At 45.3% G+C, this 57,671-nt stretch carries 53 protein-coding genes (1 of these 53 running past the window's edge); 14 read left to right on the top strand and 39 right to left on the bottom strand.

The window, feature by feature from the left end; genetic code table 11:
• From AC3ITG_RS04315 to AC3ITG_RS04260, 12 genes are all read right to left on the bottom strand, one after another.
• A protein-coding gene (locus AC3ITG_RS04315; RefSeq protein WP_489252912.1) for an ABC transporter ATP-binding protein crosses the window boundary here: on the bottom strand, positions 1-755 show its 5' portion. Its footprint begins 292 nt before the window's first position; 755 of the gene's 1,047 nt are visible here — the first part of the coding sequence; it begins with the start codon at positions 753-755; its stop codon lies off the left edge, out of view.
• Positions 755-1,795 carry an ABC transporter ATP-binding protein gene (locus AC3ITG_RS04310; RefSeq protein ID WP_489252911.1) on the bottom strand — a complete coding sequence of 347 codons (1,041 nt, stop codon included), beginning with the start codon at positions 1,793-1,795 and terminating at the stop codon, positions 755-757. The genes AC3ITG_RS04315 and AC3ITG_RS04310 overlap by 1 nt, the downstream gene beginning before the upstream one ends.
• Positions 1,796-1,827: 32 nt before the next feature.
• Positions 1,828-2,973, bottom strand: coding sequence for an ABC transporter permease (locus AC3ITG_RS04305; RefSeq protein ID WP_489252910.1), 1,146 nt, complete (start codon positions 2,971-2,973; stop codon positions 1,828-1,830).
• A gap of 2 nt (positions 2,974-2,975) precedes the next feature.
• A complete protein-coding gene (locus tag AC3ITG_RS04300) occupies positions 2,976-3,974 on the bottom strand; it encodes an ABC transporter permease (RefSeq protein ID WP_024631276.1) in 999 nt (332 codons plus the stop codon).
• Between the two features lie 95 nt (positions 3,975-4,069).
• A complete protein-coding gene (locus AC3ITG_RS04295; protein ID WP_413375363.1) occupies positions 4,070-5,914 on the bottom strand; it encodes an ABC transporter substrate-binding protein in 1,845 nt (614 codons plus the stop codon).
• A 518-nt stretch (positions 5,915-6,432) separates the two neighbouring features.
• A complete protein-coding gene (locus tag AC3ITG_RS04290; RefSeq protein ID WP_489252909.1) occupies positions 6,433-8,547 on the bottom strand; it encodes a DUF5054 domain-containing protein in 2,115 nt (704 codons plus the stop codon).
• A 107-nt stretch (positions 8,548-8,654) separates the two neighbouring features.
• On the bottom strand, positions 8,655-10,142 hold the full coding sequence (locus AC3ITG_RS04285; protein WP_489252908.1) for a Vps62-related protein: 1,488 nt from the start codon (positions 10,140-10,142) through the stop codon (positions 8,655-8,657).
• 388 nt (positions 10,143-10,530) lie between these two features.
• Positions 10,531-11,706 carry a GntR family transcriptional regulator gene (locus tag AC3ITG_RS04280; RefSeq protein ID WP_489252907.1) on the bottom strand — a complete coding sequence of 392 codons (1,176 nt, stop codon included), beginning with the start codon at positions 11,704-11,706 and terminating at the stop codon, positions 10,531-10,533.
• Positions 11,707-11,805: 99 nt separating this feature from the next.
• Complete coding sequence (locus AC3ITG_RS04275) at positions 11,806-12,336, bottom strand: HAD family hydrolase (RefSeq protein ID WP_413375355.1); 531 nt, start codon at positions 12,334-12,336, stop codon at positions 11,806-11,808.
• Positions 12,337-12,546: 210 nt separating this feature from the next.
• Complete coding sequence (locus AC3ITG_RS04270; RefSeq protein ID WP_413375353.1) at positions 12,547-13,551, bottom strand: phosphotransferase enzyme family protein; 1,005 nt, start codon at positions 13,549-13,551, stop codon at positions 12,547-12,549.
• Positions 13,552-13,939: 388 nt separating this feature from the next.
• Positions 13,940-14,509 carry a hypothetical protein gene (locus AC3ITG_RS04265; RefSeq protein ID WP_489252906.1) on the bottom strand — a complete coding sequence of 190 codons (570 nt, stop codon included), beginning with the start codon at positions 14,507-14,509 and terminating at the stop codon, positions 13,940-13,942.
• A 5-nt stretch (positions 14,510-14,514) separates the two neighbouring features.
• Positions 14,515-16,098, bottom strand: a complete 1,584-nt coding sequence (locus tag AC3ITG_RS04260; protein WP_489252905.1) for a glycosyltransferase family 39 protein — start codon at positions 16,096-16,098, stop codon at positions 14,515-14,517.
• 541 nt (positions 16,099-16,639) lie between these two features.
• On the opposite strand from AC3ITG_RS04260, the gene AC3ITG_RS04255 reads away from it, so the two are divergent.
• Both AC3ITG_RS04255 and AC3ITG_RS04250 read left to right on the top strand, forming a co-directional pair.
• Positions 16,640-17,215 carry a dihydrofolate reductase family protein gene (locus AC3ITG_RS04255; protein WP_489252904.1) on the top strand — a complete coding sequence of 192 codons (576 nt, stop codon included), beginning with the start codon at positions 16,640-16,642 and terminating at the stop codon, positions 17,213-17,215.
• A gap of 521 nt (positions 17,216-17,736) precedes the next feature.
• Complete coding sequence (locus tag AC3ITG_RS04250; protein ID WP_489254410.1) at positions 17,737-17,817, top strand: putative holin-like toxin; 81 nt, start codon at positions 17,737-17,739, stop codon at positions 17,815-17,817.
• Positions 17,818-18,050: 233 nt separating this feature from the next.
• On the opposite strand, the gene AC3ITG_RS04245 is transcribed toward AC3ITG_RS04250, so the two are convergent.
• Together AC3ITG_RS04245 and AC3ITG_RS04240 are read right to left on the bottom strand one after the other, a co-directional pair.
• Positions 18,051-18,437 (bottom strand): iron chaperone, encoded by a 387-nt coding sequence (locus AC3ITG_RS04245; protein WP_489252903.1) that lies wholly within the window; start codon positions 18,435-18,437, stop codon positions 18,051-18,053.
• A gap of 43 nt (positions 18,438-18,480) precedes the next feature.
• A complete protein-coding gene (locus AC3ITG_RS04240) occupies positions 18,481-19,143 on the bottom strand; it encodes a M48 family metallopeptidase (protein WP_489252902.1) in 663 nt (220 codons plus the stop codon).
• A gap of 170 nt (positions 19,144-19,313) precedes the next feature.
• Between AC3ITG_RS04240 and AC3ITG_RS04235 the strand changes: the two genes are divergently transcribed.
• Positions 19,314-20,072: a GNAT family N-acetyltransferase gene (locus AC3ITG_RS04235; RefSeq protein ID WP_489252901.1), complete on the top strand. Its 759-nt coding sequence runs from the start codon at positions 19,314-19,316 to the stop codon at positions 20,070-20,072.
• A gap of 40 nt (positions 20,073-20,112) precedes the next feature.
• On the opposite strand, the gene AC3ITG_RS04230 is transcribed toward AC3ITG_RS04235, so the two are convergent.
• The 3 genes from AC3ITG_RS04230 to AC3ITG_RS04220 all read right to left on the bottom strand — a co-directional run bounded on the left by AC3ITG_RS04230 (position 20,113) and on the right by AC3ITG_RS04220 (position 22,126).
• Positions 20,113-20,529: a phospholipase domain-containing protein gene (locus AC3ITG_RS04230; protein ID WP_489252900.1), complete on the bottom strand. Its 417-nt coding sequence runs from the start codon at positions 20,527-20,529 to the stop codon at positions 20,113-20,115.
• An 89-nt stretch (positions 20,530-20,618) separates the two neighbouring features.
• Positions 20,619-21,038 carry an ester cyclase gene (locus AC3ITG_RS04225; RefSeq protein WP_063567144.1) on the bottom strand — a complete coding sequence of 140 codons (420 nt, stop codon included), beginning with the start codon at positions 21,036-21,038 and terminating at the stop codon, positions 20,619-20,621.
• Between the two features lie 185 nt (positions 21,039-21,223).
• On the bottom strand, positions 21,224-22,126 hold the full coding sequence (locus AC3ITG_RS04220) for an SDR family oxidoreductase (RefSeq protein WP_489252899.1): 903 nt from the start codon (positions 22,124-22,126) through the stop codon (positions 21,224-21,226).
• Between the two features lie 333 nt (positions 22,127-22,459).
• On the opposite strand from AC3ITG_RS04220, the gene AC3ITG_RS04215 reads away from it, so the two are divergent.
• Positions 22,460-23,443, top strand: a complete 984-nt coding sequence (locus tag AC3ITG_RS04215; RefSeq protein WP_489252898.1) for a MerR family transcriptional regulator — start codon at positions 22,460-22,462, stop codon at positions 23,441-23,443.
• Positions 23,444-23,469: 26 nt separating this feature from the next.
• Here the strand turns inward: AC3ITG_RS04215 and AC3ITG_RS04210 are convergent, their stop codons facing one another.
• From AC3ITG_RS04210 to AC3ITG_RS04170, 9 genes are all read right to left on the bottom strand, one after another.
• Positions 23,470-24,783 carry an alpha/beta hydrolase family protein gene (locus tag AC3ITG_RS04210; RefSeq protein WP_489252897.1) on the bottom strand — a complete coding sequence of 438 codons (1,314 nt, stop codon included), beginning with the start codon at positions 24,781-24,783 and terminating at the stop codon, positions 23,470-23,472.
• 4 nt (positions 24,784-24,787) lie between these two features.
• Positions 24,788-25,048, bottom strand: a complete 261-nt coding sequence (locus AC3ITG_RS04205) for a hypothetical protein (protein WP_489252896.1) — start codon at positions 25,046-25,048, stop codon at positions 24,788-24,790.
• 108 nt (positions 25,049-25,156) lie between these two features.
• Complete coding sequence (locus tag AC3ITG_RS04200; RefSeq protein ID WP_489252895.1) at positions 25,157-26,536, bottom strand: amino acid permease; 1,380 nt, start codon at positions 26,534-26,536, stop codon at positions 25,157-25,159.
• Positions 26,514-26,885: a DUF1186 domain-containing protein gene (locus tag AC3ITG_RS04195; protein ID WP_489252894.1), complete on the bottom strand. Its 372-nt coding sequence runs from the start codon at positions 26,883-26,885 to the stop codon at positions 26,514-26,516. The genes AC3ITG_RS04200 and AC3ITG_RS04195 overlap by 23 nt, the downstream gene beginning before the upstream one ends.
• Positions 26,839-28,593 carry a SulP family inorganic anion transporter gene (locus AC3ITG_RS04190; protein ID WP_489252893.1) on the bottom strand — a complete coding sequence of 585 codons (1,755 nt, stop codon included), beginning with the start codon at positions 28,591-28,593 and terminating at the stop codon, positions 26,839-26,841. Before AC3ITG_RS04190 ends, AC3ITG_RS04195 begins: the two co-directional genes overlap by 47 nt.
• A 167-nt stretch (positions 28,594-28,760) precedes the next feature.
• Positions 28,761-29,090: an ArsR/SmtB family transcription factor gene (locus AC3ITG_RS04185; protein ID WP_076291641.1), complete on the bottom strand. Its 330-nt coding sequence runs from the start codon at positions 29,088-29,090 to the stop codon at positions 28,761-28,763.
• Positions 29,091-29,266: 176 nt separating this feature from the next.
• Positions 29,267-30,619, bottom strand: a complete 1,353-nt coding sequence (locus AC3ITG_RS04180; RefSeq protein WP_489252892.1) for a sensor histidine kinase — start codon at positions 30,617-30,619, stop codon at positions 29,267-29,269.
• A complete protein-coding gene (locus tag AC3ITG_RS04175) occupies positions 30,616-31,290 on the bottom strand; it encodes a response regulator transcription factor (RefSeq protein ID WP_413375314.1) in 675 nt (224 codons plus the stop codon). The genes AC3ITG_RS04180 and AC3ITG_RS04175 overlap by 4 nt, the downstream gene beginning before the upstream one ends.
• A gap of 54 nt (positions 31,291-31,344) precedes the next feature.
• Entirely contained in the window at positions 31,345-33,318 is a 1,974-nt protein-coding gene (locus AC3ITG_RS04170) for a serine hydrolase domain-containing protein (RefSeq protein WP_489252891.1), read from the bottom strand.
• 170 nt (positions 33,319-33,488) lie between these two features.
• On the opposite strand from AC3ITG_RS04170, the gene AC3ITG_RS04165 reads away from it, so the two are divergent.
• From AC3ITG_RS04165 to AC3ITG_RS04155, 3 genes are all read left to right on the top strand, one after another.
• Positions 33,489-33,854 (top strand): DUF6713 family protein, encoded by a 366-nt coding sequence (locus AC3ITG_RS04165; RefSeq protein ID WP_063567174.1) that lies wholly within the window; start codon positions 33,489-33,491, stop codon positions 33,852-33,854.
• 238 nt (positions 33,855-34,092) lie between these two features.
• Complete coding sequence (locus tag AC3ITG_RS04160) at positions 34,093-34,488, top strand: hypothetical protein (protein ID WP_072735676.1); 396 nt, start codon at positions 34,093-34,095, stop codon at positions 34,486-34,488.
• A gap of 210 nt (positions 34,489-34,698) precedes the next feature.
• Entirely contained in the window at positions 34,699-35,688 is a 990-nt protein-coding gene (locus AC3ITG_RS04155) for a DUF4003 family protein (RefSeq protein ID WP_489252890.1), read from the top strand.
• A gap of 97 nt (positions 35,689-35,785) precedes the next feature.
• Here the strand turns inward: AC3ITG_RS04155 and AC3ITG_RS04150 are convergent, their stop codons facing one another.
• Together AC3ITG_RS04150 and AC3ITG_RS04145 are read right to left on the bottom strand one after the other, a co-directional pair.
• Positions 35,786-36,772 carry a phosphotransferase gene (locus AC3ITG_RS04150; protein ID WP_489252889.1) on the bottom strand — a complete coding sequence of 329 codons (987 nt, stop codon included), beginning with the start codon at positions 36,770-36,772 and terminating at the stop codon, positions 35,786-35,788.
• Positions 36,773-36,944: 172 nt separating this feature from the next.
• The gene (locus AC3ITG_RS04145) at positions 36,945-37,502 is read right to left on the bottom strand and encodes a hypothetical protein (RefSeq protein ID WP_489252888.1); all 558 of its coding nucleotides are present in this window, start codon (positions 37,500-37,502) and stop codon (positions 36,945-36,947) included.
• A gap of 304 nt (positions 37,503-37,806) precedes the next feature.
• Here AC3ITG_RS04145 and AC3ITG_RS04140 point away from each other — a divergent pair, with 304 nt between their 5' ends.
• Both AC3ITG_RS04140 and AC3ITG_RS04135 read left to right on the top strand, forming a co-directional pair.
• Positions 37,807-38,730, top strand: a complete 924-nt coding sequence (locus AC3ITG_RS04140) for an alpha/beta hydrolase fold domain-containing protein (protein ID WP_489252887.1) — start codon at positions 37,807-37,809, stop codon at positions 38,728-38,730.
• 134 nt (positions 38,731-38,864) lie between these two features.
• Positions 38,865-39,188 carry a hypothetical protein gene (locus AC3ITG_RS04135; RefSeq protein WP_175380976.1) on the top strand — a complete coding sequence of 108 codons (324 nt, stop codon included), beginning with the start codon at positions 38,865-38,867 and terminating at the stop codon, positions 39,186-39,188.
• A 143-nt stretch (positions 39,189-39,331) separates the two neighbouring features.
• Here the strand turns inward: AC3ITG_RS04135 and AC3ITG_RS04130 are convergent, their stop codons facing one another.
• The gene (locus AC3ITG_RS04130; RefSeq protein WP_063567124.1) at positions 39,332-39,547 is read right to left on the bottom strand and encodes a hypothetical protein; all 216 of its coding nucleotides are present in this window, start codon (positions 39,545-39,547) and stop codon (positions 39,332-39,334) included.
• 390 nt (positions 39,548-39,937) lie between these two features.
• On the opposite strand from AC3ITG_RS04130, the gene AC3ITG_RS04125 reads away from it, so the two are divergent.
• Positions 39,938-41,278: a lytic polysaccharide monooxygenase gene (locus AC3ITG_RS04125; protein WP_489252886.1), complete on the top strand. Its 1,341-nt coding sequence runs from the start codon at positions 39,938-39,940 to the stop codon at positions 41,276-41,278.
• A 158-nt stretch (positions 41,279-41,436) separates the two neighbouring features.
• Here the strand turns inward: AC3ITG_RS04125 and gnpA are convergent, their stop codons facing one another.
• Positions 41,437-43,620, bottom strand: a complete 2,184-nt coding sequence (gnpA, locus tag AC3ITG_RS04120; RefSeq protein ID WP_489252885.1) for a 1,3-beta-galactosyl-N-acetylhexosamine phosphorylase — start codon at positions 43,618-43,620, stop codon at positions 41,437-41,439.
• Between the two features lie 13 nt (positions 43,621-43,633).
• Positions 43,634-44,653 carry a glycoside hydrolase family 88/105 protein gene (locus AC3ITG_RS04115; RefSeq protein WP_489252884.1) on the bottom strand — a complete coding sequence of 340 codons (1,020 nt, stop codon included), beginning with the start codon at positions 44,651-44,653 and terminating at the stop codon, positions 43,634-43,636.
• A gap of 172 nt (positions 44,654-44,825) precedes the next feature.
• On the opposite strand from AC3ITG_RS04115, the gene AC3ITG_RS04110 reads away from it, so the two are divergent.
• On the top strand, positions 44,826-45,770 hold the full coding sequence (locus AC3ITG_RS04110; RefSeq protein WP_489252883.1) for a helix-turn-helix domain-containing protein: 945 nt from the start codon (positions 44,826-44,828) through the stop codon (positions 45,768-45,770).
• Positions 45,771-45,880: 110 nt separating this feature from the next.
• Here the strand turns inward: AC3ITG_RS04110 and AC3ITG_RS04105 are convergent, their stop codons facing one another.
• The 4 genes from AC3ITG_RS04105 to lpdA all read right to left on the bottom strand — a co-directional run bounded on the left by AC3ITG_RS04105 (position 45,881) and on the right by lpdA (position 50,447).
• Positions 45,881-47,053 (bottom strand): DUF4317 domain-containing protein, encoded by a 1,173-nt coding sequence (locus AC3ITG_RS04105; protein ID WP_413375291.1) that lies wholly within the window; start codon positions 47,051-47,053, stop codon positions 45,881-45,883.
• A 171-nt stretch (positions 47,054-47,224) separates the two neighbouring features.
• Positions 47,225-48,397, bottom strand: a complete 1,173-nt coding sequence (locus AC3ITG_RS04100; protein WP_489252882.1) for an ABC transporter permease — start codon at positions 48,395-48,397, stop codon at positions 47,225-47,227.
• A complete protein-coding gene (locus tag AC3ITG_RS04095; RefSeq protein WP_489252881.1) occupies positions 48,381-49,013 on the bottom strand; it encodes a biotin/lipoyl-containing protein in 633 nt (210 codons plus the stop codon). Before AC3ITG_RS04095 ends, AC3ITG_RS04100 begins: the two co-directional genes overlap by 17 nt.
• Positions 49,014-49,061: 48 nt before the next feature.
• Positions 49,062-50,447 (bottom strand): dihydrolipoyl dehydrogenase, encoded by a 1,386-nt coding sequence (lpdA, locus tag AC3ITG_RS04090; protein WP_489252880.1) that lies wholly within the window; start codon positions 50,445-50,447, stop codon positions 49,062-49,064.
• Positions 50,448-50,648: 201 nt separating this feature from the next.
• On the opposite strand from lpdA, the gene AC3ITG_RS04085 reads away from it, so the two are divergent.
• The gene (locus AC3ITG_RS04085; RefSeq protein WP_489252879.1) at positions 50,649-51,218 is read left to right on the top strand and encodes a TetR/AcrR family transcriptional regulator; all 570 of its coding nucleotides are present in this window, start codon (positions 50,649-50,651) and stop codon (positions 51,216-51,218) included.
• Between the two features lie 315 nt (positions 51,219-51,533).
• Entirely contained in the window at positions 51,534-51,614 is an 81-nt protein-coding gene (locus AC3ITG_RS04080; RefSeq protein ID WP_370739116.1) for a putative holin-like toxin, read from the top strand.
• Positions 51,615-51,831: 217 nt separating this feature from the next.
• On the opposite strand, the gene AC3ITG_RS04075 is transcribed toward AC3ITG_RS04080, so the two are convergent.
• The 3 genes from AC3ITG_RS04075 to AC3ITG_RS04065 all read right to left on the bottom strand — a co-directional run bounded on the left by AC3ITG_RS04075 (position 51,832) and on the right by AC3ITG_RS04065 (position 54,810).
• On the bottom strand, positions 51,832-52,539 hold the full coding sequence (locus AC3ITG_RS04075; protein ID WP_489252878.1) for a DNA alkylation repair protein: 708 nt from the start codon (positions 52,537-52,539) through the stop codon (positions 51,832-51,834).
• A gap of 429 nt (positions 52,540-52,968) precedes the next feature.
• Positions 52,969-54,129, bottom strand: coding sequence for a cobalamin-independent methionine synthase II family protein (locus AC3ITG_RS04070; protein ID WP_413030698.1), 1,161 nt, complete (start codon positions 54,127-54,129; stop codon positions 52,969-52,971).
• A 111-nt stretch (positions 54,130-54,240) separates the two neighbouring features.
• On the bottom strand, positions 54,241-54,810 hold the full coding sequence (locus AC3ITG_RS04065) for an SF0329 family protein (protein WP_489252877.1): 570 nt from the start codon (positions 54,808-54,810) through the stop codon (positions 54,241-54,243).
• 280 nt (positions 54,811-55,090) lie between these two features.
• Here AC3ITG_RS04065 and AC3ITG_RS04060 point away from each other — a divergent pair, with 280 nt between their 5' ends.
• The gene (locus AC3ITG_RS04060; RefSeq protein ID WP_489252876.1) at positions 55,091-56,143 is read left to right on the top strand and encodes an ankyrin repeat domain-containing protein; all 1,053 of its coding nucleotides are present in this window, start codon (positions 55,091-55,093) and stop codon (positions 56,141-56,143) included.
• Between the two features lie 184 nt (positions 56,144-56,327).
• Here AC3ITG_RS04060 and AC3ITG_RS04055 read toward each other — a convergent pair whose 3' ends face one another.
• Positions 56,328-57,305, bottom strand: a complete 978-nt coding sequence (locus AC3ITG_RS04055; protein WP_489252875.1) for a tRNA dihydrouridine synthase — start codon at positions 57,303-57,305, stop codon at positions 56,328-56,330.
• Between the last annotated feature and the right edge of the window lie 366 nt (positions 57,306-57,671).

The raw sequence follows: 57,671 nt of genomic DNA, 5'->3' as shown, positions 1-57,671 counted from the left end.
TGCGAGAACAATGATTCCGTTGTCGCCAGTTCCACAATTCTGCCCAGATGCATGACCGCTACCCGGTCGGAAATGTTCTGTACGATGGAAAGATCATGCGAGATGAAGATATATGTGATCTTGAATTGCTCCTGTAAATCTTTGAGCAGATTGATAATCTGAGCCTGAATCGATACATCCAGCGCAGAGACCGCTTCATCACAGACAATCAGTCTGGGTTGTGTAATCAGCGCACGCGCAATGGCTATCCGCTGCCGCTGTCCTCCCGAAAACGCATGCGGGTAACGTTTCAAGTAACTCACATTCAGACCTGTTTTCTCCGCAATCTCCATCACTTTCGCTTCCACCTCAGCCCTGCTCAGCTTAAAGTTCGCAATCAGCGGTTCGGCGATAATATCGAATACGCTCATTCGGGGGCTGAGTGAGGAATACGGGTCTTGAAAAATCATCTGGATGTCCCTGCGATATGCCTTGATCTCTTTGCCCTTCAAGTTTAGGTAATTAACTTCTTTTCCATCTTCCGCATGATAGACTACACTGCCTGAAGAAGCATCCACACCTCTGACGATACAGCGTCCGAGCGTTGTTTTTCCACACCCGGATTCGCCGACAATACTGAGCGTCTCCCCTTCAAGGAGTTCAAATGAAATTTCATTCAAAATATGAATGGGTTTAGGCTTTTTGAACAGGGCTTTTTTGGATTTGACCTGAAAGCTTTTGTTCAGGTTGAGGACTTCAAGAATGGGTTTGGTCATTATACTTCTCCTTCTCTCTGGTCCGCGTACAAGAAACATCTGACCATATGCTGGTCGGAAATCGCGGTTTTCGGCACAACTTGTTGATTACATACGCCTTCAATCCTGTCCTTGCAGCGATCATAGAATCCGCACATTGGAGGCATGTTGATCGGGATCGGAACGGAACCTTCGATGGAATCCAGCCGTTTGCTTTTATTCCCTCCCAGTCTGGGCATCGATTTAAGTAACCCTTTCGTGTAAGGATGCTTCGGATTGTTGAAGATTTCCCTCATTGGAGCCTGCTCAACAATTCTCCCGAGGTACATCACCGCAACCTCATCACACATCTCGGCGATAATACCCAGATCATGGGTCACCAGCAGAATAGCCATGCCAAACTCCGCCTGCAGGCTTTTCATAAGTTCCAATACCTGAGCCTGAATGGTCACATCGAGCGCCGTCGTGGGCTCATCCGCAATCAGAATTTCGGGGTTACAGGACAATGCCATGGAGATCATCGCCCGCTGACGCATACCTCCCGAGAATTCATGCGGATATTGATCGAAACGCTTGGCCTGATCGGAAATCCCGACTTTGCTAAGCATCTCTAACGCGATTTTTTTGGCCTCTTTCTTATTCCTCGTCTGATGAATTCGGATCGCTTCCATGATTTGATTCCCGATGGTATACATCGGTGAGAAGGCCGTCATCGGCTCCTGAAAGATCATCGAGATTTTGCGCCCACGGATGGAGCGGATCTGCTTGCCCGTCGGCTTAAGAGACAAAAGATTCAGACCATGGAGAGTCGATTCAGAGTCGGAATTGTAAGTGATTGTTCCACTCGTTTCACATTCCTTGGGATTGATACTGATGATCGATCGACTTGTCAGGCTTTTGCCGCAGCCCGATTCCCCCACCAGCCCAAGGGTTTTGCCTTTGTATATATTGAAGTCGACTCCATCCACGGCATTCATGACGCCATTTTCCATCTGAATCCGAATCTTCAGGTCTTGAACGGACAGTAAAGGTTGCTCCTTATCAACAGCTTGAGTTGCCATGCTATCCCCTCGCTTGCCTAGTATTTGGACAATTATTTTTTGTACGGATCAGCCGCGTCTCGCAAGCCATCGCCGATGAAGTTATAGGTCAATACAGTCAGAATGACAAAAGCGAGCGGAATGAGCTTCCATGGATAAAGGGCCACATTTTCAATTTTTTGCGCCTCCTGAAGCAGCACACCCCAACTGGTTGCCGGCGAACGTACGCCAAGACCGAGAAAGCTCATAGCCGTCTCACCCAGAATCATGCTCGGAATCGCCAGGGTTGTCGCCACGACCAAATAACTCATGAAGCCTGGCAGCAGATGTTTGACGATAATCTTTGCGTCCCCTACACCAGCGATCTTTGCAGCTATTACATAATCTTCATTCTTCAACGAAATGAACTTGCCTCTGACCACCCGTGCCAGATCCGTCCAGCCAATAAAAGCGAAGATGATAACGATGTATAAATACATGGTCACGACCGGAATACGTGGCGGAATTGCAGCAGACAGTGCCATCCACAACGGCAGCGTCGGAAAGGAACGTATGATTTCGATGATGCGCTGTATCATGGAATCAATCCAGCCGCCAAAATAACCGGAGATGCCTCCAATAATCAAACCCAGAATAAAGCTAATGCCTACGCCGACCAGCGGGATGCTCAGCGAGATTTGACTGCCCAGCACGATCCGGGAGAACAGGTCACGCCCCATACCGTCCGTACCTAGCAGGAATATCCGCCCCGGCTCATCTACAGCGAACAAATGCGTCGACATGGGGATCAGACCTAGAAACTTATATTCTTCTCCCTTCACAAAGAACTTGAAGAAATGCTTTTTTTCGGTGTCCGGGACAAACATTTTACGCAATGTTTCGGGGTCACGCTCACTCTTCAATTCATATACAAACGGCTTGATGTGAAACTTGCCGTCCGCATCGACAAATCGAAGTCCCATTGGCGGGGCATTCACGTATTTACTGTCATAGCTTTGCAGCCCATACGGCGCGATAAACTGTGCGAACAGTGCGATGATGTAAAATGCGCCCAGAATGTACATGCTGATCCGGGCCAACTTATGTTTCTTGAATTTCTGGTATATCAGCCTCCACTGCGAGCTGTATACAGTATCTTTGGGTGCTGTTGTTACGGGGACTGCCGGCCTTTGACCTTTAAATAACGGTAGTGGTCTCATAATTAGGATCCTCTGAACTCTGTACGTATTTTGGGATCAAGCCAAGCCAGCAAAATATCGGAAATCAATGTTCCGAGAACCGTCAGCAAAGCCATGATCAATAAAAAGGTTCCAGCAAGATACATGTCCTGACCGAGTAATGCATTATGCATAACTGGCCCTTGAATCGGCAGGTTCAATACGATTGCTGTAATGGTAGCGCCGGTAAAGATGGAGGACAGTGACCAGCCAAAGGTACTCACAATAGGATTCAAGGCTGCACGTGTCGGATACTTGAACAGGATTTGCATCTCTGATAAGCCCTTGGCGCGGGCAGTAATGACATTCGGTTTGTTCAACTCGTCGAGCATTTGTCCGCGCATGATCCGAATCAAATCCGCAGTACCCGAAAGTCCGATAACAATAACCGGAATCACCATATGCTGCATTAAGTCTTTTACCTTGTCCATGGACCACGGCGCATTCACGTATTCGTTGGAGAATAAGCCGAGCAATGGATTACCGAACCACTTATAGGAAAAGAACATGAGAATAATGGCTAACAAAAAGTTGGGCGTTGCCATTCCGATAAAGCTCAGGCCGGAGAAAAAATAATCGCCCGCAGAATACTGCTTTACCGCCGTATAGATCCCAACCGGAATCGCGATTATATAATGGAAGGCCATTGTCACCAGCGAGACGACCAGAGTCAGTCCCATATACTGCTGAATCACCGCCATCACCGGTTTGTTATAGTTGAACGAGAAACCAAAGTCGCCATGCAGAATGATTTTCTTTACCCAGACGAAATATTGTTCATAGATTGGCCGGTCGAGCCCCAGATTCGCCCGCATGTCATCCATCTCAGCCTGGGTCATGATATCGCCAGATGCGGACATCTTGGCTGAGTAGGAGGATACGTAATCGCCAGGTGGCAATTGAATAATGTAGAAGACGATAAAGGAGATCACAACAACAACAGGAATGGCCAACAGGATTCGTTTTAAAATGTATTCAAACATCTATTCCTCTCCTCTGCACCGCGTGAATGATACAAAAGGAAACAATAGCAAGGATAAGCCCCTCCTCACTATTGTTTACCTGAATGCTTCACCAGCTATTGCTTGATGAAAAATTGTGCCGGATGGCCTTGACCCAGCGAGCGATACTCATCGGACCAGATGAGATCCGTAGGGATGTTATGAATTTTATTCGAGGCTGTAATCAGCACCGGAGTTGGTCCCGCATATCCGATTACCCATTGATTCTTCTGGTGCAGTTTCACAATCTCATTGCTATACTGATTGATTTCATCCAGTGTCTTGCTTGCTTTCACTTTTTCCCAATACTCAAGGATCTTAGCGACATCCCCTTCAGGCTTGACACCTTCCTTGCCGCCAGATTGGCTGTATAAGCCGTAATGGCCGAACCATGGTGTGATAACACGGAGCGGAACCATTGTATCCGGTCGGAAGGCTACGTTGACGACAGAAATATTCTCGGTAGTCATCGGAATCTTGTTGGCATATTTCATATCAAAATGAGTGCCTCCGTCAACCACTTTCAGGTTCGTTCGCAGCCCCATATCCTCGTAGTATTTCTTAAGCAATTCAAGGAATGGTGCTGTATCGGTCGTATTCTCAATCACGGTAAGAGTCAACTCGGATCCGTCAGGGTTCAGACGGAAGTTGTCTTTATCCCGCTTGTTCAAACCTAACTCGTCAAGAATTTGGTTAGCGCGTTCAGGATCGTATTCCGCCCACTGCTGGGCCCACCCTTCCTGATAGCCCATTACGCCTTCCGGTACGGAAGCTTGAATCGGCTCTCCCAGTCCACTGGTGACAATCTCAGACACCTGGTTACGATCCACCCCAATGGAGAGTGCTTCCCTGAACTTGATGTCCTGGAACAGTTTGCGGAGATTCGGATCTTCCGTAGTCTGGTTTAACTGTACTCCCGCGCTGGACCAAGCTGGTTGTGTCCAAGGGATAATACGGTAGTCACCTTTTTTCTCATTCTCTTTCAGTACCGTGAAGTCTTTGGAATCAAAGATCACGAGGTTGTAATCACCGGCAAGCGTTCCAAGTACCTTTTGGCTCGGATCTTGAATCTTGGTCGCTACAATCCGGTTAATATACGGAAGCTGTTTGCCTTCTTTATCTGTTTTCCAGTAGTACGGGTTGCGCTCCATGACAAACTGATCGCCGTTAGGATCATTGGTTGGCACCCATGCTCGGAGTGTAGGAATCTGGTAATGCAGCCAATCCGTATACCCGGTTTCCATCAAGAATACTTTGGGATCTTCATAGCCCCACTGCTTCGTAATCTCCAGTGTTTTGGCATCCCCAACGAACTCAGGAAGGATGGTTTTGTGAAAGTGTGCAGGAGCGAAGAACCATTTGTTATCGATGGCCACACGTTCCAGGAAGAGCACACTTGGATATTTGTGAGTTACGGTAAACGTGTAGTCATCCACCTTCTTCACTTCAGCCAACGCTCTATCCCCGGTAACAGGGTCAACGGAATAATAAGCGTCATAGATCTTTTTGCCAAAGGTCTCTTTGGTCAACATATGCTCCCAATAAAAGAGAACGTCATCCGCAGTGAAAGGAACACCGTCGGACCATTTCATGCCTTCTCGCAAATGGATGGTAAACACGGTTGAATCATCATTCACTTCATAGCTCTTGGCTACGTTTGGCTCAACCTTGTTTCCTTCCTTGTTGAAACGGAACAGCGCTTCCTCTGTCGGTTGGCCTATCCCCCACTTATCAGGAACACCAGTCCAAGGCATGTTCCAATCTCCACCATATTGCCCGATTTCCTCGACGACCTCTTCAACCATAATGTCTTTGGAAGCCGGCAGGCGCTCAGCCAGGGCAGGCAATTTACCTTCATCGACAAGCTTTGTCAGCATCGGGGCTTCTTTGGCACTGTTGTCCGTAACAACAGGTTCTTTCACTGTTGATTCCTCATTTTCGTTGTTAGACGAAGATGTGGAGCATCCCCCCAGTATTGTCGTGATTAGGACAAGAACAATTAACAAGTTGCTTTTCCTTTTCAAGCTAAACCCCTCCACGTTTGGATTTGCCATTAACTTGCCTAAATATGCTCTGGTTGGCGCTCACCTCCCTAACGAAATAAACCCTTTATGTACATATGTAGATACAATTAAACCGGTTTAATTTTTATGCAATAGAGGTTCTCAATCGGGAAAACATCTCATAGAATTAAACCGGTTTAATTGACATATAAGAAAATGTAAACGCTTTATTTGTATATAATACATGGATGACTACGTTCAAGCAATAGGGATTTCACAAAAAAATTCTGTTTTTTCAAATTCATTTCAGGAATAGTTCCGAACAGTTCTGATCTGCTCAAACAACACCCTCACTCATAAATCCAAGTATAGGTTCCAATTGTACTAGGATTATTATCCGATCATCAATTTTTGGTAAAATTCTACATGAACTTCTCTTATTTGCGGTTTGCAGCTGTATTTAGTCGAAAGCGGAATTTGGCATCTTCGCCGAACCACATTGGGAAATTGGTACCCCAGATATTGTTATGCAGATTAAACTGCCACCCGGATTCAAGCGAAACAAACGAGTTGTCGAATTGCAGCAGTCTTCTCTGTCCAGGTGCGACCAAAGCGGAATCCAGTGCTTCAATAGAGGCCTGGCCATCTGTGCCCTCATAGAATACTCCCTTGTCTACAGCATGTAGATTACGGTTGCCGTCTTTTACAACATTCAACGGAGAGATTCGTCCTCCAAGCTTGTCCATCATCCACAGATTGGGGTTATCCACCTTAAGTCCGCATCCAAACCAACTGGCCTCTGGAAGACGATTCGCTTCTTTTCCAAACCATTGCAAACTAACCTCTACCACTCCTGCCTGTGAAAACGTATATACCAGCTCCAGTTCCTTGGGTGCTCCGTACAATTCATGACTTTCTGTTGGCATGGACAACCGGAACCCATACGTATCACCATTAGCATTGCCTGACTTGTGCATATCGGTCACGATTGGCAAGTACACCTGATGGCTTGGCAGCGGGCGCACAAATTCAAAGCCAGGCTTGCTGAAATCGGCATCCGCCCAAGGATGGGTCACAAGCAGGTTCTGCATATAGGTACGGAAATACCTGTCGTAATCCTGCGTCCCGAAGGTTTCATAGGCATAGGCTCCGAACGGATGCTTCGCGTCCACCCAATTCTTTTCCTTCTCGTCCGTCAGCTGAATCAGTGCACCATTGTTATTGAAGGCCAGCTGATATCCGCCACTACTATAAACTTGATGACATGCCGCAGATACAGTACCGGAAGATACACTTTTAACTGGATTTAGTTGTTCAAAAGCTTGCTTCGCTTCCTTCTGTTTATCATCACTCAGGAACGCCACAGCCGTGTCCAAATATCCCCGCTGTTCCGCCCAAGAGCTCTCTATCATGGAATAGGTACGGCGGCTCGTCTCTGAAGAGAATAGTCCGCTGGAATGACTGTCGAACTCGTCCATGGCGAATGCACCGATATATTGAAATTTTGCAGGAATATCCTCCACATCGACGTCGTTCATTTCCCGCGCCCGGTTGAAGTCAGGCTTGGCATAATTCCGGAAATCTGGAAGCCATTTCTTCACATCAAGCCCCCACGTATGCTCCACAACCAGCAACATGGCATCACTCATGCCTTTATATTCAGCGCTTGCCGGATCGATTCGGCCATCGGTCAGCCATTTGTCTCTTAACCGCTGCAACTGGCGGAATCGGGCTATTTTAAGCGGGTCAGTACCGCCTCCGTGAATCCAAGTATCCCCGAGCTCTTCACGTACAACAGGTAATTGGTCCCGAACCTGATCAAGGTGCACCGCAAATGCATCAAGAGACGAAGCCATAATCTCTGCATCGGGGTATCTTTCCTGGATATGCTGGAATTGTTCACGAATCTCTTCTGCGCTTGGCGGTCCGCAATTGTCGCCCGTATGGGCAAACAACAAGATATCATCGATACCTTCAATTTCGACTGCCTCTCCGTAGGTGTCCGCATAATTGACAATGATCTCACTGCCATCCGCTGCCTGCCATCTGAACAGTTTAGGCACATCCGGGCGCATGGAAGCTGGATTAACCCCAAGATGCATATACCGGAGACCCGCTTCATTCATCAAAGGCACCATGGACAGGGTATGCCCGGGTACATCGGTCATTTTTGCTGCAATGGTCGTTTTGCCAAATTGTTTATCCAGCTCCAATCCGATGGACAATCCGTAGCGAAATAATGAGGGGTCCATCAGCTCGGTGTGCGTCGTGAACGGTAATCCATGCCATACGATATGACCTTTGTGGATCGCTTGTTCCATGGCCTGTTTTCCCTCTTCGGACGCATGATTCAGATAATGACGGATCAGCCAGGAACCCGTAGTCCATATGAATTGCTCTTGTCCTCCCTCTGCTTCCAACTGCGCGGACAGTGCGATAGCTTTGGGCACATACTCTTCCATGTACTGCTTTACGACGTTTTTCGCCAAGTGCGTAAATCCGATATCCAGGTGAGTTTTAAAAACAACATGTACTTTTTTACGGTTAGTCATCGTTGTCTGAGCCTCCGTTGTTAGATTCACAGTTAATACTGTTTATTTGAACAATAAGCATGGGAGACCCGCTTCATGTGAAAGCGAGTCCCCTCGTTAATCATCGCCTAATCTAAAATAACATCATTCGTTAATGCGCCTTTTTCCTGCGGTCCTGTTGGTCCTCCTGCAAGTAGAGGCTGACCAAAGAAGGAGCCTTGGGACGGATTTCCGAATTTATAGACAGATAAGCTGTTCGGATTGCTGTAATCCCTGTCCAGCCATGAAGGCCAAGCATTTCCCAGACCGTTGCCTGTTCGGGTATTCGGATAATACTGAAAAGCCTGGATATTGTTCCAGGTATCCCATGCCGTTCCCTGATTCGTTACATCAATCAACTGGGTCACGACAAGTTCCTGATAGACATGATTGCCAGGATCTTTCCACATCCCATGGGAACCAAACGCGGAATAAGCGACAGGATGTGTATTGTTTACTTTGTCCACTTCACCCCAGGAGTAGGTTGTACCAAAAGAATGCGCGCCATAGTAAACTTGAACCGGCTTCACATAGTTACTGTTCTGATCGGTGAACTTTGCCAATCTGACCGTGACCCGCTCCCAGTCTCCGACATGATCTCCCACTTCCGTGCCAAACACCGTTTTCCCAAGATCATAGGGACTGAACTGGAAATATACTAGATCGACGTTGTTATACTCCTTCTCCACCCAAAACGCGTAGATCGGCGCATTAGCCAGATCGCCCGTAAAATACGGCAGTTTCAGGGTATAGGGATTCAACTCCGTTTTGGTCTTGAATTCATATAAGCCTGAACCTGGATTCACATAGCGATCCACATAAGGCAGGGTATGTTCTACCGAGGACGGAAAATAAACTTCGCCTTGGGCAAACCAGATCTTGGGTGCAAAGGTTTGCAATATTTCACGCTTGGCTGTGTCGCTGTAATCGTTACCCGGAACGGCAACTGATGTGGCATCGAGCGGCGAGATAGCTTCAACCTTCAGGCTAGATACCGAATCATTGATATCTCCGCCAACATAGATCGCATCTGCGGTCAGAACCTTGGAGTATCCAGCGAAATTGTAGTCTTTGTACAATGTTACCTTATACCCTGGGGCTACGCGAAGTGCAGAGATGGCATCATTGCCTACTCCAGCCTTCAGTTCATCCACATTATAGCTGCCAATATCAAACTGCTGCTCAAAACCTCCATAAGGCGAATTGGAATATGCGATAACTGGTTTATTGGGGCCTCCGATCTTCTCTACTTTCAGACTGGAGGTCGCGTCGTTAAAATCATCAAGCCATCCCGCATCGACTGTCAGCGTTTTGGTATCACCGGAGAAATCCTTGTCTCGATACAGGGTCAATCGATATCCCGGGGCTACCTTTACCGAAGATATTTTGTCGTTGCCAACCACGTTAAGCTGATTCACATTGAACTGACCAATCCCAAACGGTTGGGAGCTGCCTCCAAAGTCTCCATCCTGGTAAACCGTTACGGCATTGTCCTCTGCCGCCTGCGCAGGCTGCGCCAGTGGAAAGAAAAGAGATACTGCCAAGAACGAAGCTGCAAGCAAGGATTTGATTGTCATATTCGGGCTCCTCTTCGAATAATGATTTCGTTTATTGCCAACGTTCGTACGTTCATTTCTTTTGGCTCTGCAGGTCATTTCCCAGGATGTATGGTAGCGCTTTCTGGAATATCCTCCCTTCATCCTTGAAAGATAAGTGGCATACCTTCACACTAATATATGTCATTGACATATACAATGATATAAGTGTAAATTTTTCTCTATAAAAACTTCATATAACTACTATTATTTACAATATTTTTGCATGAAACGGTAACGAACATAACATATTGTGCATTATTGAGTTTGAATAAGATAGCAAATTATATATGTCACTGATATATAAAAAAACCTCCCTTATCATCAAAGCGAGATAAGGAAGGTTTAAATGGCGGAACCGGATCGATCCTCATTGATTGAGATTACGTACGGAGCTTCGTTCGATGATGGTTGTGTTTACCTTGATGGATAAAGCTCCTTCTCGGGAATTTTCCATACGTTTGCACAGCAAATTCACTGCTGCCTGTCCAAGCTTCTCTGTTGTTTGTCTTGCCGTAGTCAGCGGAACGGGCAGTAGACTCGCTAACTGGATGTCGGAAAAGCCAATGATGGACAGTTCCTCAGGTACCCGCTTGTGGATGAATAAGGACGTGTACAGACAAGAAGTCGCGATATAATCATCCGCACAAACAACGGCTGTCATTGCGGGATTACTTTGAATGAAATCCTTGAGTTGGAGATTCGCTCCATTCAGGTTGAGCATATAATCCTCTGCGCAATCCAGGCAAATATTGCGACCGTTAACAGGCAGTGCATAGTCTAGCATGGCCTGCACATAGCCTTTATAGCGGTCCTCCCGGCTCGTCACTCCATCAAACGGCATGGAGATATACCCAATTTCCCGATGTCCTCTTTCGATCAAATATTCCGTCAAGTTGTAGGCACCCTGATAATGGTCATGGTAGACGCAATCAATATTGACCTCACGGAAGATTCGATCGATGATCACCAATGGATAATTTAGCAGGTTAAGCTCCAGCACCTTTTCACTGCAGCGTGTTCGCCCCCGTGGAAACAGAATAATTCCATCGATTCCTTCCTCGTACAACTCTTGTAAGCAGAAGCTCTCATCCTCTTTATCCGTAGTGATCCGAATGAGCAGCTGGCACCCTGATTTACGTGCTTCCTGCTCGACGGATGCTATAATTCTGGCTACGTAATCATCCATATTGGGGAACAACAGGGCAATTTTTCGCTTCATAAGCTTCTTGTCTGTAGTTACATTCCCCGATAATGACTCCTTACCCGGGCCGCCCAAATAATCACCCGACACAAATGTACCCCGCCGCGCCAACCGATAGACAATACCTTGTTTCTCCAAAATTTGCAGCGCAAGCTTGGCTGTCATACGGCTGACAGAATACAGTTTGGCGAGCTCACCTTCTGAAGGCACGGGATCATGTGGCTGCAATTTCCGGTTACGGATTTCTTCCATCACCAAATCGGCAGTTTGCAAGTACAACAACGGCTTCCGATGTGGTTCTTCCATGTGAACACCTACCCCAGTTCCGGTTTTTACGATCATTCTATCATTTTCTCATGTAAAAAAGTAAAAATAGCCCTTGAGCAGAAGGTAGAATGACATTCAATCCTTCTGCTCAAGGGCATGCAAGCAAACATTTATTTATTTGACTTCGGCATTTAGTCGTTCAATAAGTTCAATCAGCTCCAGCGGTTCACCGACTGTGTGAGTCGGACGTTCTGTTTCATCCACCGGCTCATGGGGATAACGCGGCGTCCAGCTCTGAAAGATACTGGTGATGCCTAGTGCGTTGGCTCCCTTCATATCACGGCTTAGGTTATTGCCAATCATCACTGTTCTTGAAAAATCCCCTTCCGACAAATCAAGGGCACCAATTGCTGCCTTGAACATCCGCGGGCTTGGCTTGCTGGCTTTAATATTCTCCGAAATAATCATTGCGCTAAAATAATCATGAAGTCCATGCTGCTTAAATACGTTCTTGAAGGATTGTGCATCGCCGTCAGCAACCAAGGCCAGCGTGTACCCTTTTTCATGAAGCTTTTGAATCGTGATATCCGCACCCGGAATCAGATCCGCACTCAGAACAATTCCTTCTTCGTCCCGAATCTCGGTCGATTCATCAACGATGGTATCGCCGCTGTCAAAAAAGATAATTAACTTTTTGTCGTCCATGTTCGTTATGACCGTCCTCTTCATTCAATTGGTGAAACGACTTGCCGGTTTCCACTTGACCATGTAATCCAACATTGATGTTCTAATAAAAGGTATAGCGCTTAATCTAATGTTACAATGGAGACGAATAAAAAATCAATCATTATTTCGTTGTGCTTATGCAGAGGCCTGATCTAACCCTAATCATCTTTGCTGGAAAATTAATGAGGATCAATTGGTCGGTAGTTGGAGGGGCTGCTGCTGACCAAACTGTTTTGCTTTTACTGCCATCGCTTTATCCAGCCTTGCTCTTAATCCACTCATCCATTCCGGCTCATGCGCCCATTGTTCTGCCCCAGATCGAAGCACACGTACATAACCGTACAGATTGGCAAAGCGACGACATGCCGGGAACATCGACTCCATATCATAGGCGTCTCCTGCTTCCTTCCAATACCCTTGCAAGAATATTCGCTTCTTCTGTTCCCATTCATCTGGCTGAATTTCATCCCGTAAACTATCCAGAGTCTGCTCCACATCCATTGCGTACCAGTGGTACATGGCGTCATCGAAGTCAATGGCGTAACAGGAATGACTCTCCTCGTCATAGAAGACATTATCCAGTTCAAAATCATAATGAATTAACCCGAAGTTCTGCTGGGTAACGGGCCAATCTGCAAAACAATCCCGGAGAACTTCTACCTCATTGAGCGCTGCAGTCTCGCCAGGAAACTCATCCAGCACGTCCTTAATCCAATCCAGTACATCGGTATAAGTCCAGCGTGTCGCCTGTTTGGGTCTGTATTCGCGGGATAAACCATGCAGCTTACCCAATGCCTCACCAAAGCTATACACGATCTGGTCATTTAAATCGATACTGCCCATCTGGTTACCGGGAACTCGTTTGAATACGGAGGCATAATACATTCCCCAAGGCGTATGAGCCTCTACCAGCTCTTTTCCTGCATGGGAAGGTACAGCTTCCATGGCACCATATTGGTTTAGTTTAAGATAGGACAGGAACTCTAGCTCCGCTGCAAGATTGGTTTGATTTTTCTCCTCTACAGGGGCAAAACGAAGCAAGTGAACCTTTCCCTGATCCCTGAACGGATACACGGCATTGGAGGATATACGATAATACTGGAACATGTCCAGTGACTCCGGATCATAACTCCAGTTTTTCAAAATCATCTCGGCGAGATCGTTATTATGGAATAAATATTTAAGTTTTAACATGGGCATATCTCCTTAGTGGTCATTTAATATAGAACGCTATTAGAGTTCCGAATCCTATTTTTGCGCGCAAAAAGCCGCAGGCTATGCCTGCGGCTTTAAAAATTCTAGGTACACGAGGATTATTGCATAAGCAAATAAACCTCGTGTACACCAGGAAAAATGAGCAGTTATATCCCTATATGTCGGCAGACTTCAGATCGTCACATTAGCAAACTCCAAATGCTTCGCCATGTGTCCGTTGCTCTGCCGGATCTATTCAGTTCGTAATCACCTTAATTGTTGTTGTCACACTTTGCATCATCTTAGCCCGTCGTTTCATGACGCTCACTCCTTCCGAAAAACAAGTCATTTCCATAATACTCCATCAGATGATTATCGGCAACGAATATCAAGACTGTGTAACAACCATTCGCTCTACGGTCTCGGTGTTCTCCTTATACCAAACCATAACGACATCTCCCTCTTTCAGATCAGACACCTGAATGGATGAATTAGCATTTTGGTTGTTGCCTGGGGTACCCACGCCCATGCCTTCCGTGATATCCACATCCTCACTGATGTTCAATTTCATTTCGATGCACGTATCTTTCATATCCATGCTTCCGCCTCTGGAGGCGCCTGATCGTCTTCCATTTCCATTATTGGAATCTGTGGATGAGTTATCCTCCACTTCAAGCAACGAGATCGTGACGGTACTCCCTGTGGCAGAGATCACTCTGCCTGTAAGATCGGCATTCATCATCCCCCGCATATCGTCCTGACCGCCTGTTCTGTCATTCATCCCTTGCCCTCCGCCCCTCTGTGTTCCTCCATTCATGCCCGGGCCGCCACCATTCATACCTTGTGCAGAACCGGTATTCGTAATGTTCTGGGCAGTAATTGCATCGCAGGCAGAGAGCAAAACTGAACAGGCCAACAACAAGAGCATAGCCGATGTGAGATAACTATTTTTCCGCATACGGATCACCTTTTTCTCAGGGAAGAACGTTCCCAGCCAAGTTTTCTATGAAACATGAAGTTATACGCATCTTTGAATCCCATGTACGACAATACAACCAGCAGCGGATATACGGGGTAGATATACCTCGATTTAATCTCCCACAGAATGTAGAACCCGATAAATCCGAGAATAACCAGAATCAAAGAGACTTCGTCATACCGCTTTCCACGAATTCCACCGACTAAGCGAATAAAAATAAAACAGTACATCATGAAATTTATCACATAAACGATCCAAAGCACCCCCGTCCGGTAGACGGAATCTCCTTTGAATAAGTCTGTTACCGCATTGGTATAACTGTAGGAGCCGGCAATTCCGCCACCTCTTCCTCCTCCCATACCCGAGGAGCTTTCATTGCCGATGCCATATCGATCCATTTGGTAGGTACCTTCGGTCCACGTCCAAATGATCTTTTTGTAATACATCTGGGCCAAGTCACTTAAGCTGGCTTCCGACAGCTTGCGTTCAATCTCCTGTTTGTACAGTTCTGTACTTTCAGCTTTATTATAATTGGCTTCTCTTTGATAGATCTGGTAGCTCTCCATGTTGTCCCAAAAGCCGAATCGTTCCAGATTAATACCCATGTTCAGCCACATATAGACCGGTGCCGAATTTTCCCCAACAGGTTCACTTACAGCACCTGAAGATTTTAATACCGCATTCTGAGTCCACCCTGGAACGTTAAACAGAATAGCCAGCACGAAGATGGAGGCAATCACTTTCTTGAATCCAATACTTCGCATATTCAGCAGGATGGTTAATATAACAGCAATAAGCACTATCACGCCAATGCTTCGGAAGTAGTTGCCAATCGCGAGCAGAATGGCGGCAATGACGATCGTCTGCCAAGACTTTTCACGTATAAACCGAATCAAAAAGTATAAACAAGACGTTAGAAATGCCGTAGCAATTACATCGTTATAGATCAGGTTGTTCAGGAACAGGGATGGCAGATACGTGGCTGCAAAGATCAGAACTCCGTAATCACGTTCCGCGGACTTATTATTTAACTGTTTATAAATGAGATAAATCATTAATGTCGTTAACGTTGAAAACAAAATATTGAACAGCTTGATCACCAGATAATTATCCGGGAACAGGTACAGCAATGTTTTTAGATACAAGACGGTAGAAATGTTGAACGGGAACATGTGCAGATATCCGCCCGTTTCGAATGATGAATAGTCCTGATCGTAGAGCATGTTCATCGCGAGTGAAAGCACGGTCTGTGAATCATCCGTAGGCACTCGTGGAAATACGAAGATAATTATGATTTGAATGGCCAGAGAACATAGCAGCACCACCGGAACGACAACCTTTGGACTGTATTTGTTCAGCTTCAGGCAAAGGCGGTATAGCCCGATACCCGAAACCAGAAGCAAAGCAATCACCGGGATAAAAATACTCCACTGCTGCGTACCAAGAATCGGATTATCCCCATACAAGGTGTAGTTGTACTGCGCCCGTACAAACAGGGACGAAACGATAAACACGCCGACAAAAACAAGCAGAATGAGATATAGCGACTTATGGATCACCTTAGACATGCCAAAACTCCTTTTCCAGTACAGGATTCGGGAATAGTATAATGCCTCTACCTGAAAAAAGGCTGAATTCAGATTCATGCTTAAGAATACTCATTGGGGGATGATTTCAAGCACAAAAAAGACCGTCCCTTGGATAAGGTAACGGTCCGTATTTCTATTTTTTTGACTTTGTTAAACCTTAATGTTGATATGCAATTGACGAAATCCAAGAGCAGATGTACAAAGATGGGCTTGTTTGTCCGCATTGCGCGCTTCAATGGTGTTTGCAACCAATATTCGCAAAATTATATTTGGCTGGGTTCCGTTATATAGACAACAAGGAATATGAGGATACCTCATCGAATAAGAAAAATATGTTGGTCGAATCGTGCCTGTTTACTGTCACCGACATGAACATAAAGCTTCGGCCTTCTGCTTCTTCTTGTTAAGCTAACGGGCAGGTTTGGGATTAGCAATCCATAAGAAACAACCCAAGTTGAATTAGGGCAAAATGTAGTAACTGTAAAGTTAGATATCCCTCATGCACAAAGGAGAACTGAAAATGAGAAAACTCGTTCTATTTCTTCACGCATCGCTTGACGGTTTTGTAGAAGGGCCGAATGGCGAAATGGACATTGGCTGGGTTGCCTACGATGCTGATTTGGAGAAACACGCGAAAGAAATTCTGAGTACTGCCGACACTGTCATTTGGGGGCGTGGGACTTATCAGATGATGCACAGTTACTGGCCATCTGTGCCTTCGAACCCATCAGCTTCGCAACATGAACGGGATCATGCCGAGTGGATCGAAAAAACAGCCAAAATTGTTTTTCCCACGACGCTGGAGACCGTTGAATGGAATAATGCAAGACTCGTGAAAGAAGATATCGAAGAAGAGATCAATAACCTTAAACAGCAGCCAGGCAAGGATATGGTCATCCTCGGCAGTCCTAGGTTCGCACACCACCTTATGCAGCTTGATTTAATTGATGAGTATAAAATTACGGTTTCTCCCGTACTAATCGGTAAGGGATTGCCATTATTCCAAGGCCTCAAGGAGAAGATCAATCTTAAGCTAATCGAAAATAAGACCTTTGATTCTGGAGCCATAGGTCTCGTTTACCAGACGGTAAGATGACCTTGTCACTTAAGGTGTTTACGCTAACGGTAGACGTTAGCTCAAATTAACCGCCTTTTCACAAAGGCGGTTTTCTTATGGTCACAAATTAGAATTTAACATAGCCATTTTTAAAAAGAGTATAGGACTTTAAGCTAATCGTTGAACATCACTTCTCGTCAATATACTTGATTAAGTCGCCTGGCTAACATTCCAGTCTTCACAAATTTTCCCAAGGGTTTCGATTGTGATCGATTTGACTTCAAAACCCCTCCGTTACCCATTATCCAATGGTATTCAGACGAACTCCTGTTTTCTCTTAGCCAAAGCATACATAGACATACCCTTATCCTTCAGAACTTGTTCGAGAGTGAATTTGATCATCTGAAAACATCCCTTAACATAAATTAGCCTAAAGAGTGAGTTACATTTAAGCAGATTCTGACACCTTGGATTCTTACAATATATGCTATAATCAACAAAGCAATAGAATAGGCTTAAAGGGTCGGTCGGCTACCTCGCCATGAAGGGAGGGATGCCCTGTGACAGTGTTTGAAGCAATCATGTTGATGCTTACCTTTGGTACGCTCATCGTTGCCATTCTGTCCGATAAACACAAATAGACCGCCCCCCTCGCAAAAGGATGCGGTCTATTCATGATCATCTTTCTAAGCGAAGCCCACCGCCCTTAAAAGCGGCTATTGCTCAGAGAGTCGTGTTACCAGCACGGCTCTCTTTGCATTTTACGTCTAATCTGCTCTAATTATACCATACTCAAATCTTTGAAGTCACATATAAACCGTGTTGATCCTCATACAATTCCTATTACTCGTACATATATTTACGGTACTATCCACTACTTCTTTCGCTTCTTTTCCCGAGCCTTTTCCACATTCACTTGCACTCGAAATTCCACGATCCGGCGGATTAATTCTTCTGGCAATGGTTGATCCAATGGAAATTGAACCGACCCTTTGGCTCCTTTATACTGTGAGAGTTCTTCCTTAAACGCTTCGATCCCACTGGCACCCGGGTAAAATCCGATATGCTTGGAGTACGCTGCAAAATGAACCAAGTTCCCATGCTCTGCATATGTTGGCATCTTGTAACTGATCTTCTCCACGGCATTGGGAGCGGAATCGCGAATAATCTGTCTTAATGATTGTAATTTGACCTGTACATCTGAAGGAAATTGCGCGATATATTCATCTACCAGCACATCAAAAGAAGTACTCTCTGACATCTTAAACTCCTTCCACCACGTCCATTCGTGGTACGCTTATTTTTCACAACGTCATGGCTCGGCCATTTCGCATCAAATAATCTTCCTTGGCTTTGTAGTCGGGCATAATACTGCCCAGTCGGCGCCAGAACGAACGATCATGATTCATATGATGGATGTGGCATAACTCATGAATGATCACATAATCAATCACCTCTAGTGGAGCCATCGCCAAGCGGTAGTTAAACGTCAGCTTTTTATCCCAACTGCAGCTTCCCCATTTGGTCGCCGATTCCACGATGTCCACAGACTTCGGCTTCACCTTCAACTCCTGCTGGTAACGGCCGATGCGCTCACCGATCATTCTTTTACACTCGGCAACATAAAACTTCTTCAGATTCGCACGCAAATCCTCTTCCGAACATCCCTCTACGTTAATTAACTCATGCAGCGCATGTTCCTTACCAAAGAGTAGAAACTTCCCTTTGCCTTCCTCTTCATATTCTTTCGCTTGAGGACCGTCCAACGCCTGCTGCATCAGAGCTGATTTCGTCAAAATTACTTCCCCATGTTGCGCAACAAGCTGCCGGATCATGTCTTCGCTGGTACCATTGGGAGCCTTGATTGTGACCATATAGGGTAAATCCATCGTGATGGAAGCTTTCTTCCGTTTCCCATATTCGATGTGACAGTTAATGATGTGATTGTTTATTTCAATAGTTAGCATAACCTGCTCCACTTCTTCCAATATTTCAATTTCAAAATTTGGATTTATTCATTCAGATTGTAACCTATTCAGTAACTCTATGCATAATGTTTAGCGACATTATATATCTCGTATTGAATTTTTATTCATTAATATGTATTATTATAAAATCGTAAGTTAGGAGGATAGATATGACCCCTAGATCGAATCCGGATTACAAAACCATTGAGGAACTATCCCTCAACCATTGGCAGCCCTTATCCACCTTGCTTTTTGACGGATGGGTACTTCGTTTTGCACAGGGATACACGAAGCGTGCCAACTCTATTCAACCCCTCCACTACTCTACCCAAGATGTGCATGAAAAGATCGAGCACTGCGAGCGAATCTACACTTCCAATCAGTTAAGTACCATATTCAAGATTACGCCGTTTATCCAGCCGGATCATCTCGACCAGCTTTTGCATGAAAAGGGGTATGATGTTGTGGATCTGAGCCGGGTTCAGACCCGGAGCCTGGAAACCATTAAGGAGCCTGAGCACTCTGCTGTAAAAATGGACGAACAGTTAACCGGAGAGTGGTTGGATCACTTTTGCAGACTAAATCAGGTAAATGATCTGCAGCGGGGAACGATGGAACAAATGTTGACCAACATCCGTACGCGCACAGGTTTCATCTCGCTGTTCATCGACGGACAAGCCGTTGCTTGTGGATTCGGTGTGGTGGAACGAGGTTATATTGGATTGTATGACATCATTACGGACGCTAACTTTCGGAATCGGGGACTGGCCGAGCAGATGATCCTTCATCTGTTGCATTGGGGAAAAGAGAATGGCGCTACCTCCAGTTACCTGCAAGTAGTTGCTAATAATGCTCCCGCATTAAAACTGTATGCCAAGCTTGGATTCTCGGAAATCTATACATACTGGTATAGGGTCAAGGAAGCTTAGGCTTTCCTACAATCACTCCACCAGCATAAGCCGATGGCTTTTACAAACTTTTCAGTTTATTGAGGTCGGTACCCAGACGCACACTCAATCTGCCGTGCATCCCTTGTGCAGAAGACAAGCTCACATAAAACCAACCCGTTGACCAAGCTTGGTCACTCCAATAAGTATGCTCTTTTCCATCTGCTGGGACAGTATAAGACATTTTTGCGGTTCCAGCAGTAGAGTCTTGGTTGATCGTGAACGTGAACGCTTTCGAACCTGTGTTTTTAAAGCTCACCTTCACATATTTAAATCCCACCGGGATATTAAACTGTTTCGTAGTCGCAGTACCTGCGAGCTCCTCATTATTAATTACTGATAATGCCGTGGATGTAGTGACAACTGTTTCATTATTCATTGATGCTGTTGTTATTACTGTAGTAATGATCGCGGTGGCGGCTAGAACAGCCATTGCCATTTTTGTGATGTGTTTTATGATGTCACCTCCACCTGCTATATCTCTGTATTATACAGTTTAAGAAATCTCTCCTGTGAAAGAGCTGGTTATCAGCTCTGATTGCGCTCCAATTGTTTTTCGATCCCCAGCCTGTCGATCTGAATCCAGTATTCTGCAATTCTCTCATTCTCCACTCGATATACCGCACTCGCCATTTCAATCACGGGCAGGTTGGTCGGCGCATATCCATCCACTTCTCCAACATGAGTACCCACTTGTCTCCAGCGTACATATACTTTATCTCCCTGTGCAAGCAACTCCTGAATCTGCAGCGAAAAATCCCCGTACGCCTCGATCATTTCCCTCACATGATCCGCATAGACGGAGGGCGTTCTTGTGACTGTCACTTCCTCTTCCGAGATCACCTGGTGAGCCAGTACCTGCTCGGCCATCAGTGTATTGGCATAATCAAGATTACGACCCGAGCGCACTTCTTCAAAAAAAGTTCTGACAATCTGTTCTGGTGTCATCCGATCCACTCCATTTTTCGTTTTATCATGCATTGTACCAGAAGGAACTAATACTTACTACGTTATCTGTATCTTAAAAATACTAATTCAATTTATAGAAGTTAGTTGAAATTTTTCAAACTTTCATGAATAAAAAAGAAGGTACTCCGTCCTTTCTGGACGTAGCACCTTTCGTTATCCCAATATTACGGACTAACTGAACCGCCATTGGCGTTCAATGTCTCACCGCTCACATAGCTGGATTCCTGGCTCGCAAGGAACACAAACGCAGGGGCCATTTCAGCAGGCTGTCCTGCACGGCCAAGCGGAGTATTGGAGCCGAAATCAGCAAGCTTCTCTACGGGCTGTCCACCAACCACCTGAAGCGGTGTCCATACTGGACCTGGTGCGACGACGTTCACACGGATGCCTTTGCTGCCGACTTGCTGAGCCAGCGCTTTGCTGAAGGTGTTGATTGCAGCCTTTGTTGTCGCATAATCCAGCAGGATTGGAGATGGCTTGTATGCCTGAATAGAAGACGTGTTAATGATGGAGCTGCCTGGCTTCATGTGTTTCACAGCTGCTTTACAGAGCCAGAACATCGAATAGACATTAGTTTTGAATGTCGCATCAAATTGTTCTGTGGTCAGGTCGGCGATCTGCTCAACAAACTGCTGTTTACCTGCCACGTTGGCGAGGATATCGATCCCACCGAGCTCTTTTACAGCAGATTCAATGAGTTCTTCGCAGTATTTCTCATCCTTGAGGTCACCTGGAATCGCAACAGCCTTGCGGCCTGCCTCTTCGATCAGCTTGACCACTTCCTTCGCATCGGCTTCTTCCTCGGGAAGGTAAGCCAGAACGACATCCGCACCTTCACGGGAAAAAGCGATGGCGGCTGCCCGACCAATACCGCTGTCTGCTCCGGTTACAACAGCTTTACGGCCGGTCAGACGCCCGCTACCTTTATAGCTTTTCTCACCTGCATCAGGTACAGGAGTCATTTCACGTTGAAGCCCGGGCTCCTCCTGCTGCTGCTTCCAATCTGATGTTGCCTTCGGATATTGTGTCGTCGGATCTTGCATGGTGTGCTGGTCTTGATTAGCCATGTACAATTCCTCCTCAGATTAATTTACAATGATCACTACGATCACAGAATAACCTTACGATCGCTGTTATCCCCAGATTTTTTTCTCTCCTCTTATAAGGGGAAAATCCGGGGATAAAGGCGAACACTCCGTTTCTCCAGGTTATTTCCGCGCTCTTCGTTATCATGTAAATTTTAAATTTATTTATTATGTTGTTTTCATAAAAGTTGCACTCTTTCCTTTGTAACCGAGATGGGTGGAATTTAAACTGGCTCTGAATATTTCCATAGCAAACCTTCCGACTTTGAATCTCCAGTGACTGGAGGTTGTATAATAGATCCTGAGGTGATTTCATTGAACCAAAGCAAAGATACATATTCGATCGGTGAAGCTGCCAAAATGATCGGCTCGACTGTCAAAACGATTCGTTATTACGATGAAATCAAGTTGCTCCGGCCCTCTTTTCATACAGAAGGTGGTCACCGTCTCTATACACCGCAAGATGTATGGCGGCTGGAACTTATCACAACGCTTCGCTATTTGAATTTTGGCATATCGGATATTCGCAAGCTGATGTCCGGTGAACTTGGCGTGTCCCAGGCGCTGGATCTACAGATTGAAGCCTTGGAAACTCAAATCGGGACCATGAATTCCATGCTCTCCGTTCTGCAACAAGCGAAACAGCATGAAAAGGAAGATACACTCCATTCCGGACATTCTCTAACCTATGTTTCAAGCCTAGTGGATTCGCTGACCGCCAATGCCCAAAAAAGAAAACAATTCGTTTCGGCCAAAATGGAAGAATCTCAGCTGCTGGATGGTATTCCGCATGAATGGAGAGTTTCGTTTCTGCATTTTTTCGACAAATACATGATGAAAGATACAAAGCTATCTGCCCAACAAACACTGGCATGGAAGGAAATCCAGGAAATCATCAACGATCCGGCCTATATCGCCGATCTGGCCCGCCTTGAACTTCCTTTCTTCACCATGGCGAATCATCCACAGATTGAAGCAGATGCCTGGGTGAAAAAAATGGAGACCCTCCGCATTCGTGCCACTGAAGCTCTGGAGAAACGTTGGCCGTTAGATAGCCCCGCAGTGCAGAGCATGGTATGGGATTTTGTGATGATGTACGCCAGTATTGAACATGCTGGAGATCAGGAAGCATTTTTTCGCAAACAAGCTCGATATATGCTCGACTCCGTAACAGAGCGCATCCTTCGTTTTAACAAGCTCTGCAAGATCGTGAATCCCGAATGGAGCGAGATCGTAGACGGCATTAATCTGTTGCAGGAAGGCATGCGACTGCGATTAAAGCAAATGGAAGAAGACTGAATTTCAGTCCTCTTCCATTTTTACATTCAACCTTTTTTCAATGAATAGGATGTGTGTTCTCCCACTTCACTGTCCAACTGAAGCGGTTGCCCTTTCAGATAGTGGTTAAAGAAGTCGATTGTTGTATCATTTACAATTTGGTGTGCTTTCCTTGCATCTACACCCTGTGACCATTCCAGAATGGGAGATATCAGATAGAGGTCCGAGAAGCTTAAATGTTTGGTATTACTCAGCTCCATCCAGTAGTTCCTTCCCGCGGTCACCGGTTCATAACGTGTATACACTTCTTCGTAGTATTTCTCGGCTTCCGGACGAGTGGTGCCCATAGCTGCAATCTCGTCGTCACTCATGACACTTGTACCTGCAACGGTTGTGTCCGCGCTCATCATGAGAAACGGTTTGCCTACACCTTCAGCAGGAATGCGCTTCTCTCCAAACAATACGCCATCCATGTTCATACCTGCTTTGACACGAGGATCATCCATCAGTATCTGTACGGTTGTTGCCCCGCCAAATGAATGTCCAAACATGCCGATGTTGTCCAGATCCATATGACCGTTAAAACGCCCGTTTGCGTCATTGGCAGCCAGCTTCTCCACTTGATCCAGCACAAATTGCGCATCCTTCACCCATGTCTCGTTGAGCTTGTCCATATAACTGAACTGCAGTTGATCGAAGCCTTCCTTGCCCTCCGATTCAAACTGCGCCACACGCCCATCCGGGAACACCGAGACCAGACTGCTGTACGTATGATTAATGCCCACAACAATATAACCTTGGCTGACCAGTTGCTCCACCTGGAACGTATTTTGGTTTTCATAACCATGCAGGCCATGAGAGAAAAGGATGACCGGATACTTGGCTTCCGCATCAGACAATGATGCCTCCAGAATGGCATGGGTTTTGACTTGACTCAGGCTTGAAAATAAAAGCTTTGGCAGCTTCAGCACATCATTAAAGGCTGTTGCATACACTTTCGGATCATTCACATAAGGAGCCGTTGTTCCCTTGGTGTCTTTATCCGTTGGATACCAGATCTGCACCATCAATTCCCGTTTGTCTCCGGCTGTACTCGTCAGCAATTCCTCCCGGCTCTCGTCCGTCCAATCGTAGGAAACCGTACCGATTCCGTAAGGTCCTGTTGGATTATCAAATGAAAATACCGGAAACAGAAGTGGCAGCCCCATCGTCACGGCAGCATATACCAATACCAACAGCGATGTTCCGATGATTCGAACACGTCCGAATTTCCGCACGACGGCTGATTTTGACCTCTTAGCGATTAACACAATCAGTGGAACCAGGGTGAGCAGATACGCCGGAATCATAGGCCAACGCAATCCCTCAATCACCCCATGAACCAACAATAACACAACCGATATGACCAATCCTCCCCACACCATTTTCCGAGATTTGTTCCGGTTCCCAATCAACCACATTAGCATTACTACATTGAAAATAAGATAGATCCATTCCAGAGTTCTCATTATTCCTTGCCCCCTTCTCTGCCACAATTAAAATTAAAATATATCGTGCAGCAGCTCTTCTATCTCCAATCATAAAACCTCCAGTTACAGGAGATTCAAGGGTGATTTTTGAAAACAAAAAAATGCACTCCCTGTATGACACTGGATCTCCCGAAGGTTCTCCTATGTATTCAAGGAATGCAAGTATGATATTACGGTATTAACATCAACATTTTATAACATAAGGCTAGTGATCTTCGCCTTCATCTACCCTCTGTCTGTTTCCTATGCCAAATACGAAATATCCGATCACAACGATCGCCATAAATGTAGCCCCGACAATCAGGGGTAACCGCGTATCCGGGTTAAATGCCATACCGATAATGACGAGCGCCAGATATACGATGATGATATAGTTGCTGATTGGGAACCATTTGGATTTAAAATTGTGATCTCCCATCTCATTGCCCCAACGCTTTCTGAACCTGAACTGGCTGAAGGCCAGTGCGAACCACGGAACCATCCCCGGAAGAACACTTGCGCTATAGATGTACAGGAACAGTTTGGAGTCCGGCATCAGATAGTTGAGTACCACACCCACCAGCAGCAAAGAAATCGTGATGATAATACTGTTGCGGGGAACCCCGCCTTTAGACAACTTTTTGAAAAAGGCCGGTGCCTGTCCATTCTCCGCAAGCGTGTAAAGCATACGTCCTGCACTATAGATCCCACTGTTACATCCCGACATCGCCGCGGTAAGCACGACAAAGTTGATAATTCCCGCAGCAGCGACAATCCCGACTTTGGCAAACGTCAGTACAAACGGACTTCCCGTCTCTCCCACTTCATTCCAAGGGTACAATGTCACGATGACAAAGATGGCCCCAACGTAAAAAATGAGAATACGCCACACGATGTTTTTGATCGCTTTACGCAGCGTGATCTTCGGATTTTCTGCTTCACCTGCCGTAATCCCTACCATTTCAACGCCCTGATAAGCAGCCGTTACGATACACAGGGCAAAGAGGAAACCTTTGATCCCTCCTGGGAAAAATCCGCCATGGCTCACCAGATTCGATAGCCCAATGGGCTGTCCTCCATTCCCCCAGCCGAAGAAGATCAGTCCGGATCCAATCACGATCATGAAGACAATCGCCGTCACCTTGATCAGTGCAAACCAGAATTCGAATTCTCCATAGTACTTTACCGCTGCCAGATTCGCTGCCGCAATAATGAGCACGCCAGCCAAGGCAGGCAGCCATTGTGGAATATCTGGGAACCAGTAGCCTACATAAATCCCAATCGCGGTGACTTCTGCCATACCAACCGTTACCCAGAGGAACCAGTAACTCCAGGCAGTCAGGAACCCGGCGAGTGGACTGATATACTTATGAGCAAATGTGGCAAATGAACCTGTGACAGGCTCCTGAATCAACATTTCCCCCATAATACGCATGACAAAAAAGATAATGATCCCGGCCAACAAATAGGCCAGCAGCACCGAAGGACCTGCCCATTTGATCGTACTTGCCGATCCCATGAACAATCCGACCCCGATCGTACCTCCGAGTGCAATCAGCTCTACATGGCGGGGCTTTAGCCCTCTAGATAGTTGCTTTGATTCCAAACGATTCTCCCCTTTTCACATTCACATTAACGCAATGCAGAATTACTTCACCAAATTGTACGAGATGTGCCGCAGAAATACAACAAGGAATGTAAGGAAGCGGATTCATCGAATAAACAGGCAGCAGGCCATGCAAAACCAGAATAACCAAAGCATTCAATGCTTGTCCCCGTACATACTCATTTGCCTTAGTGTTCTCAATTAAGCCGTACAACAAATTAGCATCCCCATCATATATAGACGCAAGTACTCGTCCAATCCCCTCCGTGTGAAGAAGCTTCGAACAGAACGATAATTCCAGATTATATGGAGGTAGGCTCCAGCAAACTTTGCCGTTCAGCAACGGCATCTTCTCGCGACAACACAGCACATTCACGAAAAGCAAAATGCTTGCAGCCTAGGCACTTCTGGTGATTCAGATGCTGTAATGCATAATTGATGGCTTCACCGGTATGCTCAAACATGTGATCAGGATGAATGCGCTCCATTAAACCCGTTTTCCTCATCATCTCCAAGGGCTGCGCCTGAACGCCTGAAAACAGTATCATGCCACCGCATCGCTCAAAATGCTTCACCAAACTGGCAAGGTTGGCTTCACCTGTTGTATCCATAAAAGGAACCTTCCCCATACGCAGCAGCAGAATACCTGGTCTTTGATGAATCGAATCCATCACCGATTTCTCAAACACATCTGCCGCTCCAAAAAACAAAGGGCCTTCAATCGTATACATACTGATCTGCGGACAATCATGCCCTTCATGAACCATATGCGCCATAACCTTCTCATGCTTGTGATCGGGATCAGGCAGCACTTTGGCAACCTTCAGCATCTCGCTCATGCGCTTCACGAATAGAAGGACCGCCAGGATCAACCCCACCTCCACAGCGGTGGTTAGACTCGTAAAAACGGTGAGCAAAAAGGTAATGAGCAGTACGAGTGAATCACTCGTTTTGGTTTTCATTACATGTATGAACGATCTCCGCTCACTCATATTCCAGGCAACCAGCATCAGCACCGGGGCCATACTGGCAAGTGGGATGTGGGACGCATATGGTGCGAAGAGAACAAGCACCAGCAACACAACAACGCCGTGAATAACGCCAGAAAATGGCGATACTGCACCGGATTTAATATTCGTTGCCGTACGCGCAATGGCCCCTGTTGCTGGAATGCCGCCGAATAGCGGTGTCACCATATTCGCGATCCCCTGCCCAATCAGCTCCCGATTGCTGTTATGACGGCTCCCGGTCATGCCATCCGCAACAACAGCTGATAAAAGCGATTCGATACCGCCCAGCATGGCGATGACAAAAGCGGGCTGCAGCAAACTCACCACACGAGCCCATGTGATCTCTGGAATATGAAACTGGGGTAGCGCTCCTGGAATAATACCGAAGGTCGAGCCAATCGTAGCCACCTGATCCTTGAAAAAGAGTGCAGCCACGACGGTGGATAGAAAAAGACCGACCAGCGAGGCTGGTACCTTTGGTGCAAACTTTGGCACAAGCAAAAGAACAACCAGACAAATTCCAGCTGTCAACAAACTGTATATATTAATCGTCGAGATATGTACACCGATTTCTTTCATATTGGACCAGAAATCCTCGTGCTTCTCGATGCCGCTCAGCCCCAGAAAATTCGCAATTTGCCCACTAAAAATAATCACAGCAATACCCGCCGTAAATCCAATGGTCACGGGTCTTGGAATAAATGTGATCAACGCGCCAAGCTTGAAAACGCCCATAAGTACAAGCATCAATCCGGCCATTATCCCGGCAATAAGCAGATTTTCGTATCCATACTGCATGACAATGGCGAAGAGGATCGGAATAAATGCACCCGTTGGACCACCAATCTGGAATTTGGACCCCCCCAGCAAGGAAATGAGAACGCCCGCGATAATCGTTGTATACAGACCATACTCGGGTTTGACTCCGGAAGCTATCGCAAACGCCATTCCGAGCGGGATCGCAATAATGCCCACGATCAGTCCGGATAACAGATCCTTGCGAAAAGCGGAAGCATTGTATCCTGCAAATCTCCCCATCCATTTCATCGGTCTTAACCTTCTTTTCTTTATATATTTGAATATTTGAATATAATAAAAAGACTACTCCGGTCTGTGCTCTCTGTCAATCGTAATGTTCAAAATAGTTACCCTCATAAAACGCAAAAAACAAGAAGTTACCTGAACTTGCTTCCGGTTCCTCTTGTTTAATGTGTTTAAGTATCTTTTCGAATGTCTTCCAGCATGGAAATGGCATCAACCAAATGATTATCAAAAATCTTTTTAGCAACGGCCAGCAGGTCTTTAATCAAAGGGTCGCGAAGCGAATAAGTAACTGTCGTTCCTTCTTTTAATCCCTGGACAACGTTTTTGCTGCGCAATACAGCCAACTGCTGCGAGACGGCGGAGCCTTCCGATCCCAGAATGCTTTGCAGTTCATTCACATTTTTCGCCCCATCGCTCAGCAGCTCCAGAATCTGAATTCGCATCGGATGCGCCAACGCTTTGAAAAAATCCGCTTTAAACTGTTGTATGCTCTGATTCATACGCTATGCCCCTTCAACCAAACTTTTGAAGATGCAAATATCATAACATATAACATATTGAAAGGAAGTAGAAAGGAAATGTAATGCTCTATGTCGTCCGTGAAGGGTTCATTGGTCGGATTTTAGCCGTAAAGAATCTAAAGGAATCTATAGGCAGCCCTGAGCTGTTTTCTTAATTATCCTAAAGGCAGATGAACCATCACCGTCGTCCCATCACCTTCCTGGCTTTTCATTTCGACGGTTCCGTGATGGAGCATCACAATTTTCTTGACGATCGCAAGGCCCAGACCGTTACCGCTGATGCTGCGGTTTCGCGACAGGTCTGTTTTATAAAACCGATCAAACACATACTCCAGCTGCTCTGGCGCTATTCCAATGCCCGTATCCGTTATCATGAAGTGAATTTCATTAGCTACCTGGTTCGTCCGTATGTGAATATGCCCGCCTGCTGGCGTAAACTTGATGCTGTTCCCCAGCAGATTCATCCAAACCTGATTAAGCTGATCCCGATCTGCTGTAACTTGAATCGGTTCTGCCAACTCCAGATGAACCTGAATATTTTTGGTGGACCACTGCGGCTCGCAGGTAACGATAATTTGCCGAATTTGCTCATCAAGATTATAGGTAGCAGCCTCGAATGGATGATGATCGGAGTCCAGAGATGCAAGCTCCAGCAGATTATCGCTAAGTCTGGATAGCCGTCCACTCTCCGTAATAATGATATCGAGGTAATAGTTACGATCAGTTTCGGCAACCAGACTACTATTTTTCATCGCCATGGCAAAACCGGAAATAGAGGTCAGCGGGGTTTGAATCTCATGAGATACATTGGAAACAAAATCCTGTCTCATCTGTTCTAACTGTTTGAGCTCACTCGCCATCTCATTAAAGCTGTGTGTTAAAGCTCCCATTTCGTCCACACGTTTCGTTTGGATTTCCACGTCAAAATCACCCTTCGCCAGCCGTTTGGTTGCACGAGTCAATACCTGAATCGGTTTCACCAAGTACCTTGCAGCAATAAGAATACAAAGGCTTCCGATAAACAGGGCGAGTAATAATACCAGGAAGACCATCCGATTAATGATATTTTCGTTCTGCGGGGAATATTGCATGAACACGGCTTGTGGCTCCCCTTGGAATGGGAAAGGAAGACCGATAAAGGTCTGATCCACCTCAGCCGGAGAACGATAGACCTGACCCTGCAATACCATTTGAACCAGCTCTTGTGCAATTTGAACGGTCTCCGTATTGTCCAGATCATAGTATGTTACGTTGCCGGAAACGTCATATAGATGAATGGGATAGGTGGATATCTTCACCATACTTTTAATGAATGCCTCCCGGTCCTCCGGGTGTGTTTGTTCATAGAGACGTATCATTTCCTCACCTGTTGCAATCATGTCATTCTGACCGAGATGGTTTACTTCTTTTTTGAACAGAAAGAGCCCTATGAGGAAAGACGACAGCAGGCTGAAGATAATGACAACCAGAAATGTGAAAATGATGCGAACGTATAAGGTCTTGATCATGTGATCACTAACCGGTAGCCCAGACTGCGGGCCGTTTCAATCTGAAAATGGTGGACATCACCAGCAAATTTTTCCCTTAATCGCTTAATGTGAACGTCAACCGTTCGGTCATCCCCTTCATAGTCGCTCCCCCAGATTTTCGTAATTAGCTGTTCCCGGGTAAATATCTGCCCAGGCTGATTCGCCAGCATGAACAGCAATTCGAACTCCTTTAAAGGCAGATTGAGCGTCTCCTCCCCTCGAATCACTTGAAAGCTGCGGCGATTCAGTGTAATGCCCCCCAATTGAATCGTTTGGGAAGAGACAATCAGATACCGTTTCAGCAATGCTTTCACTCTCATCACAAGCTCCAGTGGATCGAAGGGCTTCGTCAAATAATCATCTATTCCAAGCTGGAATCCCTTCACTTTCTGAGCCGATTCCCCTTTTACCGTAACCATCAAGAGCGGCATATTCAGATCCATGCGCCGGATCTCCCGGCATAGTTCCCAACCATCCAATTTTGGCATCATAATATCGAGGATAACCAGATCAATTGGGGATTTCTCAACAATATCCAATGCTTCTGCACCGTCTTTAGCCACCACGATCTCAAATCCCTCATTCCGCAAAAACAAGGTGATCAGCTCACGAATGTGCACATCGTCGTCCACGACAAGGATTTGGGTCATATCAAATGCATGCCTCCAATATATTTCTTCTCCTCTTCCACCTGGGTGGAGGGTTCAACCAAAATGCCAGCCCAACAGATTCCAATGATAGAAAAATAAACATAAGGTTACTGCTGCTAGAGTTACGAACGTATAGTACACACGCTTAGGTAACGTCCAATATTTGTTTTTCCATGCCATAACGTTCATCGTTACGATTGCCACACTCCATCCCACAAGAATCAGAGGCATGAACAGATAAAGACGTAGAGATAGTGGAATATGACTGAGTCGATCGATCAGATCTAAGTTCATCACCAGAAGTGTAGCTCCCAAGGTCACCAATGACCACACGGACGTAACTACCGACAGCAGGACTGCCCATTTCTGCACCCTTGGCATCGCTTTGATTTTGCGTCTACGATAAACAGCTCCCAGTAGTACGGTAATGAACAGAACGGCCGAGATACCGAGCAACGGAAGCCAGAACTTCGATTGATTAATTAACAGGGTTGGCTCCAGTGGCATGGGGTTGAGTATATCCAGAAACAGATACGTGACCTTGCCCTCTGTATCCGTACGGAATCCCATCTGATGCTTCCCGCCGACTTCCTGGAATAGATTCACTCCAATCGGAGTGTATACTTGCTGATCTGCACCACTTCCAATCGACAGCCGGTTATCCGAAACCTCAATATTGATCTGAGTCAGAAAACTGAAAAACTTATCGATCTTCGTGTGATTACGACGTGTAAATTGATATGAGCCAGCATATTTCTCCAGAGGCTCCCCTAGTTCAATAGAGGTTGCAGCAGGCTGCTTCGTCATATGGGCAGGATAGTAACGATCAAAGAAGGCTTGCGCCAATCCTCCTGCTGCCGTTCCACCGTCCCCTCCACTATAGGAAACAAATATGCCGACTTGTTGGTCTGGTACAAGATAGAGCGCTGTATTAAATAGCTCGTCGGCACCTCCATGAGAGATCACACGCAGTCCATTCATATTCAACTCATAAAAGCCCAAGTCCATGGCGGGTAAACGTTCGTCAAACTGGAACGCCGGGGAATGCATAAGCCTGGCGGTTTCCGGCTTGAGAATTTGCTTATCCTCATATCGTCCGTCCTGTAAATGGGCAATCATGAAATGAGCCATATCATTCGCCGAGACACTGCCTGATCCTGCTGGTCGGAAGCCGCCTTCAAACGTAGGGCGCTTGGTTACATACTCGCCATTGGCTCGGGCATATCCAAGTACGGCATAGGGCTTCAACGATGCCGGAACAGGCTCCTCCACCGTAGCATACTTCATGCTCAGCGGATCAAATATATTTTTCCGTATATAGTCATTATAAGCAATGCCACCAACTTCTTCGACGATAAGTCCCGCGAGTGAGGCACCATAGTTGGAATAGGCCATCATCTCGCCTGGAGGCATGACCCGTGCTGGCATATGGTTTGCCATTGTTTCTGCAATGGAAACGGGGAGCTTCTCTGGATCGGTGGTAATCTGATATCCAACACCGCCTTCCTCAAAGCCTGCCGTATGGGTCATGAGATGACGTAATGTAATTGGTTCCGCATAGGTTGGTGGTATTTTCACCGTTTTCAGATAGGTGTTAACGTCAGTATCCAGATCAAGCTTTCCCGCCTCAACCAGCTGCATCACCGCGGTCCATGTGAACAGCTTTGTGGTCGACGCAATCCGAAACAGGCTGGTTTCGGGATCAACGGGTTTATTTTCTTGGATGTTCGAATGTCCGTACCCTTTGGATAGCAGAATCTTCCCATCCTTCACTATCGAAATGACTGCGCCCGGAATCTGTAAAGAATCCATTTGAACATCCATAATCCCATCAATGAATGCTGCTAGCTGTTCTTTGTTATCCAGGTTAACAGCGACTCCCTTCTCTTGTGTACCAGAACTCAATCCGGAAGAGTAAGCCTCTGCTGATACGGGAGCTTTAATCCCTAACCAAGTTGCCCCTAGCGTAGCACCCAACAATACCAGTAACATCATTTTGCAAACCATTTTCCTTATCGACGATGACATAACAAACCTCCACCACTCCGTATATTTTGTGTTGATCACTGTTCCTCGGCTTTCTTTCGAGAGCATATCAAGAACGTATGAACGGAGCGTGAACCCTTTAGTCATATTTTGCCAAATATAATTGGCTTTAGTAAGATAGGGGAAGGTTGAATAAGAAGGGGAGAATGGATATGCCTGACTTTTTACTAGTCTTGTTTTTGTTTAATTTATCTTTATTTCTACTGCACGAAATGGACGCCATTAGACGATCTGAGTGGAAATTGTTTATCGTGCTGAAAGATATGGAAGATGAAAAAGCCTATAAATGCTTCACATTCGTTCACCTACCACTCTACACCGTCATACTCGCACTGCTTTTTAGCTCATATCAAACGATTACGTTCTGGGTGCTGGATATATTTTTCATCATCCATGCGGTACTGCACCTATTTTTCGAAAAACACCCTCGTAATGAATTTAAGAATTCATTTTCCAGATCATTTATTTACCCCATGGGGATTATTGGGGCCATCCATTTGTTAGCGTTATTATTGTAATTTCATTAGATCTTCCACTGAGAAATAAGAAACCGTATGATCGCCTAAAGCGGTCATTTTTTGTATACTCTTTTCCGCTATTTACAACTGTATTTTATTGGTATATATTATAGCCGTCAGGAATGTTAACGCTAACATAAACTGAAAAAAGGAGGATGTCTCCATCCATTTTCGAAAAGGTTTTCGTTTTAGTGAGGGTACCCTTTAAAACATTTCATTTTGAAAGGATGAGGTATCGATGAAAAAACTTAGCAGCACCTTGTTTGTGTTTTTTATGGGCATATCCCTTATGTTCGGCCTGACCGCATCGGCTAATCCCGCCATCGTAAGTTATGGAGGCAGCTATTCCAATACGCTCACTGCTGGTCAAGGATACGCCTACATTCTCCCTAATGCCAAAACCACCGGTACAAGCGTAAAAATTACGGCTTCCGCAGCCAATGCACTTCAACTGCACTACTACTGGAGCTACAATAATACGACAATCGACCTGGGGACAGCCATCGTAAACAACAACAATTACACTGGCGGTTCAGCCTACTACAATCCTGGCACTCTGGTCACTGTGGTAGAACGCGTACCAGCATCCACGACGTTGTACCCTTCCGTATCCTATACCATTTCTTTCAATTAACAATACAACGAACACATAGTATCTATTCTTATATGCAGATTCAAATACATGAACTCTTTCAGTTTAATCAAAAATGCACCTCTTAGAAGTACAAATTGGAGCCTGCCAAGGAATCCATAAACTTCTGTTGGGGTGCTTTTTTTCTGTGAACGGTGAGGCCCCATTTATAGTAAACTGGAGAAAAGGTCTAATCATTCGGGAGGTCTGCTTATGCAAGAGCAACATGCTGCACGAGTCGAATTATTCGTTACCAACACTCAGATCATCAAAAAATCATTCAAATGGCAAAATGTGATGATGCACCGTCTGGCGGCCCTTTTATATGCAGCGGAAAATAAACAAGCCGATGGCGAGGCCATTCGTCAAAGTCATGAATTGATTAAGCAAAACACCAATCTCTTTTCGGCCTTCAGGGGAAATTCGGCGATCAGCGTCGCCACCTTGCTCTCGCTTACAACAGATCAGGAAAAGAAACTGGAAGACACCCTTCTTATCTATGATCTGATGAAAAAAGTCAAATTTCGTACGTCCGATTACCTGGTTATTGCTGCCTATCAGATTGCAGCTCACGCGGCGCCTGACCAATTCGAGCTTAAGGTCGAACGAGCCAAAGCATTTTATGATCACATGAAAGCCCAACACCGCTTTCTTACCGGACAAGACGATTATATTTTCGCTGCCATGCTGGCCCTTTCCGATCTGGATGTAGAATCTGGTGTGACCCGTATGGAGCAGCTCTATGCTGAGTTAAAACCTGAGTTCTCACCGGGCAATAGCGTGCAGGCATTAACCCAAGTGCTGGTCCTAGGAGATGATAATCCGGAGGCAGGTGCCCATGTTCTAGCGTTAAATGAGGCATTCCGCAGACGGGGAATAAGACTAGACAAAATGTACACCCTGCCGGCTCTGGGGATCCTCTCCTTACTGCCCGCTGACATAGATACGCTAGTAGAACAAGTTGAGGAAACGTATGAATGGTTACGCACCCAAAAGGGCTTCGGTGCCTGGTCAATTAACAAACAGGAATTGCTGCTGCTCTCGTCCTCGCTGGTGGCAGTGCAATATGTGGAGGATCTTCGAAATGGCGTTCTGACCACGACGGTCTCCACGAGCATCACCAACATTATCATCGCACAACAGGCCGCCATGGCCGCTGCTGCAACATCGGCTGCCGTCGTAGCTTCGACTTCATCGAACTAAAGGTCATGAAATTCATCTTACAAAATAAAACAGGCCCTCTGGAACCATCCAGAAGGCCTTCTACCTTTGAATCCATCATTGTTGTTAGTCATCGCTACTAAACAATTCCTGTGTCACGAAATTCCTCAATGAAACTATCCAGCCAATCCGAACCATAGTCCAGTGCACCCATATCACTTTCGATAAAAGCAACATCCAGACCCATCACCCAGAATCGGCGAGCGACAATAAAGAGATCAACAGCCTGTTCATCTTCGGCAGAGAAGCTTCTAACCGAACGATAACCTGCCATGAGCGCACTCCATAACGCTACTTTTTGCTCACCAGACTGTCTCTTCCGAGCCTTCACCTGCGCCAGATCGTAGGCACGCCAGCCTTTAGCTGCCCACTCGAAGTCATAATGGATGAACTGATTCCCCTGCTGAAAAGCGTTATTGTTCCCATGCATATCGCCATGACACAGCCCCGTGTCCAAACCTTGTTTGGATGCAACGCCGATGCGTTCTTTTAACTCTCTAGCAAACGTATGTAGGAATGATGATGCTTCATTTTTTTCACCGATGTAGTTAATGATTCGTTCAAGAGGCTCGTCAATTAGCAACTTCGTATCCAACTCATACCGCGGCTGCTCCAATACCACTTGGTCCATCGCCTTATGCAGCTCAGCCGCAGACTGACCAAAAGCGTAACATGACTGTTCATCCTCAAGGTTGTTCTCCGTACCCTCAATATACCGAAACATCACAGCAACCCGCTTGCCTTCAGTGGCCTCCAACACAGTATATCCAGTATGATCTTTCTTCTCGATGTACTCTCCAATATCGGTATGTACAGATGAACCTAAAATGCCCTTTAATTGAGATAACAGGGACAGTTCGTAACGTACATCATTTTCCGTAATTTCAGTACGGTAGACACGAAGAATATACATGCCAGAGGAAGTACGTACCCGGTAGGTATCATTTAACCCTCTCAGCCAGAATAAACATTCTTCCCACGGTCCGATGTCATACTGATCACTCAATGCAAATTCCAGATATTTAGGATTGAGCACTGAACGTAAAGCAGTCGGTTGGTTGAACATATGTATGCTCCTTCAGTTTATATTCCTAGAATTTAGTATCATTCGTGATTGAGGCCCAAACTCCTTTCTTAGAGTAATCCAAGAGGATCTCAACTATTAAACAAAAAGACGCGGAACAAATGCTCCGCGCCATGCTGATTCCGTTAATAACTTTATTTAATCATGAGACTAATTAAGGATTTAGTGCCAGTACATCATTACTAAAAGCATCTTTGTACTGAGAAAACAATCCGGTATCAAATTTATAATCCTCATCATTAGCTGTAGGTTTATTATCCTTTAATGTGTTATACAGAATGTCAGTCTCATTTGAAAGCTTGGTCCACACTTGCTTCAGATCGTCATACTTTGGATCTAACCCTTGTATGTATGTGCCATACTCCGCTTTCTTTTCCATAGATTTACCTAGACGCTCAATTAAGAAATCAATATCCGTTGTCTGGCCTAAAGCATCAGTCCCACGCCTAGTATACGAACTAATGTTTACAAAGCCGTCATTCCAGATATCCATAGTTAGAAAGTTATTAATCTCTCTGAGTTCAGATTCAACAGTCGGCGGCTCTACTTCTGACGAAGATTCTGTGATATTTCCAGAATTCACAATAGTATCTTTTAAAAGCTCTCTCAATTTTTCCTCATCTGTTTTTTCTTTACCTGAACATGCTGCAATTACAATTAGAAAAACTAAAAATAATCCAATCAAAATACTTCTTTTGTTCCATTTTGACACTGGTAATCCTCCTTTTTATCAGTTATTTATTTCCTTATTCATTATCGGCTTCTTTCATAATATTATGAATAATTCTGTCTCTTTTTAACGATTATCTAGTAATATTTTCATTATTTATTTTTAAAACCCTTACTTTCGAACAGGTATGCTCTTACTTTTTTCTATGATTCTTATACGCTAGCGAGTAATGTTATCATGTTAAAACATGCTTCTTTTCATTTCAATTTCACAGCCTTGACCTTGAAGTATACTTCAGGCTTTATACTGTGGATATCATACTTTATGGATGAGAGGCGGCGCACAGATGAGTGTGAATATATATAACAAAAAACGCTCTATTAAGAGCTATCTATTAGAAAAATACATCGGAACTTTAGATAGCAAGAAGAATTTATCCACGCGAGAAAACACCCTGAAGCACTTGGAGCACATGGGTGTAGAGAACAATAAACCTTATGAGCTGGGTAAGGTTAAATTAATCTCCTCAGTAAATGAACGTTCCTTTGAAGACATGCAGGTATTTACTTTAAATGACCAAAGTTCCCCTGAACAACGGGTAATTCTATATATACACGGCGGCGCTCATACGCACCAGCCTCTAACCTTTCATTGGAAGTTCATGGACCGCATCGCACAATCGTTGAATGCCAAAGTTATAGCACCCATCTATCCCAAAGTGCCTCATTTCAACTATCAGCATACTTATCCAAGACTCTTGAACTTATACCGGGAAATCATTGAATCGATAAAGAGTCCTGCACAACTTACCATTATGGGAGATTCAGCGGGCGGAAATATTTCGCTCAGTTTCGCACATTACATTAAGATGAATCTTCTTCCTCAACCCAAAGATATCATTTTGTTATCTCCATGTGTGGATATGGTTCTGGACAACCCGGTAATATTCGACTATGAGACCCGAGATCCGATGCTGGCTGTGGAAGGCTATGATGTAATTCGGGGAATATGGGCGGCAGATAAAGATCTGGATGATCCACTGATCAGCCCAATCTACGGAGATTTCAAAGGACTCGGAAAGATTACCATTTTCATCGGAACCCATGAAGGTTTATTTCCCGACAACATGAAGCTCGACAAACTGCTTACCGACCAGGGCATTGACCATAATACCTTTGTATATCCCAAAATGAATCATGTCTTTGTGCTTTACCCTATTCCTGAAGCCAAGGATGCAGAGCGCAAAATCATTAATATTATTAAGCAATGATCACATGAATTGCATATATGAGACTACTACTGAAAAAAACCAAGGAAAATCTCATTCAGCACTTGTAAATTGTATTATTCCGGGTATAATACTCGGTATATAGAAAAGCGTAGCTGACTGGAGTGAATAACGCCATGGATTCTTTGACACAAACTTGGGTTAACGATTATTTGGACTTATATAATTATGCCCGTACCATAGAAGACTTGGAATGGGCTGAAGATATTCTCAGGAAGCTTCAAGATCAGAAGGACGCGTTACTGGAGGAAGAACGAAAAGCTATACTGCTCCGTGAGCTGCTTACAAGCTACGACCGAATCAACAAACAACTGATAGACATTTTCAGCAAGCTGAGAGTCGCTTCAGAGGGTTACCAGACTGAGTCTTTACAGGAGCAATGGTTCAAATTAAAGCTAATGCGGATTGATGTCTCTCGGAAGATTCTTCAATATAAATAGAATAAATAACAAAAAAAGCCGGTCTGCAGTTCGTCCGCTTAACCCGCCTTGATTAAAGGCTTACTATTCTTTTGATGCGTACAGTCAACTGTTCCGCACATATGTAAAGCCCGCCAGCTTTACATGAAATGAACGATCGATAATTACATGGATGCTTTCTTCATGTTGCTCATCATGCCCATCATTGTGGTCATCATTTCGTCGCATTCTTGCATACAGGACATCATTTTATTCATGTCCATGCCTTCCATCATGCTTTTGTCTTCCATGCATTCCATCATCATCTTCATGGATTTCATCTTGCACATCATTTCTTCCATACACATGTTCATCATCATGTTCATACACATATTTTCCATTTCAACTTCCTCCTTTTCAAATATAGTAAACTTCCTTTTTTTAGCATAAACGATTCCCCACTTAAAAGCAATCTTTTTCCTCTTGCCTTTTCTGTAGTATCGTTGTATAATACGCACTTCACTTATCAATCCAGTCGGAAATAAAGGCTTTTGTGGAGAGATGATCTCTCCGCGAAGGCCTTTTTCACGCCTTCCTAAGTATTGAATAAATGGATTATCTATCAAATTTATCCTTGTTCAGCAAATGTGTGTCCTTTACAATAACTTTAGAAATTCCCGTATATCGATTTCTTTATCGAACAACATCCATATATGGTATAGCAATTCCTTAATTACGATATAAGCTCTTACTTGAGTTTATATAAAAAAAATGATACAGGAGGCTATCAAATGTTCAGATTCATTTTACCGTCTTCCAAGCTAGTATTGATTTGCTGTCTGCTGGTGCTTACCACGGTAAGCATGCTGTTCAACAGTCCAAAGGCGTTGTCACATGGTTACGTAGAAGGGCCAGCGAGCCGAGCTGCACTGTGTGCTTCGGGAGTCAATCAAGATTGCGGCAGTATCGTGTATGAACCCCAAAGCCTGGAAGCACCTAAAGGCTTCCCTACCGCAGGACCTACGGACGGCCATATTGCAAGCGCTAACGGCGTTTTCCCTAAGCTCGATGAGCAATCTGCTACACGTTGGTCGAAAGTGAATATGTCTAGTGGCAATAATACGTTTACTTGGAAGCTGACAGCTAACCATTCAACGGCAAGCTGGAAATATTATATTACGAAAACGAACTGGAATCCGAATGCACCTCTATCCCGTGATTCGTTTGACCTGACACCGTTCTGTTCAGTTCCCTATAATGGCAGCCAACCACCATTTAGCTACACCAACTCATGCAACGTACCCGAACGTAGCGGTTATCATGTCATTCTAGCAGTCTGGGAGGTTGCGGATACTCCCAACGCTTTCTATAATGTCATCGACGTAAACTTCTCCGGGACAAACCCGGTTGATAATGTGGCACCAACACCTCCAGCTTCACTTGTGGCAACTGCAACTGCTGCGACCAGTACATCCTTATCGTGGAAGGCTTCCTCAGATAATGTAGGCGTAACGGGGTATAAAATTTACAACGGGACTACCTTAATAGCAAATGTATCCGGCACAACTACAAGTCATACTGTTACGGGGCTGACAGCAAGCACGGCCTATACCTTTACTGTCAAAGCGGTCGACGCAGCAGGTAACGAATCTGCAGCAAGCAATACTGTAAGCGTTACCACAACTGCACCTCCTGCTAACGACACTACCGCACCTACATCTCCAGGCGGGCTGCATGTGATGGGAACACCAACCGCTTCCAGCATTCAGCTGATGTGGACGGCATCTACGGATAATGTAGGGGTAACAGGATATAAAATTTACAACGGCTCTACTTTAGTTACAACGACATCCGGCACAGCAACATCCTATACTGTAACTAATCTTGAAGCAAACACGACTTACAACTTCTCGGTTTATGCTGTTGATGCGGCAGGCAACCAATCTGCTGCTAGCACGATTAGCGGTAAAACAGCCGCAGCTGCTACTGCACCGGCATGGGCAGCTAATACTCAATACACAGCGGGTACAATCGTGAGCTACAATAACCTAACGTACAAATGCCTCCTTACACACAAGTCTCAAGTGGATTGGATCCCTTCGGCAACACCAACCCTCTGGCAGCTGCAATAACGTGATTGACTGGAGGATTAGTTAAAAAGAAGTCCATTTAGTTTCTGATTACAACCATAGCCGGTCCATATTCAAGGGATCGGCTGTGGATTACACCATGCAAAATAAGACGCTTCAGGAATGAGTCCCAAACGTCTTATTGCTTGCTTTTTATGTTTCTATACCGATTTTATCAAGCCAATATGGGTAATTCGGGTGTCATACGGATCTAATTCCACGGTTTGTTTCCCATACTCGGTATCAATTGTCGTCGTTTGAACTTGATCACTATTGTTAATGACGACCAATATTTTACTCTCCGGATAATAAGTACACTCTGTAAATAAGTTATCCGTAATGTACTTTGTTTCCTGGGATTCCTGGGATTCCTGGCCCGCAAAACGAATCAGATTCAGCAGCAACCTTGTGTTCTCCCAACTGAATTCGAATGAAGGCAGGTAGATTCCTTTTCCTTTACCAAAATCATGTGTAGACAATGTAATCATACTATCCGTTTCATCCACCACAGCAGCTGTTCCATCGGTAAGATATATGTTATTCTTCGGCGTTATTCTTGCCCTTTCCGGCAACAAACCATGCTCATCGCGAGTCTCATATGTCCATTTTCCATGAACCACCCTGGCGCCAGTATCCTCATCCACCCCAAGAACATGTGCCATTCTGAAAAAGTTGTCGTACCCTTCTACAGCCGATGGCTGGTTGATTCCAATAAAGGTACCGCCCTCATACACCCATTTGGTCAGCAAGTCCACACATTGGTGGTCATTCCAATGTTCTCCGCCGCTCCAGGCTGAACCGGCAGAGCCTGCATTGATCACGACATCTATATATTGCAGCACGCCCGAACGGATATCTTCAAAATCTATGAACTGCACTTCAACCGGTAAGCCCGATAAGGCTTCATTTACATGAATCAAGTCATGCATATACGTTTCGTGGAAATGGCCGGACAATGTCCAGGATCTTAATTTACCCCAGCTATGCAGAACCGCTACCTTGGTCTTTATTTGATAGGGCTTGCCTTCATAATGCAACTCTTTTATTTCCCTGAACTCGTCCGCAATCTTCTCAATGTAATCGCAAAAGTCCGGGTAAGGCTCAACCAGATGCAGATATCCACCCAGTCCAATCCGGTCAATCGGCTCCCTGAGCAAAGCACGCCTGATATTAATCCAATACTTTTTGGCATCCAGTGTGGGGTCTCCGCCCTCCTTAAAGGTCGGAAGTCCGCCTAAACCAACCGGAAACAAGTAGGGATGCAGCCGAATTTCATGAGTATCCACCTTGACACCTGAACACATTCTTGCCTCATAACCGGAGAACACACATTTAATCATCCCATCGAATCCAAACTCCTGAAAGCGGTCATTGTAAGGCTCCATGCCAACCCAGCTATCATCATAGAAGACATATGCCAGCTTGCCGTGATTATGCACGATATCAATTAACTTCTTCCCAAATTCGATGACAAAATCATTGATAAATGCCATCCAGTCCAGCTTGCGCTGCTGCGCCGGGATATGGCTCACGCGATATTTGCCGCCATTCACAAAATCCTCAGCAGAGAGTGAATATCCAACTTTTTTGGCAAACAAATCAAGTGCTCTTGAACTTACCGTGAAATCATATGAGCCCCAATCCGAGAAGAGATGGCGATTACGCTCGTCGCTGCCCCAGATCCAAGCGAAATTATAAAATAATGAGGTGAAACGAACCACCGTTGTTTCCGGATGCTGCTGACACCAATTCTCCATCCAATCCAGCAGATAGGTCTGCGTTTCCGAATAGATGGGATCAATTTGCATCAAATGTTCCTTGTCCCAATGGTTCGTGGTGTGATTGTACATCGAGATCTCTTCCCAGATCCGATAGGCCATGAAGCTTACCGTGTATTTATGCCAAGGGACGATGCCGGTAATAACCACATGGCCGGATTCCCTCTCATAATTCCACTGTCCTCTTGGCACTTCTTCCCCAGTTGTCCGGTCAAAGACCTGCCAATACTTAAACGCTTCTTTCGAATCATTCACCTTGAATTGTTCAGCAAAAAAATCCTCCATCAGATAGAACGATACATAATCTTGTACAGCTACCTTCGGATTCGTAATTAAAAAACATTGCTGGAGCTTATCTTGATTTCGAGATGCCCACTCGTTATGATCCCGGACGATGCAGATGGTCGAATAAATACCATACCCCGCGTTAATAATCTCATCGGATAATTGTGTGCCGTCACTGTCACGAATGACATCGGCCCCCCACCGTTCGGCAAGTTCCAAAGTCAGTGCCTCATAACCGGATTCGCCGGGTAGTGTAAAGGAGCCTTTGATTGGTTTGGACAACTTGGTTTCCTCCCTATTTCAACATATCGGACAGGAAAGCGAGCGCCAGGCCCTGACCCCAGCCCTGAATCCAGTCTTTTGGAATATTGCGATATCCATCCCGATCCTTCATCACCGCCGTACCACCAGATACACCAAGCACACGTCCATCTTCACTAATGTTGTTCAGGATGCCTTCCAATGCCTTTTGAACGTATTTTGTATGTAGCGGATTACCGTTATTGATCATGGCTGCTGCAATACCAGCGGAAGCCGACACCTCTTCATACGACTGCTCGTCATCCAGAACTGTTCGCCACAAGCCATTTTCTGTCTGCACGAGCTTCAGAGCTGCCAGTTGATCCCGCAACGAGCACTCCACGTCCATGCACTGTGGATATAGATACCAGTCCTTCAATTGTGGTTTTACTTGCGACATGGTGTAGGCGCCCCAGGCATTTGCTCTTCCCCAATATAATCCGGACATGTGGTCCTTGTTGACGTTATTGTAGCCGTGGTACCAGAGACCACTGCTCTGATCTTGCAGGTATTTGATATGCCAGTAATATTGATTCAGAGCATCTTGGATCATGTCCTGATCCTTTAATTTGCTTCCTACACGAAGCAGGAAAAATGCCGCCATAAACAAGGTATCCGCCCATGCCTGCTCGGGAAAATCATTGGAAATGGATACAGTATGCTGCAGCACGTTATCTCCGAATCTAAGCGCATGATTTTGAAGATAATCCACCTTGCTCATTACAATATCCCAGTATTTCTGGTTCCCTGTTTCTTCATATAAAGTAATCAGCATATGGCCCATCGCACATGTATTTACGGTCCAGTCCGGCAAGCCCAGCTCGATGTATTCATCCGCCCATTGGACAAGCCTGTCCAAGTACTCTTGATTGCCTGTCGTTTGATAAGCTCTGGTTACACCATAATACGCCACACCGCAAGGCCAATCCCACGTCAAATCCATCGCCAATGTTTTTTTCGTAACGTTATCAATAATGTTTAAAATTTCTTCCCTGTCATATTTCACTTGAAGCATCGGTGATTCCCCTCTCGTAGCGCACATGCCCCCAAATGCGCTTGAGAGCTGTCCGTCCTTGGTTTGAAAACGCTTTACTTATTCCATTGTACGCAGTAAAATAGTGTAAATCTAAGCATATTCGCAACAAAACTGCGCAATTTCAATCATTTATGAATGGGAGTTATCGAATGTGCCCAGAAAAAAGCAGCCTATTATTGAATACCGCCACTATAGCTTGCCAATCCACTTTCCTATTCTGCTGTTAAGCGGTGAACGTTGGAAAATCTCTGATATCAAAAGTGAACATCTTCATTTCCACAACCATCTGGAGATTGGTATTTGTCATTCGGATAGCGGCATTATGGAGATCAAAGGTGAATCGGTACCTTTTAAAGCCGGTGATGTAACCTTTATCCCCAGATATCTTCCTCATACAACGTATAGTTCACCCAATGAAGCCAGCTTATGGTCTTATCTCTTTTTCTCGCCCGAGGACCTCTTTCAACAGTCGTTTAAGAACAGTGCCTACAGTAACTTTGAACCCAATTTGAGGGCCATTAAGGGATTAAACTGCATTTTAAACAGGGAGGAACATCCGAGGATTTATACCCTTGCGACATCTGTGGTAGAGGAATTAAAGCAGAAAAATCCTTTTTATCAGGAAAGTGCCTACGGCTTATTGTTATCCCTTTATATCGAACTCCTGCGAATCCATTCCCGGAATGAACCCTTGGCAGATCAAGAAACGCAGCATAATCTAAAAGGTGATCTTGTTATTTCTCCGGTTCTGGAGTATATCACCAAAAACTATATGTCGCCCATCACCATCGATTTTCTAGCTGATCTTTGCCACCTAAGCACCACTCATTTTCGAAGAAAATTCCATGAGATTATGGGAACCACACCTCTGGATTTCCTAAATAGCACCCGAATTGAAGAAGCCTGCAAGCAATTAAAAAGCACAGACGCTTCCATTCTTTCAATCTCCGAACAAGTCGGTTTTCAGTCCATTTCCAGCTTCAATCGCTGCTTCTCCAGACTTATGGGGAAATCGCCGAAAGAATGGCGCAAAGGCGCACAGTCCGAAGTGCAATCTGCGAAAGCTTCCATATTGGAGTTTACAGGGTGGATGTAAGGGGAGATATAGTTTATAGGCAAATGAAAGACGCTCCAGGAGCGAGTCCTGAGCGTCTTCTTTCGTTCCTTGTATCATTTCAATACGAATAAAGGGATTGTTACACGACTCTAAAGTATCTCTGTCGTGAGCGTGAACCCTTCGATTACGGCGTCTTCATCGACCTCAATCATGATGCACCGTCTACCTTGATAATTCACCTGTTTCACATACTTCAAATCCTGCGGGCTGACCGAAATCGTGGCTACTTTGGTTTCAATCTTAATGGATTTCGAAGTAAATTTCGGCATAACGCTGTTCGCCTTTAACTCATAATTCTTATCGTCCACGATCGTTTCAAATGCCCGTTCCACTTTCTCCGATGTCAGATCCTCTACACCGCTTGCGGTCAGCACACGTTCCACATCTTTATAATCGAGCTTCGGAGGTTCTTCTTCATGTGTCTCTTCATTGATTTCGATGACCCGGTTAATCTCCTCGTACACATGGGCTAGGGTGCTTGCGTCGAGTTGTTCACCAGTCAGTTCCTTCACGATATCTTCGAAGATCGCCCGTTCTTCCAGTGCTGTCACAGACCTTTCTCCATTCAATACATTTTCGACAAAATGCGGATCCGGGAAATTGGATTTCCCTGTGCAGTACAGAATGCGATTAACATCGGAATAGTTGTCCGTCACGCTTGGGTACAGGAAGCCCTGCTCCGGTGTGCTTAATTTGACAACCGGATCTACAATGACATTGTACTTAAATTCTCTCTCCACGTAATCAAACAAGAGCGTTTTCCGCTGCTTCTCCGTGGAATTCACACTGCAAAGAATGAATGGATGTGCGAACACTTCATTTTTCTCGCTCTCTTCCGCTTGGTCGTTCCGAGCCTTGGTTGGCAAATAATACTGTCCACGAACGAACGTGATCACCATATCCCTTTCATACTTGGCATCCGCCAACATTCTTTCCACCAACAGGAGCATCAGGTCCTGCCATTCCTCCGGATCTCCTGTTACCAGTGCTTGGTGAAGCATCACCTGAGCCGGCTCCTCCGCTTGCTCCTGGAACTTCAGCTCAAACAATTTCTGATCCAGCTCGCCCGTCAGCAATTTTTTGAAATTGCCCATGTACAGTTCCTGTTTCTCTCTGTCCACCAGCTCAAACGGATGGCGCTCCCAATGATAAATCTCGTTCGTTTCTTTCGTAATATACACGTTGAGAATATCGTAAATATTCAGTAAATCATGATCCATCTTAAACTGTTTGCGTATATGCGCGACTTCTTTTTTATTCATGATTCGTTAGACAACTCCTCAAGTAAATTGGCCTTACAAGTATAAACGATATAAAAAACCTTCGCTAGAAGGACCTTTATCGTTATAAGTCATCTGCGGTAACTAAACAGAAAGACGCATCAGGAATGATTCCCGTGCGTCTGTTTTTCGATTCACTGCTTATCTTTTCAATTAACTGCTGCTCGGCAACATATCTGCATTCAACAGGGGTTCACGGCTGGTAGAAGCTTTCCTCGTTTCCCGCAGAAACAGTAACCCCATGAACAAGGACACGACGCCAATAATAATTAACAATGCCCCCAACTCCTGACTGTAAGCTGTAAGCGCTCCGTCCCGAAAAGCCATTCCACGAATCAGGCGGTTAAGCCAGTTCATTGGTAGTGCCCATGCGAAAATTTGGAACGGTTCTGGAAACGCCAGCGGCGTTAGTTGAATTCCCGTAGCCAGAAAGGACGGATACAATACAAAGCTGGTTCGTAGGCTTACTTTGGATATGTCTTTGGCTGTGTATCCAATCAACATACCCAGAAGTGACAAGGCGAAGGCATAAATAACCAGTGGGATGATAAAAAGATAAGGTTCCGCTTCAAAGCGCATTCCCCCGACCTGCTTTAACAATCCATAGGATAGAAGCAGCGAAAGGGAACTCAATACAGCGTAAGGCACACTCCGAACCCATAGTTGAAAAGGTGACTTTCCGTTTGCAAACAGCTTCCCTTCTTGACGAAGCCGAGGTGCAATCGATCCCGCTGCGCTTGTCGTAATCATCAATACTACGATATTTACAAATCCAAGTACCATAAAACCGACATAACTGGAGGTTGGATTAAATAGCATCCGCTGCTGAAGGGATAATGGCGACACGATTCCTTTGGCTGTTTCCGCATCCATCCCTTTATGGATCAGACGTGTCATGGAAAGGGTCATATTTTCCGTCTGGATGATCTCCTGAATCGCGGTCCGGATTCCGGTTAGCCCCGAGGGCATTGTATTATCCATCAAGATGCCGATATTCGTCGATTTCCCTTGTTGTTGACGTAAGCCCAATTGATTGGGAAGCATAATGACCGCTACAGCCTGCTCATTGGCAAGCAATGTTTCCGGACTCATTCGGCTCGCATATACGCTTTTGACGCACATATATTGCGAGGCATTTATTTTGGAGATCAACTGCCGTGAATATTCGCTATGATCCTCATCAATGACCACAACTGGCGATTTACTAATTTGATTCTGCGAGAACATTAAACCAAAAAATAAGGCTGCAATAAGTGGGCCGATAAAAATCAATCGAACATACTTACTTCCCGATACGTACTTCCACTCGTCAATCAGTGATTTCATCAAGTTTCACCTCTGCTGTCATCCCCGGAAGCAAATCAGCATTCGAATCCATCGATATTCGGACCAGAAACATACTTAGATCGGCTTGCCCCTTTTCCCGTGACATGCGCAAGCTCGCGAATTGTGGGGCAGATGAGATGGAAGTAACAACCCCACTGACCTGTGTTGGCTGATCCAAATACGGAAAATGAACATCAATGGCTTGATTCACTTCAAGCTTTTGAACTTCACTTTCCTGGATGTAGAGGTCCGTATAGTAATTATTCTTTTGAAGAACCGCCAGCGGCACTCCTGCTTGCACTTGATCTCCCTGCTTTACAGCAACTCGGTCAACCAAACCATCATACGGTGCGAGTACATCCACATCTCCTTCCCCAGCTGATTTCACTTTAAATAGCACCTCTCCCTCTTTCACGGAGCCACCTGCAGACGCACCCGCCTCTACAATCGCCCCAGGACTATTCTGATAAAACAATGTCGTTTGTTCTGCCTCAAGCATGCCTTGTTTCCTGCTCTCGGCCTGACTTACAGCATCCTTGCCTTTAACAGCCAGAAGTGAACCTCCAACAATGAGCACCATCGCAATTCCTATATACAGACCTGCTTTTATCTTCATTCTTTTATCTCTCCCATTCCCAATCCTCGTGTATGTTAAATTTGCTGGCTATTTTTGCTTTTTCATTTTGGTGACCGCGTTCTCGGCAGCCTCCATAATCACTTCTCCCAACGTGGGATGAGGGTGAATCGTCATGGCCAGATCTTCTACGGTTGCACCCATCTCAATTGCAAGTGTGAGCTCCGATATCAGTGTGGATGCCTCCACGCCAACGATTTGCGCACCAATGACAATTCCCGAGGTTGGTTCAGCTACAATTTTTACAAATCCTTCGGTTTCCCTTAATGCCAATGCTCTTCCGTTGATCCCAAAAGAAGATTTTCCGATAACCACCGGAATGGCCTGTGCTTTGGCTTGCGTCTCACTTACTCCAACACTGGATAGCTCCGGATCAGAAAAGACGACAAGCGGGATCACCTTATAATCCACTTTGGAGGTAAGACCCGCAATGGCCTCTGCTGCTACTTTTGCTTCATAGGAGGCCTTGTGAGCGAGTGCCGGACCAGCCGTAATATCTCCAATGGCATAAATGTGCGGAATAACCGTCCTGCACTGTTCATCCGTCTCAATCAGTCCCTTGTTCGTTACGGACACACCTATGCGTTCCAGTCCTAACTGGCCGTCTGTATTGGGTTTCCTGCCGATTGTGACCAATACATATTCCGCCGTGACTTGGTGCTGCTCTTGATTTTTCGAATAATGCAGTGTAATGGAATCAGCCTTCTGCTCCACCTTTTCAGCAATCGCTCCGGTTACGATGTGGATGCCATCCGCCTTCAATTGTTTGACTACAGGTGCTGCAAGTTCCGCCTCGAATCCGGGCAATACTTGTGCTCCACCCTCCAGAATCGTTACCTTTGTTCCGAATTTGGCATACATCTGTCCAAGTTCCACACCAATATACCCTCCGCCGATCACAACCAGACTACTCGGAACCTCCTGCAGAGACAGTGCTTCTGTGGAAGATAAGATACGACCTCCAACTGGAAATGCTGGCAGCTCAATTGGACGAGATCCTGTTGCCAGTATGAGGTTTTTAAAAGAAATGCTCTGCTCCTGTCCAGCTTGCTGGATCATCGCTGTGTGCTCATCCACCAGACTGGCCTCGCCTTCGAAAATGGTCACATTCGCAGTCTTTAACAAATAGTGGACGCCACCTGCCTGTTTATTCACAACCCCCTGCTTGAAATCCTGTGCAATCTTAAATGTCGCTGCCGCGTCAGCTTGATTGAACTGTCTGAACAAATCATGGCGATGTGATTCCGCAATTAATGCTTTGGATGGTATGCAACCCACATGCGTGCAGACCCCTCCGAGCTGTTTACGTTCGACGATTGCCGTCTTCATCCCCAGTTGCGAAGAACGAAGTGCCGCCACATACCCTCCCGGACCTGATCCAATAACTAACGTATCTACAGATTCAAGCTTACTCATATCCTGATACCTCCCGATTTGAAGCCGATTTAAAATATGATGATCGTAATATATTATAACCATCATATTTTAAGGCAGTCAACAACCGTATGTGGCCCTTTTGTAAATCAAAAGACATCCAGTCGACAAATTGACAGGCTTTATTATGATGACTATAATATTTTAAAAAAGCAGAATGATGAAACTATGGAGTGAATGATAATGCCCTATCCCAAAGGCCATAAAATAAAAGTACGAGGTAAAATTGTTGAGAGTGCGGCTCGGGCTTTTCGTACCAATGGTATTCAGGACGTCAGTGTACCGTTCATTATGAAGGGAGCCGGATTGACTCATGGAGGGTTTTATTCACACTTTGACAACAAGGAACAGTTGGTCGCCGAAGCCTGTGAATATGCCATTAGCGATACCATCGCACTTCTTCAGAAAGTCGCGGATCAGGAAGAGCAGAACCCCAAAATTAATACAGTCATCGATTATTATCTCAGTCCCTATCACCGCGACAAAACGGAAATGAGCTGCATTTTCCCTGCCCTTTCCGGTGAAATATCCCGCTCCTCCGAAGAGGTTCGGCAGGTATTCACTCATGAACTGGAGCGGATGATCACTTTTATCTCCAATCTGGCAGATATGGGTGTATCCAAAAGTCGTGCCCTGTTTAGTACATTAGTCGGCTCGCTTGTTCTTGCACGCTCTGTTAATAATCCTGAACTAAGCGACAGCTTTCTCGCGGCGGGCAGGCAGCAAGCCAAAGAAATGGTTAGAAGTAATTAAAAAGTAAACGCTCCGGGCCCTTATAAAATGCGTAACTGTGATGCTGTTTAATTTTTGTTATTCAGCAGTAAACACAAAAAACACGCCTATAAATGGCGTGTTTTCTCTTATTTGTTTTCAACTAAATAATGCTTCATACTAGCCACCGTAATGCTCTTTTCGCATTCACTGTACTGGGGAATTATCATGCCAAGACTTTTATGAAAACGAATATTGTTCATCTATTAGCTCCAAGAAAAATATGGTATACTCACAGAGCAATGGAAAGGCTTATATGGGCGGTCGGCTAATCTCCCGGAAGGGAGGTGATGCCTTGTGACAGTATTTGAAGCAATTATGCTAATGCTTACCTTCGGTTTGCTGATTGTAGCGCTGCTGTCCAATAAAGACAAATAGACCGCCCTCTGGCTAAGGGATGCGGTCTATTTGGTCGGTACCCTGCTTGTTAAGCCCACCGCCCTTAAAAGCGGCTATTGCATCAGAGAGTCGTGTTAGCGCACGGCTCTCTTTGCATTATAAGCTGTTTCTGTCCTTATTATAACATGGTGATTGTGGATTTCAATTCACAGATTCGGACGTTCCCTATGCCAAAACTGACGATAAGGCGAAAGCGTCAGCACCTTACATATTTACGCTTGAACCCAGTTCGCCCTTTTTCCACTGCCTTTTGAATATTTTCGGAAGCTTGCAGGAACTTGCTCTTAGGTTTGTCCTTGTCGACTTCAACAGGTCCCACGGCCTTGGCTGTCTCCACGGCCTGGTCGTGCAGCGGTTGATAGGATGTCGCGACGGTGTAAAGGAAGTTGTTCATCGAATATTTCGTTCGTTCCGGAGATTCGTGAATCGTCTTTTTTACCTGTTCGAGCATCTCCATCATTTTATTTTCGGAGAATTCGCTATCCGGTCGGCTACCAAGCAACCAGCAATAACAGCTCCATCCAGCTGACATTTTCAAATCATCCCCGCTCGCGATCCACTTGTCCGAAACCGCTTGGGCAATATCCGTCTCTGCCAACGTGACGGAAACGATGAAGTCAGAGATCATGTAAAAATAAGCAGCATCGATCCAACGGTCAAAATCAGCTTCCGTCATCGCTTGGGGATCAGCAATCACGCCAGCAAAGTACATGGCATCATAGTTTCCCGTAGCGTAAAGCAGCTCAGCCAAAGGTTGATCCTTTTTTATTTTCTTCGCCATTGGTTTCATCGCCCCAGTTGCTACTCCAAAAAGCGGTTCGTGTGCACCATTGGACATATATATTTTCTTTGTTCGTTCTTTCCCGAGCGCTTCTAGCTCCTGCATAACCTCTTCCAAATTCATTGTGCAAAACTCCTTTTTCATAGGACATATATATTTCTAATTTATCGTTTAGAGGGAATATCGCTTGCGAGATGATCCGTACAACAAATTCATTTTCATTGTATCACAGCCTGTTGTCACGCTATACATCCAGATTCCACTAAATTCACTCCCATTCCAACCTCACCAATGATGCTAACAACTCCTTTCTCTCCTACAGAGTCTTAATCACCGATCTGAGAAAGAGCCACTTATCTCGCTACAATGGCGGTCCAGATACATCCTGTGTGAGGCTGCACTTAGGTATGCTATTCGAGTATGGTCCTGCAACCTTAAGCAAGAAACTACGTTAATTTGGGGAGAAAAGAGTATAAAAAATAGAGATGCCTCGCATGTCCATTTCTGGCCCTACGTGGCATCCCTTTTAGCTCAAGATGCTGCTATTCGAAATTAGTTTTCCCAGTATTGCTTGGCAATCTTTTGACCTTGAACGATTTTGGCCCATTGCTCAGCTTCGCTTAGTTCGTTACCGCCATCGCAGGATGCAAAGCCGCATTGGTGCGAAAGTAACAGACGATCCTTATCGATAATCTTGGAAGCTTCATCAAGCAGACGGATTACGCGCTCTTCATCATCAAGTGTATTGGTCTTAGATGACAACAAGCCTAATACGATTTCCGTTTCAGGTCTGTCCTTGAAAACCTCCAGGGCTTCGATAGAACCCGCACGATCATCATCCCACTCCAGGAAGAAACGATCATATTTCAATTGCTTCAGGAACAGGTTAGCGATTTTCGCGTAAGATCCACCGCCCATGTTGCGAGAATCATAGTTGCCGCGGCAATTATGTGTCCACATTTTCAAGCCCAGGCTATGACCGAAGTCAATCACTGTATTGTTAATATCAATAAATTCGGTAGCGAGACCCTGTACTTCCTCTTGATTAATGTGCTCCCCTGTAAACGGAGAGTTCGGATTGTCGTCTGCAAACAGCTCCCACAAGCAGTCATCCATTTGCAGGATTTTACCGCCTACCGCAGCGAATTCTTCCACAAATTCCTTATACGCTTTTACAAGACCCGCTTTGAGCTCCTGAATGTTCTGATAAACAGCATCCGTACCACCGATATTATCCGACCAGGAGAGTTCACCAAAAATATGGGATGGCGATGGAACGCAAAGTTTCGTTTGCTGGTCACCCGCAGTGTCTTGCAGTTGTTTAAACAGTTGAATGAAATGATGATTTTTACCGCTCAATTCGCCCGTTATGCGCAGGCCAATATCTTTACGTGTTTCATATTTTGAAGATCCATCGACATCACGGAAAAAATAGCCATGGTCTGCAATATAACGCTCAACTCCACCAAAGCCCCACACAAAATCCAGATGCCACATCGATTTGGAGAACTCTCCATCTGTAATAATCGACAGGTCATGCTCGATTTCTTTTTTCACCACTTGTTTGATCGCCTCAGTCTCGCATTTTTCATAACCTTCAAAACTTTCATAGAATGGATATTTGATATCATCACGATGTTCAATTTGCGTTTTATATGTCAGCAGCTCTTCAGGACGCAACAAACTACCTACGATCTGGAACTTATCAGTCATGTCAAAAACCCCCTCGTTGTATACCATTATCATATCATGCAGAACGAGGTTGGCTGAGATACTTAAATGCCATAACTAGTTATAGTTAAAAGCTATAGCAATATATCAATTTCACACCGTCCTGCGCCGTATTTCATAAAAATACTGCACAGCCGGATGCTTCATTTTAATCGAATCAGACATGTTCAGAATTCGCTTCTTGCCAACACGTCTGTCCACCAAAGCCAGAATATTGAATAGAATCTCCTTGCTCTCCAGATTATCCTCTATGGAAGTGGACAAAAACGTAGTCGCTGCTGCTGTAAAATTCGTTTTACTTAACGCGGTTTGTGCCAGCAACAGCTCTTTGGCATGTACGGAGACTTTTCTGCTTCTTGCCATGACTTGAAGACGGTCCTCCGGAACGTTCCCTTTGGTTTCGTTTCGAATAGCTTCAATCTCTTCATCACTTACAGATATCACGATATTGGGATCATTCTTAATCTCCTGATCGGACTGATACCACCGGATTGGTGTAGTCGTATCCCCCATATTGAGGATATTCTTCTGATCCACGGTCAGATAACAACTACCTGATTTATCCGGTGAATAGCGATAGCTGGTCGCCCGGTAATCTACTTTTCCAACCAGCGCAGGACTAAGAAAACTTTCTAGCTGTTGCTTTAATTTACTCCAGGACATAGATCCTCCTATTCTCAAAAGCCTGCTGCCTCATCTAAGGCAATCAGTTCAAAACGATATTGATTTAAATTATAACATAGCACAACGAACAGACATCCTGGATTGATCTACCCAGCCCTTAAAGTCAAAACTCCTATTATTGGTTTTCCACTTCTGGATATGATAAACTTGCTGGAAATTATCTGTAATCTATTAAACTATCATTTGTCTGTCAATTGAGAAGATCTTCACCTGCCTTCAGAAGTCGATGATGCTATCCACAAAGGAGAGGAAGAGTTTAATGATTAAGGAGACAACGTTACCTGCTCATATGGAAAAACTCGTTAAAGATAATGATATCGTTGCCGTAAAAGAGGTCTTCGAGCAATGCGAATGGGATGCCCGCGGGGGCTATAGCAAAGGTACGGCCCTCAGCTTTCGGCATATTTCCGATGAATTGGTTCGCTGGCTGGTAAAACAAGGGGCAGATATCAACGCACGTGACAATTATCAACGCACGCCATTACATGCCCATGCTTCGCACTGGTCAGGAAATGTAGCCTTGTTCCTTGAATTAGGTGCGGATCTGGAAGCTATGGACTACCAAAATGAAACACCGTTACACGCAGCGGTCAATGCGTATAGAACCGAAGTGGTACAAGAATTGGTAGCCCGAGGTGCTGATATCAATGTAGTCAATCAAAGAGGCAATACTCCGTTAGCCAAAGGATTAATGAATAGCCGAAATAGCGATATTGTCAGTATGTCGAAGATTTCCGCGATTCTGCTGGATGCCGGAGCAACAGTCACCCCGGAAATGAAAGAGTCCGTGAAGCGAATTGGCAAGGATTTTGAATTTGTCCGTGAGAAGTTCAATAAGGACAAGGTAGATGAAGTTTCAGACGCACTGAGCAAGCTCTATCAACAATTTGATGTCGAGCCGGTAGCGAGTCGAATGATGCACGATGGAACAGCTCCCATTCAGGTAAAAGCAACCACTTGGCCCAAACAGCATCAGGAGCTGTGGGAGTATCTCATCCCGGCCCAGGGACATGCCCAAACGGTTCAGGGAGAAGTCATCCGCATCACAGGACGTGTCTCCCATGAAGTATTGGATAATGGCGGTGGAAACTGGGATGAGCCGTATCGCAACATGCTGGATGCGCTGATTCGCCATCTGGGATCCGGTACGCCATTAGCCCCGGCACTTCTTCAAGAAGCAACAGACTTGGCCCACAGGCTTCGCAATGGATCGAATTATGATGCGCCTGCCCGATTAAGTGAGCTGGCGGTGTTATGGGTGCTGGATAATCCTCAACCCATTGCTATGGAGAAGCCGGAGTATACGCGTTAACATCTTCAGTAGAATCGGAAACGGCTCCGATGTTCCTGAATCGCGTAAATGGACGAAGTGCAGTAGATTATTACGGCTAAAACGACATTAACAGCAAAAAAGAAGCGGAAGAGCTACCGCTTCTTTTTTGCTGTTAATCTACCTGAATCATACTCCATATCCATGATTACAACCATTCGTCTTCCTACTCTGTCTCCGCATGTTCCTGACTTCCGAACTCATCGAGCAATTCGCGTACTCTAATTGTAGTTTTGGCGTTCATCAAGCTGTTTCTCAGCTCACTTGCCCCGCGGAATCCACGGACGTAGATTTTGAAAAAGCGGGCCAGCGGGCTAAACGAACGCGGTTCAAGCTCTGAATACTGATCATGCAGGTCCAAGTGCAGCCGCAGCAAATGAAGGAACTCCTCTGTGGTATGTTCCCTTGGCTCCGTTTCAAAAGCAAACGGATTCTGGAAAATGCCACGACCAATCATAATTCCATCCACACCATACTGCTCGGCGAGTTTGAGTCCGGTCGCACGGTCAGGAATGTCTCCATTAATGGTTAGCAGCGTATTCGGTGCAATCTCATCCCGAAGTTTCTTGATCTCCGGGATCATCTCCCAGTGCGCATCGACCTTGCTCATTTCCTCTCTTGTACGCAGATGAATGGACAGATTCACAATGTCTTGCTGCAAAATATGAGTCAACCATTCGCGCCATTCTTCCACCTCGGTGAAGCCGAGGCGAGTTTTGACACTGACGGGTAAGCCACCAGCTTTGGCCGCCTGAATGATCTCCGCTGCAAGCGCAGGACGGCAGATCAGACCGCTTCCTTTTCCATTCTCCGCCACATTGGCGACAGGACAGCCCATATTAATATCGATGCCTTTGAAACCTTCCTTCGCCATCCCGATGCTCATCTCGCGGAAGAACTCCGGCTTGTCTCCCCAGATATGGGCCACAATGGGCTGTTCATCTTCGGTAAACGTCAACCGCCCACGCACACTTTTGTTCCCCTCCGGGTGACAGTAACTCTCAGTATTCGCAAACTCCGTAAAAAACACATCCGGTCTGCCCGCCTCACTAACGACATGCCGAAACACTACGTCCGTCACATCTTCCATGGGTGCCAGTATAAAAAACGGTCGTGGCAAATCACGCCAAAAATTTTCTTTCATATTAGAACTCCTCTATATATACCAGGACAGTCCTTGTCCTCATTAATAGTAAAAAATCGTTAGCCATACATCTGCAATCGTATCATTTACATTAGCAGATTCGTTGCAATTTACATTTTGATGTCCTTGCTTCTTCTTCACTTATACCATGCAAGTGTAACTTCGTTCAAACATCAGTATCTGTTAATGACATCAAGATGAATATATCCTACCCCGAAGAGAAGCGTACTCTTCAATAGACTCGCATAAAAAAGAGGGGCGATGCCCCCCCTTTGCTAATGGTCGTATGGGTCCGTGTTTTCCTTTTCTCCATTTATCACTCCACCAATTTTACCACGTCTTTAATTGATTTTCAGCACGGGTTTA

The sequence above is a fragment of the Paenibacillus sp. GL_099_B genome (genome assembly GCF_057835695.1).
Note: the sequence above shows the minus strand (reverse complement) of the source record. Positions and strands in the feature narration are given on the sequence as shown.

Coding starts and splice junctions, on each gene's coding strand:
- AC3ITG_RS04310 (WP_489252911.1), bottom strand. CDS start 1,795: ATGGCAACTCAAGCTGTTGATAAGGAGCAACCTTTACTGTCCGTTCAA.
- AC3ITG_RS04305 (WP_489252910.1), bottom strand. CDS start 2,973: ATGAGACCACTACCGTTATTTAAAGGTCAAAGGCCGGCAGTCCCCGTA.
- AC3ITG_RS04300 (WP_024631276.1), bottom strand. CDS start 3,974: ATGTTTGAATACATTTTAAAACGAATCCTGTTGGCCATTCCTGTTGTT.
- AC3ITG_RS04290 (WP_489252909.1), bottom strand. CDS start 8,547: ATGACTAACCGTAAAAAAGTACATGTTGTTTTTAAAACTCACCTGGAT.
- AC3ITG_RS04285 (WP_489252908.1), bottom strand. CDS start 10,142: ATGACAATCAAATCCTTGCTTGCAGCTTCGTTCTTGGCAGTATCTCTT.
- AC3ITG_RS04280 (WP_489252907.1), bottom strand. CDS start 11,706: ATGATCGTAAAAACCGGAACTGGGGTAGGTGTTCACATGGAAGAACCA.
- AC3ITG_RS04275 (WP_413375355.1), bottom strand. CDS start 12,336: ATGGACGACAAAAAGTTAATTATCTTTTTTGACAGCGGCGATACCATC.
- AC3ITG_RS04270 (WP_413375353.1), bottom strand. CDS start 13,551: ATGTTAAAACTTAAATATTTATTCCATAATAACGATCTCGCCGAGATG.
- AC3ITG_RS04265 (WP_489252906.1), bottom strand. CDS start 14,509: ATGCGGAAAAATAGTTATCTCACATCGGCTATGCTCTTGTTGTTGGCC.
- AC3ITG_RS04260 (WP_489252905.1), bottom strand. CDS start 16,098: ATGTCTAAGGTGATCCATAAGTCGCTATATCTCATTCTGCTTGTTTTT.
- AC3ITG_RS04255 (WP_489252904.1), top strand. CDS start 16,640: ATGAGAAAACTCGTTCTATTTCTTCACGCATCGCTTGACGGTTTTGTA.
- AC3ITG_RS04245 (WP_489252903.1), bottom strand. CDS start 18,437: ATGTCAGAGAGTACTTCTTTTGATGTGCTGGTAGATGAATATATCGCG.
- AC3ITG_RS04240 (WP_489252902.1), bottom strand. CDS start 19,143: ATGCTAACTATTGAAATAAACAATCACATCATTAACTGTCACATCGAA.
- AC3ITG_RS04235 (WP_489252901.1), top strand. CDS start 19,314: ATGACCCCTAGATCGAATCCGGATTACAAAACCATTGAGGAACTATCC.
- AC3ITG_RS04230 (WP_489252900.1), bottom strand. CDS start 20,529: ATGGCAATGGCTGTTCTAGCCGCCACCGCGATCATTACTACAGTAATA.
- AC3ITG_RS04225 (WP_063567144.1), bottom strand. CDS start 21,038: ATGACACCAGAACAGATTGTCAGAACTTTTTTTGAAGAAGTGCGCTCG.
- AC3ITG_RS04220 (WP_489252899.1), bottom strand. CDS start 22,126: ATGGCTAATCAAGACCAGCACACCATGCAAGATCCGACGACACAATAT.
- AC3ITG_RS04195 (WP_489252894.1), bottom strand. CDS start 26,885: ATGCCGTTGCTGAACGGCAAAGTTTGCTGGAGCCTACCTCCATATAAT.
- AC3ITG_RS04190 (WP_489252893.1), bottom strand. CDS start 28,593: ATGAAATGGATGGGGAGATTTGCAGGATACAATGCTTCCGCTTTTCGC.
- AC3ITG_RS04185 (WP_076291641.1), bottom strand. CDS start 29,090: ATGAATCAGAGCATACAACAGTTTAAAGCGGATTTTTTCAAAGCGTTG.
- AC3ITG_RS04180 (WP_489252892.1), bottom strand. CDS start 30,619: ATGATCAAGACCTTATACGTTCGCATCATTTTCACATTTCTGGTTGTC.
- AC3ITG_RS04175 (WP_413375314.1), bottom strand. CDS start 31,290: ATGACCCAAATCCTTGTCGTGGACGACGATGTGCACATTCGTGAGCTG.
- AC3ITG_RS04170 (WP_489252891.1), bottom strand. CDS start 33,318: ATGTCATCGTCGATAAGGAAAATGGTTTGCAAAATGATGTTACTGGTA.
- AC3ITG_RS04165 (WP_063567174.1), top strand. CDS start 33,489: ATGCCTGACTTTTTACTAGTCTTGTTTTTGTTTAATTTATCTTTATTT.
- AC3ITG_RS04160 (WP_072735676.1), top strand. CDS start 34,093: ATGAAAAAACTTAGCAGCACCTTGTTTGTGTTTTTTATGGGCATATCC.
- AC3ITG_RS04155 (WP_489252890.1), top strand. CDS start 34,699: ATGCAAGAGCAACATGCTGCACGAGTCGAATTATTCGTTACCAACACT.
- AC3ITG_RS04150 (WP_489252889.1), bottom strand. CDS start 36,772: ATGTTCAACCAACCGACTGCTTTACGTTCAGTGCTCAATCCTAAATAT.
- AC3ITG_RS04140 (WP_489252887.1), top strand. CDS start 37,807: ATGAGTGTGAATATATATAACAAAAAACGCTCTATTAAGAGCTATCTA.
- AC3ITG_RS04135 (WP_175380976.1), top strand. CDS start 38,865: ATGGATTCTTTGACACAAACTTGGGTTAACGATTATTTGGACTTATAT.
- AC3ITG_RS04130 (WP_063567124.1), bottom strand. CDS start 39,547: ATGGAAAATATGTGTATGAACATGATGATGAACATGTGTATGGAAGAA.
- AC3ITG_RS04125 (WP_489252886.1), top strand. CDS start 39,938: ATGTTCAGATTCATTTTACCGTCTTCCAAGCTAGTATTGATTTGCTGT.
- AC3ITG_RS04115 (WP_489252884.1), bottom strand. CDS start 44,653: ATGCTTCAAGTGAAATATGACAGGGAAGAAATTTTAAACATTATTGAT.
- AC3ITG_RS04105 (WP_413375291.1), bottom strand. CDS start 47,053: ATGAATAAAAAAGAAGTCGCGCATATACGCAAACAGTTTAAGATGGAT.
- AC3ITG_RS04100 (WP_489252882.1), bottom strand. CDS start 48,397: ATGAAATCACTGATTGACGAGTGGAAGTACGTATCGGGAAGTAAGTAT.
- AC3ITG_RS04095 (WP_489252881.1), bottom strand. CDS start 49,013: ATGAAGATAAAAGCAGGTCTGTATATAGGAATTGCGATGGTGCTCATT.
- lpdA (WP_489252880.1), bottom strand. CDS start 50,447: ATGAGTAAGCTTGAATCTGTAGATACGTTAGTTATTGGATCAGGTCCG.
- AC3ITG_RS04085 (WP_489252879.1), top strand. CDS start 50,649: ATGCCCTATCCCAAAGGCCATAAAATAAAAGTACGAGGTAAAATTGTT.
- AC3ITG_RS04075 (WP_489252878.1), bottom strand. CDS start 52,539: ATGAATTTGGAAGAGGTTATGCAGGAGCTAGAAGCGCTCGGGAAAGAA.
- AC3ITG_RS04070 (WP_413030698.1), bottom strand. CDS start 54,129: ATGACTGATAAGTTCCAGATCGTAGGTAGTTTGTTGCGTCCTGAAGAG.
- AC3ITG_RS04065 (WP_489252877.1), bottom strand. CDS start 54,810: ATGTCCTGGAGTAAATTAAAGCAACAGCTAGAAAGTTTTCTTAGTCCT.
- AC3ITG_RS04060 (WP_489252876.1), top strand. CDS start 55,091: ATGATTAAGGAGACAACGTTACCTGCTCATATGGAAAAACTCGTTAAA.
- AC3ITG_RS04055 (WP_489252875.1), bottom strand. CDS start 57,305: ATGAAAGAAAATTTTTGGCGTGATTTGCCACGACCGTTTTTTATACTG.